Origin of the sequence: Rhodococcus sp. IEGM 1354 (assembly GCF_030056855.1) — a bacterium.
In the GTDB taxonomy this organism is placed as follows: domain Bacteria; phylum Actinomycetota; class Actinomycetes; order Mycobacteriales; family Mycobacteriaceae; genus Rhodococcoides.
The window spans coordinates 1-57,148 of sequence record NZ_JASHKT010000011.1 but is presented as its reverse complement, the minus strand read 5'-3'; the positions used below and the strand labels follow the sequence as shown (position 1 = coordinate 57,148).

The window sequence follows — 57,148 nt, the reverse complement described above, 5'->3', positions numbered from 1 at the left end:
ATCGATATCGAGGCAGTGCGCTTCGTGCGAGACGGCCTTGCGTTCCGAGGCACGTTACTCGACCCGTCGCCGTACAACCCGCCGGTTCGAAGATTGGCCCGCGAAGTGGGAGACTCGGGCCGGCGGCCCAGATCAGCGGACAGAATGCTTGCCTCACTGATCCACAAGCTGCCGATCACACCGACGATATCGCGCTACACATTCCGACTTTCTCCGGGCGAATCGTCGACGCCGGTGCGATGGCGTGCAGGGCAACACGTCACCCTCGACTTCTCGGATCGACTCGATCGTGGCTGGTCGCACATGCGTGATCACGACCCCAGCTCCCTCAACGACGACTTCGTCAGAACGTTCACGGTGTCCAGCGAACCGAGCACTTCGGGCAGCAATATGTTCGAGATAACCGTTCGCGAGCACGGACCGGTCAGCCGCCTGCTGTCGCGATGGACTCCAGGGTCGGACCTGACTGTCACTGTCATGGGTTTCGGCGGCGAGGATGACACCAGGTATGCCGATACGCAGCCCGATACCGACGACGTAGTGGTCGTGGCATCGGGGATCGGAATCACGCCATTCATGGCGCAAGCGCACGCTGCCCACGAATCCGGACTCGCGCTGACCCTGCTGTGGAGCATCCGCGCAGAGGACCTGGCTCTCGCTGTCGACGTCATCGAGCAGGTCGGCCACTTGGGGATGGCGATCACGGTGTTCATCACCGGACAGTTGGACACCGACGGGCATGCCAAGGTACGCACTCTCGAACAGCTCCGAGCCCGGACGTACATACGACGAATGACCGAGGCCGACGTCAAAGCCGTTGGCCACGTGGGGCGAAGGCAGTTCTATGTGTGCGCTGCGCCTCCTCTACACGCAGCAGTTCTGGAGTGGTTGGCTGGTGAGGACGTCAGGTTCGAGGCGTTCGACTACTGAACGCTGTATCTAAGAACGAGGCCTCTAGAAGGGCGGTGCTGCCGTGTCGTCCGTCTCCGGCTGTTCGTTGTCCGATGGGTCGGGGTAGGCGATGATGCCGGATCGTCTGGGTTGGGTGGGGATGTGTGGCCGGAGGTCGTTGCCGATGATGGGTACTGCGGTTCCTTTGGCTGGCAGGGTGATTCGGGTGGTCTTCGATGCCGAGGTCCACAGGATGGCACCGCCGGGGAGCATGACTGCTCTCCAGTAGCCGCCGGTTTTGACGCTGTGGTGGTAGTCGCAGAGGCATTGGAGGTTGTCGACTGTCGTCCAGCCGCCGCCTAGTGGATTGGCATGGTCGAACGGGATCACGTGGTCGAGTTGGCAGCGTGCCGCGGGTCGGTGGCAGCCGGGGAAACGGCAGTGCCGGTCGCGTAGCCGGACCGCGGCGGCGGTGAGGGCGTCGGGCCGGTAGATCAGGGCTCGGTCGGTCAGGGGGTCACGTGCTACGGATTTCCCGAGGGCGGGGTCGGCGGCGATGGCGGCTTCCAAGGCTGCGGCGAGGGCTGCATTGCCGAGGTAGATGCCGGAGGAAGTGCGCTGTGCGGTGCGGCCCGCGGGGCGGATCGTCGGGTTGTCGGGGCGGACCGCCGAGGATAGGTCGAGGGCAGAGCTGTGCCGTGTGCCCCTGCCGACAGGGGTGTGGGTACAGAACAGGGCTGCAGCGGACGCCAAGGCATTCCGACGCCGTTGCCGAGTGTCGGGGTCGGCGGTCGGCTCGGGTGGTGTGTCGGTGGTGGTCGAACCGGATTCTCCTGCAGCCGAACCCGAGGCTCGGTTCGAACTTGGCCTGGGGTGCGGGTCTGGGTCCGGTGGCGCAGGGCTCGCTGCGTGCGATGCTGCCTGCTCGGTGCCGTTGTCTGTTTCCGGGGTGTGTGATCTGGTCACTGTGTCGGTGCCCGACTGCGGGCTACCCGCGGGATCGAGGTCGGCACCGTCTACCCACTCTGCATTGTCGTTGTGAGTTGTTGGTGCTGCCTTGTTCGCTGGTGCTGTCTTGTCCGTTATGTCAGCCGTCGGTGCCGTTGTGTTTGCTGCGGTGCCCGTGCCCGTATCCGTCTGCGTTGCCGGCGTATTCGATTCCGCTGCGTTCGTTTCCGCTGTATTCGATTCTGCCGAGTTCGACTGTGCCGGCTCGGGCTCTGTCGTGTTCGGCTCGGCAGTTGTATCAGTCGAGCGTTGTTCCCATTCCCCGGTTTCCGGGTTCTGCACTGCCAGCCCCAGTGTCTCGGCGAGGGTGACTGCTTCGGTGAGCAGAATCTGCCACTGACTGTTGCGGGCTAGTTCCCGAGCGAGGTCGGGGTCGATGGAACCGTGCCCGGCCAGATAGGCCGGATTCGCGAGCAGCCCGATGAGGGTTGCGATGTCGACGGTGATCATCGTCAACGGCACCCGACGATCCGGCAGCTCTGCATTTTTCTTCGGGCAGTCTTCACGTTGACACAGGCATACCAACCGGGGTTCTCCGTGCATCCGCGCCATGAACGCATCACACAGTCGTTCCTGCTTACCGCGGGGGTCTTTCGGGCACAGCGTGTCGGCCATTTCCTCCAGGAGCTGCCATGCGGCGGCGGCTTCGGGGGCGGTCAATTCTGCTCGGATCCGGGCCAATTCACCGGCCGGGGCGTAGGAAACATTGCGGAACTTCTTCGCGAATTCCCGCAACGCCGCTGCTTCCTCCGGCGCGACCCGCAGCAGAATGTCCCAGATCTCCTTCTCCAACGGCCCCGGTGAGAGTCGGCGCGCGGCTTCGACGATCTCGTCCTCGACCGACCGCACGATGTCGTCCGAGAGGTTGTCGAGAATCCGGCACGCCACCCTCACTCGCGGAAGGTCGATCTCACCGGCCTCGAATGCTTTCTTCACCAGCGGCAGTCGAGTGTGCAGGGCAACCCCGACAGAGATGTAGGTCTCGGCGACCGTCGCCGAGCACCCCAACGCCACCGCCATCTCGGTGCGTCCGTACCGGCTGTAGTGTCGATGCTTCGCATCCTGGGCGATACAGGTGAGGTGGAAGTCGTAGCAGGCAGCGATCTTTCGAGCCGCATGCCGATTCTCTTCCCGCGCGGCAGCGGTCAACGCATCCAACGACACCACTGGTGCAGCCATTCTTCTCACCCCCCGGTGACCCGCAATCGAAGAACATGCGTTCGAACTGAAAGAAGACTATCTCGACCCACCGACAAGAACGCCGAGCCCTTCGAACCCCAGGTCGTCGCACCGACGTGACCCTGATCGGGAACGCCTAGCCACATGCCCCGAATATCCGACAACGCCTATCCTCGGTACGTGCCCACCCTCTGCACTTCACCGACGAGTACCACGTGACCGGTTCGGCAGTGGCGTGGCTGGAGAAGTTCCAGATCCCGCTGTATCTACTGGCGTTGGCCGCCGGAGTTGTTGTCGGGTTGGCGGCACCGGCATCGGCTCCCGCATTCGAGATCGCCATCAATCCGGTGCTGATCGTCTTGCTCTACGCGACGTTCCTCGCAGTTCCGTTCTCCGCCATCGGTGTATCGCTTCGCGACACGAGTTTCTTGCTCAGCGTCGTGGTGCTCAATTTCGTACTCGTTCCGATCGTCGTGTTCGGTCTCACCCGGTTCGTTGCGAGTAACGAAGCGGTGCTCGTCGGGATACTTCTGGTTCTGTTGGCTCCATGCATCGACTACGTCATCGTTTTCAGCGGATTGGCCGGGGCTGCTTCGGAACGACTTCTCGCCGCTGCTCCGTTGCTGATGCTGCTGCAGATCGCGTTCTTGCCGCTGTATCTGTGGTTGTTCGTAGGACCCGAGCTGGTGAAGATCATCGACGTCGCACCGTTCGTCGAGGCGTTCTTCCTGCTGATCGCGCTGCCACTCACGTTGGCAGCGGCAACTCAATGGTTGGCACGACGCAGACGCCTCGGCACTCGCATCATGGACGCCATGGCTGCGGCGATGGTGACGATCATGATGGCAACCCTCGCAGTTGTGGTCGCATCTCAGGTCGACGCGGTCCGCAGCGAAGGATCTCAGCTGATCGCAGCAGTGCCGATCTTCGTCGCGTTTCTGGTCGTCATGGCTGTCGTGGGACTCGCGACGGCTCGGGTCACCCACCAGGACGTATCCGCGACCCGGGCTTTGATCTTCTCCGGTGCGACCCGGAACTCGCTGGTGGTGCTGCCTCTGGCGCTCGCGCTGCCGCCGGCTCTTTCCCTCGCCGCAGTCGTCGTGGTTACGCAGACGTTGGTGGAGCTGATCGGCATGATCGCGTACGTGAGAATTGTTCCTCGCCTCGCACCGGCGACCTAGACTCCGAACATGACCGAATCCACGCCATCCGACCTGACCGCACTACGTGCACGGGCTGCGGGCGGTGACCAGGACGCGATCGACGAATTGGTGGAGCAGGGCACCGTCGACGACCTGCGTTCACTTGCCGCAGCCGGCAACAGCGACGCCGTCGACATGCTCGTCGAAAGCGCCGGAGAGCGCGAGGATCGAGACGAACTGCAGCGGCTGGCAGCCGGCGGAAGTCAGGACGCCGCAGACATTCTCGAAGAACTGGACGGCTAGAGCGGATCGGGACGGGTGCCCACCTGCAGGGTGAGCCGATGCGCGGCGTCGAGCAGCATCTTTCCCAACTCCCGCCGTCTGTCCTCTCGGAACCTCGTTTCCACACCGGTCAGACTCAACGCCCATGCGGGCCTGCGTCCACGGTCGAACACCGCTGCGCCCAGTCCCCAGCTGCCTTCCACGAGCAACGCCGGGTTGACGGCGTATCCAGAGGACCGCGTCAGCTCGATTCGGTGGCGAATCGCCGACTCCGAATGATCGGCTCCCCACTCGGGCACCAGATCGACGCCGTCGAGGTAGTCGTCGACCTCCCGGTCCGGAAGATGAGCGAGGACGGCCAAGCCCGCGGAGGCCACCCCCAGCGGTAACCGGATACCCTCGTACAGCACATGCGACCGAAGCGGGAAGCTGCCCTCCACCCGAAGCAGACACACCGTCTCACCGCCCCGACGCGCGGACAGGAACGCGCTCTCACCACTCCGTGTTGCCAAGTCCTGCACTATATCTCGGGCCTGATCGGTGACGTCGTAGCGCAACGCGGCAATGGAGCCGAGGAGATAGATTTCCGGTCCCAGTGCCCACCGTCCGGTTCCCGTATCGCGGTCGACGAATCCCTCGTCGGCCAATTCCGTCAACAGCCGATGCGCCGTCGGCCGCGCAACGCCGGCGGCCCTCGCCAACTCGGTGGTCGAGGTCCCGACTGCCTCCGCCGCACTGGCAGCACGGAGCAGAGCACACACTTTGGCGATGACGCCGGCATTGGCGTCGAGCACAGTCACCGCACCACTGTACGTCCACTGAGCGAACGCCGACGCACTTCATGTTCGACAATCGAGCAGAATTCCCTAAAACGTCCGCAATGCCCGCAGGTCGAGTTCACTGGACCAATCGTTTGCTCAACGAACACATCAGGAGTTCACGTGACAGGAAAGACCTACGACTCCGCAGCCGACGCGGTGGCGGACATCGGTAGAGGAGCGACCATCGCGGTCGGCGGCTTCGGCCTGTGCGGCATCCCCGATGCCCTCATCGAGGCCATCGCCGGCACCGACGCGGACGAATTGGAGGTGTTCTCCAACAACTGCGGCGTCGACGGCTACGGATTGGGAATTCTCCTGGCAGCCGGACGTATTCGCCGCGTGACAGCGTCGTACGTCGGCGAGAACAAGGAGTTCGCCCGGCAGTACCTCGCCGGCGAACTCGAAGTGGAGCTGACACCGCAGGGCACGCTGGCCGAACGTCTCCGCGCCGGTGGCACCGGCATACCCGCCTTCTTCACCCCCGCCGGGGTCGGCAGCCCCATCGCCGACGGCGGAATGCCGTGGCGCTACAACGCCGACGGTTCCGTCTCGATCGAGTCACCGCCCAAGGAAACGCGAGCGTTCGGTAACAAGCGCTACGTGCTCGAGGAGGCGATCAACGCCGATTTCGCTCTCGTGCATGCCGAGATCGGCGACACTGCAGGTAATCTCGTGTTCGACAAGACGGCGATGAACTTCAACCCGCTGGCAGCGATGGCAGGCAAGATCACCATCGCTCAGGTGGAGAAGCTCGTCGAGCCGGGCGAGATCGACCCAGCCCAGGTGCATCTTCCCGGAGTGTTCGTCCAACGCGTCGTACATACCGGTCCACAGGACAAGCGCATCGAAAAGCGCACTGTCAGTTCAGGAGTTCGAGCATGACCGCAGGATGGACCCGTGACCAGATGGCCGAGCGTACGGCCGCCGAGATGGTCGACGGCGAGTACGTCAACCTCGGCATCGGCTTGCCGACGCTGATCCCGGGCTATCTCACCGACAAGGTCGAGGTCACTCTGCATTCGGAGAACGGCATCCTGGGCACCGGCCCCTACCCCACCGAGGAGGAAGTCGACGCCAACCTCATCAACGCCGGGAAAGAGACTGTCACCGTCAATCCCGGTGCGTCGTACTTCGATTCGTCGCTGAGCTTCGGCATGATCCGAGGCGGGCACATCGACACGGCCGTCCTCGGCGGCATGCAGGTCTCCCGTAACGGCGACCTCGCCAACTGGATGGTCCCCGGCAAGATGGTCAAGGGCATGGGCGGCGCGATGGACCTGGTGCACGGGGCTCGACGCGTCATCGTGGTCATGGAACACACCGACCGCGACGGTAACCCGAAGATCCTCGACGCGTGCACCCTGCCGCTGACCGGCCAGGGCGTCGTCGACCGCATCATCACCAACCTGGCCGTCATCGACGTCGTCGGCGACGGGACACTCGCGCTCGCCGAACTCGCACCCGGGGTGACCACCGAACAGGTCATCGCCGCAACCGGATCGGCCCTGAAGGCCTGAAGCCCCGACCGCCGACCGAACAGCACTGTGGGCCCGAACGTCCGAAGACGTTCGGGCCCACAGTGTTACGTTCTAGTCCGGGATCATGTCGAACGTATCCGGATTCGGGCCGTTCCGACCTTCCTCGCCCTTGTCGAGTGCAGTGATCGCATCGACGTCGGTCGAGCTCAGCTCGAAGTCGAAGATGTCGAAGTTGGCCTTCACTCGTTCGGGCGTCACCGACTTCGGGAAGATGATGTTGCCACGCTGAATGTGCCAGCGGAGCACCACCTGCGCAACGGATTTGCCTGTGGCGTCGGCGATTCGCTTCAGTTCCGCGTCGTCGAGGACGTTGCCCTGAGCGATCGGTGACCACGCCTCGGTGGGGATGGCATGCTCGCGGCCGTAGGCCCACACGTCGTGGTTGACGAAGTACGGGTGCACCTCGATCTGGTTCACAGCGGGCACCGTCTCGGTCTCCTCGGCGAGGCGATCGAGGTGAGCGGGCTGGAAGTTCGAGACGCCGATGTTGCGGGCCCGGCCGTCGGCGGCGAACTCCTCCAGCGTCTTCCAGGTGGAGACGAAGTCGCCGTCGTAGCGGGTGGGCAGCGGCCAGTGGATGAGGAAGAGGTCGACGTAGTCGGTTCCGAGGTCGCTGAGCGTCTTGTCGAACGCCGAGCGCGCGTCGTCGGGCCGGTGGAAACCGTTGTTGAGCTTGCTGGTGACGAACACCGATTCGCGGTCGATGCCGGAGTTGCGAATGCCCTCGCCGACCTGCTTCTCGTTGCCGTACATCTGCGCGGTGTCGATGTGTCGGTAGCCGATCTCGAGCGCCGTTTCGACGGCGTTCGCGGTCTTGTCGGCGTCGATTTGGAAGACGCCGAAACCGAGCTGGGGGATCTGCTTGCCGTTTCTGAGCGTGACGTTGGGTACCTGAGTCATATCGCCGGGGTGCCCGCCCACTCTCGCCTTCAAACCGGGTGAAATGATGCGTGCGTGATAGTGCAGCGCATCCGGCGCGTCGTCGACGGAGTTGCCGAGAAACTCGGCCGGTCCACCTCCGCTCTGATCGCCCCCGAGCGCGACTTCGACCCGGCGCACCCGTGGTTCCTCACCGCGCCCGAGCGAGGCAACGACGACACCCGCATCTCGGCCTGGACCGAGGGCAACCGCGTCGAGAACCTGGTGCACGGCAAGACCTACTTCGCCGCACTCGCACGGGCCCTCGAGCAGACCGAGCGCGACGATCTGGTGCTCTTCACCGATTGGCGCGGGGACCCTGAGCAGCTCCTCACCGACGACGGCGTGACCGTGGAAGATGCCCTGGCCGCCGTCGCGCACCGCGGTGGTGTCGTCAAGGGCATGGTGTGGCGGTCCCACATGGAGACCCTCGGTTTCACCGGTCCGAAGAACCGCAAGCTCGCACTGCGGCTGGAGGAGGCAGGCGGTGAGGTCATTCTCGACCAGCGCGTGCTCGTGACCGGAAGCCACCATCAGAAGTTCGTGGTCGTGCGGTACGGCAGGAAAGATCTGCCCGACGTCGCGTTCGTGGGCGGTATCGATCTGGCCCGGGCTCGGCGCGACGACGCCGATCACTTCGGCGATCCCGTCTCGCGCCCCTTCCCGCCCGAGTACGGCGAGATCCCGGCGTGGCACGACGTTCAGGTGCAGATCGAGGGACCCGCAGTCCGGGATGTCGAGGACGTCTTCCGCGAACGCTGGGAGGATCCCGCGGCGCTCTCGCGCCTTCCGTGGCACGCCATACCCGACTTCCTGCGCGGAGTCACGCGCGAACCGTCGGAACTCCCTCCCGCGGCGGAAGCCCCGAAGCCGCAGGGCACGTGCTCGGTGCAGCTACTGCGCACCTACCCGCGTCGACGACCCGCCTACCCGTTCGCCACGAGAGGCGAGCGCAGCGCTGCCCGCGCGTACGCCAAAGCTCTCGACCGGGCGACCGAGCTGATCTACATCGAGGACCAATATCTGTGGTCCGTCGACGTCGCACGTGTGTTCGCCGCGGCACTGCGCCGCAAGCCGAACCTCAGGTTGGTGGTGGTGGTCCCCAAGCACCTCGACGACGACAGCAACTTGACCATTCCCTCTGCGCTGCTGGGACACTCGGCGGCGCTCGGCGTCATCCGCGCGGCCGGCGGTGATCGCGTACTGGTACTCGACATCGAGAACGACCGCGGCATACCGGTATACGTGCACTCGAAGGTCTGCATCATCGACGACGTGTGGACGGCAGTGGGGTCGGACAACTTCAATCGCCGCTCCTGGACGCATGATTCCGAGCTGACCGCTGCCATTGTCGACGAGCAGCGCGACGACCGTGCACCGCTGGACCCAGCAGGCCTCGGCGACGGCGCCAGAACACACGCCCGCAATCTCCGACTCGAATTGATACGCGAACACCTCGGACGAGCCGACGGCGACGACGCCGACCTCGTCGATCCGCAGCAGTTCTTCGACGTGGTCTCGGCGAGCGCGAGCGCCCTGGACAACTGGCACCGCAACCCGTCCGCGAAGTCTCGACCCGTCGGCCGACTGCGAATGCACGAGATCACGGTGCCGCCCGTCTGGCAGCAGCGACTTGCCGCACTCGCCTATCGACTGTTCGTCGACCCCGACGGCCGCCCTATCGGAATGCGCCTGCGTCGTCGATTCTGAGTCCACATTTTCGAGCTGCAGCCGTTTCGGACCTGACATATCGGGCATTCGCTCACGATGTCCACCTCCTCTCACGCACCCAGCGCGCTCGTCTTCGCGCCGTCCCCACTGCTGACGGTGACCCTCGACGCCGCCCCGAACGGCAGTACCGAACTGCATGTACACGCGGGAGGTCAGGGTCACTGGATCGCCAGGATGGCGTCGGTGCTCGGGCTCGACGTCACTCTGGCCGGGGTTTTCGGCGGCGAGATCGGTGCCGTATTGCGGGGCATCGTCGAGAGCGAGGGCATCTCCGTCGTCTCCGTCGATATCGGCCAGGAAAGTGGTTCCTACGTGCACGATCGCCGTAGCGGAGAGCGTGAGGTGCTGGCCACGGTCGATCCGCCGCCGCTGGCCAGGCACGCGCTCGACGATCTGTTCGGCGCAGCTTTGGCCACCGGTGCCCGCAGCGATGTCGCAATTCTCGGTGGTCCGCACGCCGACGACATCGTGCCGCCGGAGGTCTACCAGCGGCTGAGTGCCGACCTGCGCGCACTGAAAGTCCCGGTGGTCGCCGATCTGTCGGGACCCACCATGCTGGCCGCCCTCGCCGGCGGCCTCACAGTTCTCAAGGTCAGCCACGAGGATCTGATCGCCGACGGCGGAGCCGAGTCCGAGGACCCGAAGCACCTGATCGATGCCATGCGAAAGATGCACGACGACGGTGCCGAGGTGGTCGTGATCTCCCGAGCGGGAGACCCCGCCCTGGCGCTGGTCGACGGCGACGTGCTGGAGATCGTCACCCCGGGTCTGCAGATGGTCGACCACCACGGCGCAGGCGATTCGATGAGCGCCGGCATCGCCGCCGGTATTGCTCAGGGGATGTCGATGCCGGAGGCGCTCCGCCTGGGCGGCGGGGCGGGCACCGCCAACGTCACCCGCCGCGGCCTCGGTAGCGGCAGAAAAGACCTGGTTCTCGGACTCACCGAATCGGTCGATGTGCGTCCGTACGGCAAGGCGGGCAAGAAATGAGAGCCCTGATCACCAACGACGACGGTGTGGACAGCGCAGGCATCGCACTGCTGGCGCGGGTCGCGCTCGACGCCGGCCTCGACGTCGTGGTGGCCGCTCCCCACGAGGAACGCAGCGGTGCCAGTGCATCGTTGACGGGGATGGGCGTCGACGATCACCTCGGTATCGAGCTGACCGAGATCGAGGGGCTGCGCGGTGTCGAAGTGTATGCGGTGCAGGCCTCGCCGGCCCTCATCGCGTTCGTCGCCACTCGAGGTGCATTCGGCGACCCACCCGACGTGGTGCTCTCCGGCATCAATCACGGCCCCAATACCGGTGCGGCCGTTCTGCATTCGGGGACAGTCGGCGCGGCGTTGACAGCCCTGACGCACGGGGTTCCCGCCATGGCGCTGTCGTCGCTCGCCACTCGGCCGTCGCACTGGGACACCGCCGAACACGTCGCGCATCTGGCGGTGACATGGATGATCTCGCACCTGACCGTCGATGCGGTCGTCAACGTCAACATTCCCGACGTTCCACGGTCGGATTTCGCCGGTATCGTTCCGGCCTCGCTGGCTCGGTACGGCGCGGTGCAGGCCGAAATAGGCGATCGTGGAGAAGATTTCGTCACCGTTCGGTTCGACGAGATCCACGCCGAGGACGACGACTCCGACGCCTCCCTGCTGGCCCGGAACTGGGCGACCGTCACGGCGCTGCGTCCCCCGAGCGAGGTGGACAGTATCGATCTGTCGACATTGCGTGAGTGAACTCGGTGCTGTGGACCCGGATGTGTCGGTGCCCTCGGGCACACTGGGAACCATCACCGCACATGCCACGGACCTAGGGGGTCACCGCACATGACGACAGATACCGATTCCGGCTCGTTCCGCAGGCTCGACTCGCATGGTGTAGTTCCACCGTTTCTGCTCGAGCGTCTGCAGGGAGCCGGTGCCCGCGCTACGCTGCTCGCCGACCGTGAGATGCGGGCGGGACGAGAAGTCGTCCAGGCACGTACCGCCATCGCGCCGCGCACCGGAGGCACACTCGAACGCACCATCTCCGATGCGAAAGCGACCCGCGACCTTCCGGGCCGGCAGGTTCGCGCAGAGGGTGAGGCCGCCACCGGCGACGCCGCCACGGACGAGGCGTACGACGGTCTCGGCGCGACCTACGCATTCTTCGACGAGGTGTACGGCTACTCGAGTCTCGACGGCAGCGGCCTGCCCCTCGATGCGACGGTGCACTACGGCCGGGACTACGACAATGCGTTCTGGGACGGCTCTCGCATGGTGTTCGGCGACGGCGACGGAGAGGTGTTCGCCCGCTTCACCATCTCGCTGGGCGTCATCGCGCACGAGCTCGCGCACGGGTTCACGCAGTACACCACTCCGCTCGAGTACAAGGACCAGGCCGGCGCACTGAACGAGTCGATCTCCGACGTCTTCGGCGCACTCGTCGAGCAGTACACCGCGAAGCAGAACGCCGAGGACGCGTCGTGGTTGATAGGCGAAGGTCTGTTCCTGCCCGCAGTGCAGGGCAAGGCGCTGCGCTCGCTTCTCGAGCCCGGCACAGCGTACGACGACGATGTACTCGGCAAGGATCCACAGCCGGCGAGCATGGACGACTTCGTCGTCACCACCGAGGACGATGGCGGTGTGCACATCAACTCCGGCATTCCCAATCGCGCGTTCGCCGTCGCTGCAACCACTTTGGGCGGCCCGGCGTGGGACCGCGTCGGGCAGGTCTGGTTCGACACGATGACCGTCGGGGGCCTGGCACCGACAGTCGACTTCGCCGGTTTCTCCGCCGCGACGCTGCTCGCAGCGCAGAAGCGATTCGGTGCCGATTCCGACGTCGCACAGGCCGTGGCCACCGGTTGGTCTACCGTGGGAGTTCAGACAACACGGGAGCCGAGCGACGATCGGGTGTGATCGAGGGGCATGAGCCTGCGCATCGAGGTACTGCGAACCGGTGGGATCGCCGGGATGTCCAAACGCGGAGTGGTCGAGACCGACGAGCCGGAATGGCAGTCGCTGGTCGAGGCTGCGCGCCCGTACCTCGCTGAGTCGCCCCCACCCGAGCCGGCCGAGTCGCAGGCCCGCGACACCTTCGTATGGAGCGTGTCGGTGGGTGAGCAATCATGCCGGGTCGGGGATTCGGCCCTGACCGGGCCGTTACGCGACCTCGCGGAGCGCACACTCCGCGAGGGTCGCGTCAGGTAGTTCAGCGGCTCGGCTCAAGCTTTCCATTCCGCGGAGCGTTCCGGGGACGCCTCGGCCAACGCCTTGACCGTCTCGTCGACGCCGAAGTCCTTGCCGTACACCGGGCTTCCCGGCTGCTGACGCCAGGACTCGGCGAGGGAACCGGCATCGACCGGGTCGAAGCCCAGCTCGTCGATCACCGAGAACACCAACTTCTTCGACTCCGCGTCGTCCCCGGCGATCGGCAGCGCGATGCGCCCGTCGGTCCCGGCCGGCACACCCTTCTTCAGCAGGTGCTTCCAGTAGATTCCGTTGAACGCCTTGATCACCGGCTCACCGAGCTGCTGCGACACCCATACGCTCTCGGGTGTGCCGCCTTCGATGTCTTCGATCGACCCGTCGCGCTGCTGCGGGTAGTAGTTGTTCGTTTCGATGATCGGCGCTCCGGGCTTGCGCGCGCCGGCGATGCCGGCGGCGAGGTCGGGCACGTTCTTCTGCGGGATGCTGAGGATGACCAGGTCCGCATCCTGCGCCGCGTCCGCTGCCCATACTGCGGTAGATCCGGTTTCCGACGCCAACTCCGCCAGAGTCTCCGGGTCGCGTGAGTTCGAGAACCGAACCTCGTGACCGAGCGCCGTCAACCGGCGCACGAGCGTTCCGCCGATGAATCCACTTCCGATGATGCCAATTTTCATGTCCGGAACAAACGATCGGGTACTCGATCTATTCCCGTCAGGAAGCGATCGCTATTACCGTGAGGAACCGACTGCGACCTTCGACCGAGGCCGCCCGAACTTCATCGCCTTGTCCACGAGCTTGCCGTACCGCAGAACCGGCAGGTCGCGGAAGTAGTTCATTCGCAGCTTCCACGGAGTTTCGCTGCCCTGCCTCGGGAAGTTGTCCACGGCCCGCAGCACGTAACCGGCGGCGAAGTCGAGGAACGGCTCCTCGTTCACAGAGGGATCGCGTTCGGGCTCGACGGTGCTGTACCCGTTCTCGTCCATGTGGGCGAGCAGGCGCATGACGTAGTTCGAGACCATGTCGGCCTTCAGGGTCCACGACGCGTTGGTGTACCCGACGACAAAAGCGAAGTTGGGGATGCCGGTGAGCATCATGCCCTTGTACGCCATGGTGCTGGGCAGATCCACATCTCTACCGTCGACGCGGAAGGTCGCGCCGCCGAGTGCGGACAGGTTCAATCCCGTTGCCGTGACGACGATATCGGCGTCGAGGTGCTGTCCGGACTTCAGCTTCAGGCCGGTCTCGGTGAAGCTGTCGATGTGATCGGTGACGATCGAGACCTCGTCCTTGCGGATCGAGCGGAACAGGTCGTTGTCGGGCACCAGGCACAGGCGCTGATCCCACGGGTTGTACGACGGGGTGAAGTGGGTGTCGAGGTCGTATCCCTTCGGCAGCCATCCCTCCTGCAGCTTCCGGATCCGCTTCTTCATGAATTCCGGATACTTCTGGCTCAGCGTGAAGATCAACATGGCCATCGACACGTTCTTGAGCCGAGTCACGCTGTACGCCAGCTTCTTCGGCAGTCGCTTCCGCAGTGTCTGCGCGATCGGATCCTTCGAGGGAAGCGAGAGGATGTAGCTCGGCGAGCGCTGCAGCAGCGTCACGTGCTCGGCCTCACGAGCAAGGTTGGGAGCCAACGTGATTGCCGTTGCACCACTACCGATGACGACGACCTTCTTGCCCGCGTAATCCAGATTCTCGGGCCAGTGCTGCGGGTGGATCACCTGCCCACCGAAATTCTCCTGGCCGACGAACTCCGGGCTGAAACCCTTGTCGTAGTTGTAGTAACCACTGCAGGAGAACACGAACGACGCGGTGATCGTGACGGTCTCGTCGGTGTCGCTACGCTGCGCCGTGACCGTCCAGAACTGCTGCTCGGACGACCATTCGAGGGCAACGACCTTGTGGTGGTACCGAATGTGCTTGTCCACGCCCGCTTCTCGGGCAGTTTCGACGATGTAGTTGCGGATGTCGGAACCGTCGGCGATGGACTTCTCCCCCATCCACGGCTTGAAGCTGTACCCGAGGGTGTACATGTCGGAATCGGAGCGAATACCGGGATAGCGGAACAGATCCCAGGTGCCACCGATCGCCCCGCGGCTTTCCAGGATGGTGTACGTCTTCCCGGGCAGATCGTGCCCGAGGTGACGCGCGGCCCCGATCCCGGACAGGCCGGCACCGATGATGAGGACATCGACCTCGGGGGTAGTCAGTACGGCAGTCATGTCAACGATTCCTTCGGTGGGGGGTCAGCTGATTTTGTTGCGTGCGCTCTCGGACCTACCGAGGCGCGCTACTTCTTCGTCCATCTTGGGCAGGATCGTCGGCACGTGCGCCAACATGCTGCGATCGCCGACGCGCGAGGTGATGACGGCCTTGAACCAGGACGCCGCACCCACCCACCTCGGTACGTAGACACGACGCTTGCGCTTGGCCAGGCCGTCGACGAACGCGTCCACACACTGTTCGACGGTCATCGTCTTGCCGAGCGGGCCGGGCAGTACGGCAAGCAAATCCTGGAATGCGGTGAGATCGGACTTCGCGTCCTGCACCATCGGGGTGTCGATCCAGGCCATGTGCGCGGAGCCGACATCGACTCCTCGGTAGTTCACTTCCAGCCGAAGCGCATTCGCGAAATGCTCGGCTGCAGCCTTGCTGGCGTTGTATGCGGCCAAGCCGGGGCACGGAGTGAACGCGGCCAGCGAGGAGACGACGAGGATGTAGCCGTTGCGTTCGATCAACGACGGCAACGCAGCACGGACGGTGTTGAACACGCCCATCACGTTGATGTCCATGACGCGTTGGAACGTCGCCGGGTCCACCTGCAGGATCGATCCGTAGCTGGCGATACCCGCGTTGGCGAGCACCAGATCGATGCCGCCGAACGCCGCGATGCCTGCGTCGACCGCGCGCTGCATGTCGTCCAGATTTCGGACGTCGGCGACGAACGCCTCGGCCTTCAGCTGAGTCGCCAGCTCACGCAGCGGGGCCTCGTCGACGTCGACGAGTACCAGACGGGCACCTTTTCCTGCCAGGTCGCGTGCAGTGGCCGCACCGATTCCCCGTGCTGCTCCGGTGATCAGAACCACCTTGTTCCGTAGCGTCGACGCCGACATGTGCTCCCCCTCGATACGAATGCTTGTCTGCGAACACTTTGCATCTGATACCGAGCGGTGTCAAGATCTGTGTGTGACTACCCATCACAGTGAAGTCGGCCGCACCTATCGAGGTGCCGATCCGCAGCAGCGGCAGCAGGAGCGTCGGATCCGCCTGCTCGACGCCGCCGTCGAAGTGTTCGGCACCACCGGTTACCGAACGGCGAGCGTGGAGAAAGTCTGCAGCGAAGCGGGCCTGACCAAGCGCTACTTCTACGAGTCCTTCACCAACAGCGAAGACCTGCTGATGGCCACCTACGCCCGCGCCACCGACGCGATGCGCGAGAGCATCCTCGCCGGAGCGGCCGCCGAGACCGACTCCAGCGAACAGGTACTCCGGGGAGCCCTCACCGGCTTCTTCACCTTCGTCGCCGAGCAACCCAAGTCCGCTCGTATCGCTTTCGTCGAAATCCTCGGCGTATCCCCCACCGTCGACGCGTTGTATCGCAAGACCACCACCTCGTTCTCCGCAACAGTGCTAGAGGTGGCCGAGACCGTCGGGTCCAGCCGTGGCCTGGCCGGGCCGAACCGTCGAACACTGGCGATGGGCCTGGTGGGCGCGGTTCTCACCATTGCTCAGCAATGGTTGCTGTCCCCCGAACGCGAACCTCTCGACTCCGTGATCGCCAGTGCGCACACCATTCTCGCCGCCGTCGTGTTCGGACGCGTCGACGGCTGAGCAGTTGTCATGCTCTGCTCTGCAGCGGCTCCACCGGTTCGTCCGAGGTGACGCGTTCACCTGATTTGACGACCACGACACCGAGCAGAATCAGTGCGCCACCGGCCAATTGGATCGGTCCCGGAGCCTGGCCGAGCAACAGCCACGCGAACACAAGCGCCGCAACAACTTCCATCAGACCCATAAACGACGCCAGCCGCGAGCCGAGGCGTCGTCCGGCCGCGATCCCGAGTACGTATGCCAGAGCGGCGGTCACCACTCCGAGACCGATGATCGGAACCCACCACGGGACAACGGCATCGACGAACGTGACGTCGGTGAGCGGAGCCGCGAACGGGACAATGCCGACCAGCCCGGCGGCGAGCAGAATGAGTCCACCTGCGAGTAGTCCGCCTCCGGCAAGCACGATCGGCGGCAGGCCGTTGCTCTCGTCGGCCGAGAGCACCCAGTAGACGGCCGCCCCTGCCATCGCGCCGAGTGCCCACAGCACGCCGACGGAGTCGACGTCGGCACCGGAGATCAGATCGAGCACGAGCACCAGACCCATTGCGGCCAACAGCGCACCCACCAGCGTCAGTCGGCCGGGACGCTGCTGATGGCGAAACCACATCCAGCCGATGACGGCTACGGGCGAGGTGAATTCGATCAGCAGCGCGACACCCACGTCCATTCGGCCGACGGCGTTGAAGAACGCGAGCTGACAACCGGCCACCGCGAAGGCACCGTAGGCCACGAGCAGCTTCCAATTCTTGGCCAACAGGCCCCAGCGTCCACGCAGCGCGAGAATCGACGGAATGAGCAACACCGCTGCCGCGAGCAGGATGCGCGCCGTCACCGCGGCACCGGCGGTCCAGCCGGCATCGAGCAGGCCTTTGGCCAACGAGCCGGAGAGCCCGAACGATGCCGCGGACAGGAGCGCGAACATGAGCCCCGAGAGTCGACGCGACCGTGCCGCAGCGTCGTGTGCAGCTGCGCGATCCACCTGCGCGTCATGAGTGTAAGCCGTCATGACATGTGACAGTAGGGAGTGGATTGGTAAGGTGTCAACATGCTTTTTGCTCATGACGCAGAACTGTCGCTTCTGTCCGCCGTGGCATTGGTCAATTCCGCCGAAGACCCGGACACGCTGACCACCCGCGAGGAGCTGGCCGAGTTCTTCACCGACCAGGGCTACTCCGGACGGTTCGACGGCGACGATGCCGAGCTCGACGCGGTGCGGTCGCTACGGCCTACCCTGAGGGCTCTGCTCACCAGCAGTCGAGACGACGCCGTGGTCGAAGTGAACCGCTTGCTCGCCGAATCCTCGGCCCTGCCCCGACTGGTCCGGCACGACACGCTCGACTGGCACATACATGCCGTCGCCGACGACAGTCCACTGGCAACCCGCATCGTCGTCGAGACTGCGATGGCCATGATCGACGTCATCCGAGCCGACGAGCTCTCCCGTTTCGACGTCTGCGCCGATCCGGACTGCAACGGGCTGGTTCTCGACCTCTCCCGAAACCGCTCTCGCCGCTTCTGCAGCACCACCTGCGGCAACCGCGCGGCGGTCGCCGCGTACCGCGCACGCAAGGCCCAGTAGCACCGCGGGGCTTAGACGACCGGGTTTCGGGTATTCGGCGACGGAACTTAGCGAGAGGAACATCCCCATGGTCGAGAAAAGGCCTTCGAAAACGAGCTGGGCACGTGCAGTCGAGAACATGCTGGCCGTAATTTTGATCTTCGCCGGAATCGCATCCGCGGGCGGTCTGATCGCGGCTCTGGCGGGCGGCTTCGAGGGATGGGCGATCGTCGCCGGCATCACCGTGGTCGTACTATTCACAGCCGCGTTCTTCGCCGTTCGCGACGGTGCCCGACGACGTGCGCGGGAGGTCGACACCGTCGTCTACTCCCCCGACAACACCGACCAACTGTTCGACGTGGACCCGAACACCGGTGAGCGCACTCCGCACCGGGATTAGCGATGTCGAGCGGTTGAACCGATCGTCTTCAGCTCGGAACCGATTCGAGACGAACCATCGAATCGGTTCCGAGGAAAAACACACCCGACCGCGTCTGGACGATCGTGCCGTTGTCGGTGAACCCACCCCGTCCATCGGGAATGGTCCAGTGCCAACGCACTTCACCGGAATCCGTCGTCGCGACATACGCCGGCCCGTCGATCGAATAACGAGTGTTGCCGATGACCTTGTCCGTATCGAACGGATCCGGCAACTCCCACACAGTAGCGCCGGTGGAGTCGACGATGGTGTCGTCCGAGGTCATGTCGAGACTATCGACGGGTGCTCCGGTGGTCGGATCGAAGAACGTCGCCTCGCCGCCGAGAGTGACCACACCACGCCCATCAGCAGCATGGATGAGCTGGTCACTGACTCCGTCCCACCCTGCGAACGACGTGATCGGACGCGACCACATCCGGTCGAGGGCATCGATGGAACCCCCATGCAACACCGATTCGCCGTCCTCCGGATTGCCCTCGAGCACAAAGACAGACGTGCCATCGCTCTCGAGGGCGTACGCGAACCAATCTTCCGGAATCGGCATGCGTCGCGCATCCCCTCCGGCGAGGCCGATGACGACGATGGACTGCACGTCGGAATACGTGTCGAGACAGACGATCTCGCCCTGAACGGGAACACTCGCACACTCGTCGACTGCGCCGGGTGACTTCTTCCACCGAACGCTGCCGTCGGCGGCATCGAGGGCCACGAACTCGACTGCATCGAGCGAAGACGACCGCGGATTCGGCAGGCCCATTGCGGTGACGAGAACATCGCCGGCGTCGATCACACCCGTGACCCCGAGATCGAAGGTCAGGCTTGCGGTCGGCGAACGGAATGCAGCGAATTGTCTGCCGTAGACGGTCTCTGCGTCGATCTGCCAACCGGGCTCGAGCGCCGGCCCAGCCGGCGCCTCAATTGTCTCCGTCTCCTCCGAGAACGTCGGCATCTCGTCGAACGCCGACGTCGTTGCATCGTCCATCGACGGCTTTACGGACACGTCCACATTCACCAGCACGACCGCAGCCGCGGCGACGGATACCACTGCCACCATCACCGCGGCTGCAGCGAGAACAGTGCGTGTCGTCGAATCCTTCACGGCCACTCCGTGATCGGAGCTTGGGCCACTGCATCCAGTAGCTCGAGTGGCAGCGGTTCCGGCCGTGTCGAACGGCCCCCTCCAGGTACGAAATCCGCCGTCGACCGAACCGACACCTGCACGCCGGACGGTCGCGTCAGCGTGACCGACCTCGCCAACCGCATGGTTCCGTCCTCCGCGGTCATACTGCTCGACAGATCGACGTCGTACGATTCGAGCACCGAACCGTCGGGCAGTGTTCGCAGCTCCACAACCGGACCGTACGCATTCTCCGGATCGTAGGGGTCCCTCGCCACCGGGAGTGCCGCGCCGGAGGATACGAAAATCGACAGCGCTACATCGGAGTTCACTACGTCGATGTCCGTACAGGCACCCCTGCCCGTGCGATCGGGTACCAGCGACCCGATCGGCCGGTTCAGGACGGGCGCATCGGGTAGCGCCTGCCAGGTTGTCGTCAACGCCTCGTTCGCGGCGTCCAAGGACACCTCGTCGATATCCACCGCTGTCGCCTCCCCTGCGAGCGAGACCGAGCAATCCTGGCGCGGCGCAGCGCTTCCCGCCGGTGCCGGTGAACCCACTCGAAGGTCCGGCAGAGCCGCGATTCGGGTCAATTCCGATGTGTCCAAGGGAAAGTCGGGACCGACGGTAGTACTGAGATTCGCGGTGACGAGAGTTCCGTCCGGGTGATACGCCGTCGCTCTGCGACTGTTCCTGCGATCACCGCCGACCTCGTACCAACTGTCGTCGGTATCGACCACAGTGCCGTCGGGCTCGGTGGTGCGGGCGTCGAGAACGCCTGCGACACAGGCCGGAACCCCCGTCGACGACGGTCGAACGTCGACGCTGGCAAACGCCGAAATCCCGGCACGAGCCAGGTCGCCGCGGGCACTGGTGCTGGCTTCGAGGCCCTCCGGCGCGTTACCGCCGAAATCGTCCACCGGTTGGAAGGTCAGCGACTGTGATGGGGCGGCCAACACGACCGAGACGTCCGCAGGAAGCGCGCCCAGCAGGGCGTCGGTCATGGATCCTGCCTTACTCGCGGTCAACCACGGGTAGGCGGGGTTGTCGTAGGACGGAGCCTGACTTCCGATGACAGAGATGAGGCGTCCATCCTCACTGGACGGGGGCGACTCGACCTCGGAGCACCCCGGAATGTCCACCGGATACTCGACGGGCTCGGAGACGATGGAGTAGTCACCGTCGCGCGCGGCCTCTCCGGATGACACAGCATTTCCGGGCGACAGTTCACTTTCCGGCGAATGCAGCAGTCCGGCCGCGACCACACCGAGCGCCACGACCGTGACGATGACGGATACGTCGATGACGGTGTTGTGTCTGCTCACTCCGGGCACGAGGAAACAATACAGACCCACCGGAAGGTTTCGCGCTGGAACGCGAAGGCTACCGAGTGGCGGCCCGCAGCGCCGCCAACATACTCGAGCTCGGCGCATATCGGCTGATCCAGGTCGCCTGGACCGCGTGATACAGGTCCGGCTTTCCACTCCACACCGTGGCTGCGGGCATGTTGTCCGCGTCGAGTTCGTGATGCCAGGAGCCGTCGACGAGGTCGATGAAGGAGTCGGCGGCGAGGTCCCACCAAGCGCGATAGTCGTTGTCGTAGTGTTCTTCTCCGGTCCGACGACCCAGTGTCACGGCCGCCGCGATCGCCTCGCACAGCACCCAGTGCAGACGCTCTGTCACTACCGGCCGCCCGGTCCAGTCGGTGGTGTAGACGAAGCCGGGCGACGGGCCGGGCTGCCAGCCGTCCTGCGCCGCGCGGTGATACAGGGACACAGCGGCGGCAACGTAATCGTGGCCGCCGGGGCTGTCGGCCACGAGACTCGCCTGCACGAGCAACCGAGCCCACTCGAAACCGTGCCCCACCGTTGCCCCGTACGGCTTGAATTGGTTCGCGGTGTCGCCGCTGTTGTACTCGAGCAACGGCTCCCATCCGGCAGTGAAATGCTCGGGTATCCGATAGCCGTTCACCTGCGACCAGCCGATCACATTGTCGCAGATCCGTACTGCCCTGCTCCGCCAGACGTCCGGCGCACCCGCATCGGCAGCCGCCAACAGTGCCTCGACCATATGCATGTTCGCGTTGATACCGCGATAATCGTCGAGCTCGGACCAATCCGCATTCGAGGTGTCCGCGCACATGCCGTAGTTCTCGTCCCAGAATCGCCGATCCACGACCTCGAGGGCTTCGTCGAGAAGATCCCGTCCATTCCGGTGTCCCGCTGCCGCAGCTGCGGCTGCCGCCAACACCACGAAGGCATGCGTGTATGCCGTCTTCGTCGCGTCGGGGGACGAGGCGTCGGCGCTGGACTCGAACCAACCGCCGTTCGTGCTGTCCCGCAACGTCGTCAGTAGACCGTCGAACACTCGATCGGCTTTCCTACCGGACCCGGGATACCCGTGCATCGAGGCCAGGAAGTGCACGTGCGCCATCCGAGCAGTGATGTAGGTCAAGGCCGGATGACTCGGGTCGGCATGTCCACGGTGGTTCAACCATGCCGCTCCCCCGGCAGGATGCTCGAGCGAGCTACCGAACCGGAGGAGCCGAGCCGATTCTGTGTCGAGCCACAGCTGGTGCGCGGGCAAGGTCCACCACTGACGACGATCTCCGGATGTCATGAGCCCATTCTGCGCGATCGGGCCGGACGAGAGGTCGGCTTACCGAACCACTCTGTACCGCAAATACATCCAGCCCGACGCGGGGAAGTGCTTCTGCTCTTCCAGCACCAGGTTCAGTCGGTGACCCACGGGGAAGTACGGCTTTCCACCACCCAGGATCGTCGGGACGACAATGAGCTCGAACTGGTCGATCGAGTCGAACAACGATGCGGCCAACGACGCGCCGGCGACGGCCAACGTGCCCTCGGTCTCTCGCTTCATTCGCTCCACTTCCGCGACGGCGTCGGCACTACGCACCAGCCGACAACCGTCGGGCACTGAGGTGAGGGTGTCGGAGAAGACCACCCGAGGAGTTGCCTTGTACAGCTCGGCGAACTCGGCTTCGACGGGGTCGCCGGCCGCCCGTTCCGGGTCGGTCCAGTAGTCCTCCATGGCCTCGTACAGCCGCCGGCCGAACAGAAAGACGCTCGTCTCCACGGTCTGTCGATTGGAGAATCGATGCGATTCCTCGTCGGGCATCGAGTAGTCGAGGCTGCCGTCGGGATCCTCTATGTAGCCGTCGAGGGAAACATGCAAGTTGTAGGTCAGAATCGCCATGGATGCTCCTGGGGTCGGTGGTGTCACGAGTACCGACTTATGGCCGTCTCGGAATTAACCGGTGCCGGCAGCGCCATCCGAGGCTTCGATGCGCCGAAAACGGTAAGAGAATTAGTCGAGGGCCCAGGGTTCGATCGATTTTTTGCGGGCATCCACTCGAAGAGGTCAGCGAATCGGCTGGTCACGAGGTGGAGGTTTTCCATGTATTTGCACGTTCAGTCGCTCATTCACGATATTCCTACCGACGAGCCCGATCCCGCTGCCGCGAATGCTCTTCAGGAGGGTCTCGGCGGGCAGTTCGGCGAGATGCGAACGATGATGCAGTATCTGTTCCAGGCCATGAACTTCCGTGGGGCGGCGGCCAAGCCGTACCGCGACCTCATCCAGGGAATCGGCACCGAGGAGATCAGTCACGTCGAGCTGATCGGCACCACTATTTCTCGTCTGCTCGACGGCTCTCCGCAGTACCAGGGCAAGGTCTCGGACCCGCTGGACACACCCGGTGCCGGCGGAGCAGTCCCGCTGAATCTGGCGCTGTCGCAAGGCAACATCCATCACTACCTCGTGGGTTCACAGGGAGCGCTTCCGGTGGACTCGGTCGGCAATCCGTGGAGTGGCAGCTACGTCTACAACTCGGGAAACCTGGTACTCGACCTGCTCTACAACCTGATGCTGGAGTCGACCGGTCGGTTGCAGAAATGCCGGATGTACGAAATGACCGACAACAAGGCGGCACGGTCGACCATCTCGTATCTCATCGTGCGCGATCAGGCGCACGAGAACGGATACGCAAAGGCTCTGGAGACCCTCGGAGTCGACTGGAAGAAAACGCTACCCATTCCGAAGACAAACGCCGAAAAGTTTCCCGAGGTCGCCAAACTGGTCGAACTCGGATTGCAGAGCAAGCAATACAGCTTCGATCTCACCGGTGCATCCGAGGCAGGCCGTATCTACCAGGGCATGTCGCCCTCGAAGGACGGCACCGATCTCGATGCCAGTGAGCAGGCTCCCGAGGGTGCCCCGCTCGAGATCGCGCCGGAGCGACTCGAGGAGTTCGCACCGGGCCTCGACACCGACCTGATGGAATTGATCCAGAAGACGGCCGAGATGGAAATGGCCGAGATCGACGCAACCTTCGGAAAGATGAAGTAGCGCAGCACCTTACGAGCCCGGTCTTCGACTGTCACGTCGAAGTCCGGGTTTCTCAGGTCCAGTAGAGCAGCTGCGCATCCGGCAGAACGCTGCGAAGTTCGTCGGTGAACCAGCTGCGCATCTCCGCCATCGTGTCCTTAGGATAGACGTATTTCACGCCGCCGAACTTGTTTCGCTTCGCCGTGCGCGCGCCCTCGTCCATCTCCAGTTTCGTTCCCGGATACCAGCTCAGCAGTACATCCTTGCTCGACGGCGTGAAGCGGTGAGTGATGATTTCGGCGGTCAGATCGAGATCGGGCACATCGCGCAACGCGTCGGAGACATTTGCAAGCAGTCGAGCGTACTGCTCGCGCCACTGCGGGATCGGCATGATCGGCGCGATCGTCAACCCCACTCGGTAACCGGCCAGTGCCAATTGCCGCAGCGCTTCTATCCGAGCCGGCATACGTGCCGTGCCGCCCTCGAAGCGGTGAGCGATGTCATCGGCGTTGACCGACAACCGAACTCGCGTTCGGCGGCCGTGGTCGAGTGTCACCAGCTCTCGGACGTCGTCGAACTTGGTGGTGAAACGCAGATGCCACGCATGGATCAAGTGGTGGGCGGCGCACGTCGTGAAGATCGCGGCGGTGGCTACCGCCAGCCGGTTGTTACGGAACTGCCCGGTTCGCAACAGCCCTCGGACGATGAACAGCACGATCCCCGAGTACGCAGCAGCGGTGATCCCGTTGAGGATCACCACCCAGAGCCAGCCGCTCACCGCGACCCCTCATCGGATCGGTAGACCGGGCTCACGTGTCGGTTCGAGTCGACGACGAGCACGAAGCGACCCCCAGGTTCGTAGCGCGTTGCACAAGATGATCGGACCGGAACCGATGTTCACGTCGACAAACACCCGAGTTGACCAGTGTTTCATCGTATTGTGCTCTGCGAAGGTTATCGCAGTTCTTTTCGTACTGCTGCCAATCGGGCGGCACAGAATCGGGCGTTGCGTCGGCTGATTCGGACGTACGGTCCGCCGCCGAACGAGCACGAAGCGTCGGGTATGAAGCTCTCATGCCCTTCGCCGATGAACTGCTCGGTCCGGACGCAGCCCACACGTTGTTTCGAACCATCCGCACAGTCGCACCGGACGCGGATCTGTCGTTGCTTCGAGAGTCGTCGGACGGGTTGAGTCCGCTCGCACTCCGAGCACGCGCCGACCTGCTGCGTGACGCGCTACTGACAGGGCTGCCGGGCGACTACGCCCAGTTCGCTCGGACCATCCGACTGGCCGCTGCGGATCCCGACTTTCGAGGCTGGTCCATCTGGCCCGTGACGAGTGCCGTCGCATCGAAGGCCGTCGACGAGCGCACTGCGACCGCGTTCGACGACGGGATGTCCCTGCTCGCCGAGCTGACCGGCCGACTGACCTCCGAATTCGCCATCCGGACCTTTCTCCGAACCGATCTGGATCGGGCTCTCGCCATCGCCGCCGAATGGACGCAATCACCGGACGAACACGTACGCCGCCTCGCGTCGGAGGGCACCCGACCGTATCTGCCGTGGTCGGTGAGAGTGCCCGAAATACTTGCGCGCCCCGGCGTGACCGTGCCGATTCTGGACAGGCTCTACCGAGACGACAGTGACTACGTGCGGCGGTCGGTTGCCAACCATCTCAACGACTTCAGCCGAGACATCCCGGATGTCGTCGTCGGGACCGCGGCGCGGTGGCTGGGCGAGCCGGACGCCAACACCGACCGGCTCGCACGCCATGCGCTTCGGACAGTGATCAAGAAGGGAAACACCGACGCGCTCGCGTTACTGGGTTTCGCCCCGGCCGACCTCGAGGTGACGGGCCCTGCCGTGGACGTAGCCGAGCTGCAGATCGGCGAGAGCCTGGGATTCACCGCGAAAATTCGCAACGTCGGCGTCGAGCCCGCACAGATCGCGATCGACTACGTCGTACACCACACCAAGGCGAACGGCGGGGTGACGGGGAAAACGTTCAAGCTGACGACCAAATCGGTTGCGCCCGGCGAGAGCATCGAGGTTGCGCGCCGACACTCGTTCAGACCGTTGACCACGCGCACGTACTACCCCGGCCCGCACTCGATCGCGCTCCAGATCAACGGTGTGAGTTACGGTCTCGCGGAGTTCGTGCTCGTCCTCTAGCCGCAAGTTTTGTACCACGCACATGCGGCACATCGGCTACGTCCGTACGGTCGATGAGGTGCGTGGACAGTGGCGGTGGCTGGCAGTGGTGCTCGGCATCGCCGTGCTCGTCGCCACGCCCTCGGTGATCGAGCGCCTGCCCGTCGCCGCGTCGGACATCGGTGCGGCGGAACTGCTGTCTCGGGTCCAGTCCTCCACCGCAACACCGTATTCGGGCTACGCCCAGGCGGTCGGCGGCGTCACCCTGCCGGTCACCGACGGACTCGGCGGCCTACCGGATCTGTTGGGCGACACCACGACCCTGCGCGCCTGGTACCGGGCCCCGGACAGCTTTCGCGTCGACACCGTCCGCCTCGCCGGTGAGCGCGGTCTCTACCGGTCCCCGGCTCTGCTGTGGAGATGGGACTACGAACAGAACACGGCCGTGGCAACCCCGGTCCCCGAACCGAGCCTGCGTCTGCCGCGCGAGGCCGACCTGCTGCCGCCGGAGCTCGGGCAGCGGTTGCTCGGTGAGGCGACCGCCGACGAGGTCACTCGAATGCCGACTCGCCGAATTGCCGGCCGGGACGCCCCTGGCCTGCGGCTTGCCCCCGCCGAGCCGCAGAGCACGATCACCGAGGTCGACGTGTGGGTCGACCCCGACAGCGGGCTGCCACTGCAGGTCGACGTGCTCGCCGGCGGGGCCGCTCGCCCTGTTGTCAGCACTGCGTTCCTGGACTTCTCACCCGAGATGCCCGACGCCGACACCGTCCGTTTCGTCCCGCCCCCGGGAACCGATGTGCAGCAGCAGGACGGCCTCGACATCGCCTCGTTCGCCGACGGGATCGACTCTCCCCGTCTTCCGTCGACTCTGTCCGGACTGGATCAGAGGGACCGCGACGGACCGGGTTCCGTCGGAATCTACGGCCGTGGCGTGACCGAGCTGATCGCCGCTCCCCTACCGCGCCGCGCTGCGCGCGGGCTCGTCGAGCAGCTGCGGGACGCTCCCGGCGCAGTTGTCACCGGCGACAGCGTGGCGCTGTCGATCGGACCGCTGAACGTCCTGATCACCGAGCCCGCCGGAGAACGCCGCCGATATCTGCTCTCCGGCACCGTCACCGCAGAAACCTTGGCCACCGCCGCCCAGCAGCTCGAAGGAGCAGCCACATGATCCGCACGACCGGTCTCACCAAGCGCTACGGATCGGTGCGGGCCGTCGACGGTGTCGATCTGGACGTACGCGCCGGCGACATCTACGGCTTCGTGGGCGCGAACGGCTCCGGCAAGACGACAACCGTTCGGATGCTGCTCGGTCTGGTCTTGGCCACCTCCGGGCAGATGCAGGTGCTCGGCGAGGAGATGCCGCGGCGACGCACGAGCGTGCTGCCGCGGGTGGGGGCACTGATCGAGAACCCCGCCGCCTACCCCAACCTCTCCGGACGCCGGAACCTCACGCTGCTCGACGCGGCCGGCCCCGGTGGTTCCCGGCGCACTCGAACCGCCCGCGTGGGCGAGGCCCTCGAGCAGGTGGGCCTCGCCGGGGTCGGACGCAGGCCGGTCAAGCAGTACTCGCTCGGCATGCGGCAACGCCTCGGCTTGGCCGCGGCCCTCATGCGCACACCCGAGCTGCTGATACTCGACGAGCCGACCAACGGCCTCGATCCACAGGGAATCCTCGAGATTCGAGAGTTGTTGCTGGACTTGCATTCCCGGGGCACCACCGTGTTCCTCTCGAGCCACCTGCTGGCCGAGGTGGAGCAATTGTGCGACCGAGTGGGAGTGCTCGATCGAGGTCGCCTCGTTCTGCAGGATCAGCTCTCGGCGTTCCAGCAACCCACGGGCCGAGTGCTCGTGCGCACCCCCGACCCCGCCGACGCGGTGACGGTCCTGTCCGATGTGGAGGACGCCACCGTGCTCGAGCGTGACGGACAGCAGCTCGTGATCGAACACCCTGATCCGGCCCTGCTCAATCGACTACTCGTCGAAGGCGGGGTACGAGTGAGCGAGTTGAGCCCGCAGCAGATGAGCCTGGAGCAGTCGGTGCTGGCGGTCACCGGCGACAGTGCGGACCGAGTCGACGGTCCCGCCGGCCCGCGAGCAGGTTCCACCCGGTCGGAGGTGACCGCATGATCGGCGTCGAACTGCGCGCGATGCTTCGCCGACCCCGCACCTGGGTCGTCATCCTCCTGCTCAATCTGCTGCCCACCATCGTCGCGGGCCTGCTGGCCCTCACCGACGTCGGTCCGCGTCCCGGCGACGGCCCTGCGTTCCTGTCCGCGGTGACCACCAACGGACAGCTCTTCCCACTCGCCGCCCTCGCCATCGTGCTCCCGCTGTTTCTGCCCGTCGCGGTGTCGGTCATCGCCGGCGATTCCGTCGCCGGGGAGGCCCAGGCCGGCACCCTGCGTTACCTGCTGGCTCGCCCGGTGGGACGAACCAAGCTACTGGTGGCGAAGCTGATCTCGGTGGCCGCGTTCGTGCTGCTGGCCGTGGTCATCGTGGCAGCCGTCGCATACTTCGTCGGCACGACGCTGTTCGACACCACGTCGTTGGCCGGCGTCTCGAGCGTGTCAGGCACGGTACTGACCGACGAACAGGTCGCCGTACGCACCGTCATAGCGGTGCTCTACGTGACCCTGTCGATGCTCGGAGTCGCCGCCATGGGGCTGTTCCTGTCGACCCTGACCGACTCGCCACTCGCAGCAACGCTGGGCGCGTTGGCGTTCCTCATCGCCAGCTCGCTACTGCTGACGCTGGACGCCGCCGACGCCATCGCGCCGTACCTGCCGACGCGGTACTGGCTGGCCTTCGTCGATCTCTTCCGCGACCCGGTGCCGACGCGGGACCTGGTGCGCGGCGTCGGTTTGCAGGGCGTCTACGTCGTCGTGCTCCTGGGGGCCGCGTGGGCGAATTTCACGACCAAGGACATCACGAGCTGAGACGGCTGCAGTCGGCTGCGCCGAGCTCGACGGTAGAGCTGCCGTCCAACTGGGCCGAGACCATCGCGCCGACGAGAGGATCACGGGGCAGACTTTCGTGGTCGACGGCCGAGTCCGCGCACACGCTCTGCACGGGGATGTCGATCGCCCCGTCGAGGCGGGCGGAGTTCGGCGGGGTCACCACCTGATCCAATTCGGTCCAGATCGACACCCACTGCGGCCCGTCCGGCGTCTCGTCGCCAGAGTTCAAGCCGGCCAGCACGGAGCTGTTCGGGGCCAGCTGCTGGCAGGCGATCGGGCATCGGTCGGGTAGGACCTGGGCCGCCAGCCCCGCCACCTGGGTGCCGTGGTGTGGGGAGCCGAGGGTCACGATGCGCCGGGCCTGCTCGGCACCGCCCAGATCGGTGGCCCAGATCCGGGCCACCACCCCGCCGGCGGAGTACCCGACGACGTCGACCGAGGTCGCTCCCGTCCGAGTCAGTGCCGCGTCGACGGCGTCGCGCAGTGTCTGCGCCTGTGCGGTCAGGTCGCCGACGCCACCATCGGGCAAGGCCACGACGGTGGCGTCGCGGCCGTTCTCCCGTAGTTCCGCCGCAAGCACCTCGAGAGCATCGGTGGATCCGCCGAACCCGGGTACCAACAGCACCGGGCCGGGAACGGACTGGTCGACGCTCGCGACGGGGTCGTTCGTGGACCGCGATGCGACGAAAGCCGCCACAGCCGCGAGAACCCCGATCAAAACGAGAGCGAGTGCGACGTACACGAGGCGACGACGGGCCGGAGCGAGGGAGGCGAACACCTCGTCCAGTGTGCCCGTCGACGGTGGTGCGGAAGGTCAGGCCATCTACGGTTCAGCTTTCGATGGCGGTGATCGCGTCGATAGCAATGACGGCGGTGACGTAAGGGGACCCTGTAGGGACCTCGGTGAGGGCGACGGTGATGTAGCCACCGTCGTCATCGTTGTTGTCGACGGCCCCGATCTTGCCGATGTGCTGATGTCCGTCGATGGTGCTGATTCGGACGGGGGTTTCGGTATCGGAGTAGTTGGTGAAGATGACGGCGTCGATCATGTGGGTGTTCCTGTTCGTTCGGTGATGGATGTCGCGGGGTCCGCGAGGCCGACGAGTCCGACGCTCACCGGAGCGGGATACGAAAAAGCCCCTCACAGATTTGCATCGGTGAGGGGCTGAGTCTGAGCCGCCTAAGAGAATCGAACTCTTGACCTTTTCATTACGAGTGAAATGCTCTACCGACTGAGCTAAGGCGGCGTGCCTTTCGGCGTTGGTGAGTCTAACGGAGCATCGGGTCGAAACGAAAATCGCCCTCCCTGGAGGTCAGCCCGCGAGGCCGAGTCCTTCCGCAGGCCCGCTGAGGATCGTCTTGACGTGCCTGGTCAGGTCGTCGGCGAGCACTTCGGTCTCCCCCGCCTCCAGGGCGTCGAGCACCTGGCGCACCACGTCGCGCGGGTCGTTCTTCGGGACGTCGAGTTCGGCGATCATGTCGGTGTCGGTGTACCCGAGATGCACCCCGACAACGAGGGTTCCCTGCGGTGCGAGCTCGAGCCGGAGCGAGTTGGTGGCCGACCAGATCGCCGCCTTCGATGCCCCGTAGGCACCCGCACCGCCGAGCCACGACAGCACCGAGTGAATGTCGACCAACGCCCCGCCGCCGTTTGCCTTCAGGATCGGAGCGAACTCTTGCGCGATTCGCAGCGCGCCGAAGACATTGGTCTCGAACACCGCGCGAACATCATCGATCGACGTCGTCAGCAACGGTGTCGTTCCGGGAGCGCCGGCGTTGTTGAAGACGATCGACACATCGGATGCGATATCGGCAAGTGCAGCAACGGAATCCGCGTCGGTGACATCGAGAGCAACGGGCACCACCCGAGGATCCGAGTCCTCTCGCGGGCTCCTCGCAGTCGCGTACACCTTCGTTGCCCCACGCTCGAGCAATGCGTCGACTGTCGCCTTGCCCAGACCGCGCTGACCGCCGGTCACCAATACCGTTGCTCCTGAAACAGACACCATCGAACTCACCCTTACGACAGAGGTTAAATGCTTTTGACTCTGTCAGTAGTAGTTGACCAGTTCGACATAGTCAAATACTGTTCACTTATGTCACAGTCGCCGACGGAGCGCTTTCACCTCGCACCGGCACCCGACGGACTGCAGGTGGTTCAAAATCTGCTCAACACGCGAGCCATCGACGCGTACGGCCTCCCCGACCTCCTAGCGGACGGGAAGGCAGCCTCGCTCGTGTGGGAGACCACGCTGTCGGACGACGATGCGGCCACGCTGCGGGCTCTGCGCTCGGATGTCGAAGCGGCCATTGCCGGCGACCTGCCCACGCGTCCGGCCGTCCGAGCAGAACTCGTACCGGGCGACGACGGCACCGTACGACTGATGCCGACCGGCACCGGGGCCGACTACATCGCGTCGAAGACGTGGTCCGAAGTACTTCTCGCCCAACAAGCGGACACGTGGCGTCGACTCAAGCGATGCAAGAACGAGGCATGTGGATCTGCCTTCTACGACCGCTCCCGCAACAACAGCGGCGTGTGGCACGACGTGAAGACGTGCGGCAATGTCGCCAATCTTCGCGCCTCACGGGCCCGACGGAAAATTCAGAGCTAGCGCAGGACATCCCCGAGCGTCGCGACCATCGCATAGATCGCAAATTTCGGTTTTGCGTTGACAGCCAACGACTCTCGGCATTCGAGGATCGCCTCGATACTTTTCAGCAGAGCCTCGGGCGGTACGGCTTTCGCCATTCGCTCGACCTGCTCGGCCATGTCGGGGTGCGTGGCCGTCGCGGTCGATCCGTACGAACGCGCGAGCGCATCGCGGTACAGGCCCACCAGGTCCATCAACGCCCGGTCCAGCGAGTCGCGGCCGGTTCTGGTGGCGCGAGACTTCTGCCGCTTCTCGAGGTCCTTGAGCACTCCGGCCGAGCCACGCAATGCTCCGGCAGCGCCCTTACCTGTGCCTCCGGCTCCGAGGGCCGTGCGCAACTCCTCGGTCTCGGCCTCGTCACGAGTGGCACTCATTTCCTTGGCCTCGTCCTCGGCGGCCTTCACCAGTTCCTCGGCTGCGAGGTACGCCTGATTGGGACGGGCCGCGGCCGACGCCAGGGCAAGTGCCCGCTTGCGCCGCGCCCGCGCGTCCTCGTCGGTGGCGAGTCGGCGTGCTCTGCCCACATGGCCGCCGCTGATCGACGCGGCCCATTCCGCCGTCTCGGCGTCGAGCTTGTCGCGGGTCTGCAGCACCTGCGCGATGGCCGGCACTGTGGGCGTCACCAACGAGACGTGCCGGCATCGCGAGCGCAGCGTCACCGAGATGTCCTGCGGATCGACCGATGGAGCGCACAACAGGAACACCGTCCGAGCGGGCGGCTCCTCGACGACCTTGAGCAGCACGTTCCCGGCACCCTCGGTGAGTCGATCGGCATCCTCGACGACGACCACCTGCCACAGACCGGTGCTCGGCCGACGCGACGCGACCGAGACGATGTCTCGCATCTCCTTGGTACTGATGCTCAGACCCTCCGGGATGACGCGTCGCACATCGCCGTGAGTGCCTGCCATCGTCGTCGAACACGCCTGACAATGCCCACACCCCGGAGTGCCCTCGGTGGTGCACTGCAACGCCGCAGCGAAGCACAGGGCGGCGATGGAACGCCCGGACCCGGGAGGGCCGGTGAAGAGCCACGAATGCGTCATCGCCGACGAGTCGACGCCCGTACGAGCAGCCACCGCTGCAGCCGTCAGATCGGCCTCGACATCTTCCTGACCGACCAAACGATCGAACACACCCGCCATGCTGGCAACCCTAACGGTTGGGACCGACTACTCCCGGCGCACTGTTCCCGGACAGTGCCGAACTCGAAGCTATGGACATAATCGCTGCCGATTCCATCCACAACTTCGAGTTCGCAGGCTATTCGCCGTCGGTCTTCTTCGCCGGAGCCTTCTTCGCAGCAGCCTTCTTCGTCGTCGTCTTGGCCGCCGTCGTCTTCGTGGCGGTCTTCTTGGCTGCAGCCTTCTTGGCCGGAGCCTTCTTCGCGGCAGCCTTCTTGGCCGGAGCCTTCTTCGCAGCGGCCTTCTTCGCCGGTGCCTTCTTCTTCACCGGGCCACGAGCACGCCTGTCCGCCAACAACTCCGACGCGCGATCGTCGGTGATCGTCTCGACCTCGTCGTCCTTGCGCAGGCTCGCGTTGGTCTCACCGTCGGTGACGTACGGTCCGAATCGGCCATCCTTGATCACCATCGGCTTCTCGCTGATCGGGTCGACGCCCAGCTCGCGCAGCGGCGGCTTGGCCTCACCCTGACGGCCCCGACGCTTGGGCTCGGCGTAGATCTTCAGAGCCTCTTCGAGACTGACCGTGAACATCTGATCCTCGTCGGCGAGCGAGCGAGAATCGGTGCCCTTCTTCAGATACGGGCCATAGCGGCCGTTCTGCGCGGTGATCTCTTCCTTGGACTCGGGATCGACACCGACGACGCGTGGCAACGACAGCAGCTTGAGCGCATCCTCGAGCGTGATCGTCGCCAGATCCATCGACTTGAGCAACGAGCCGGTCCGCGGCTTGGGGCCGGTGGCTTTCTTCGCAGCAGCCTTCTTGGCCGGAGCCTTCTTGGCCGCGGCCTTCTTCACCGCAGTCTTGACGCCACCGCCGCCATCACCGTCGTTGCCGGACGGCACCGGGACGATATCGGGCTCGGGGGGCGTGGGTTCGGGTTCCGGCTCGGGCAGGATCTCGGTGACGTAGGGCCCGAAACGGCCTTCCTTCGCCACGATGTCGTGACCGGTCAGCGGATCCACACCGAGCTTGCGGCCCTCTTGTGGTGTGGCGAAGAGCTTTTCGGCGAAATCGATCGTCAGCTCGTCCGGCGGCAAGTCGTCGGGCAGGTTGGCGCGCTGGCTGATCGGATCGCCGTCCGGATCGTCGTCGTTCTTGACCATGCGCTCGAGGTACGGACCGTAACGGCCCACGCGCACATGGATTTCGCGTCCTTCGGAGTCGTCGAACAGACGAATCGAGTTGATGGTGCGCGCATCGATGTCTTCGAGGTTCTGGCCCACCATCTTCTTCAGGCCACCCGAGCGCGCCACCGATCCTTCGGCACCGGTCTCGCCGCCGAAGTAGAAGCTCTGCAGCCAATCTCCGCGCCGCTCACGGCCTCCCGCGATCGCATCGAGATCGTCTTCCATACCAGCGGTGAAGTCGAAGTCCACCAGACGTCCGAAGTGCGCTTCCAGCAACGCAATCACCGAGAACGCCACCCACGACGGCACGAGAGCGCTGCCACGCTTGTAGACGTAACCGCGGTCGAGGATCGTCTTGATGATCGACGAATACGTCGACGGCCGACCGATTCCCAACTCTTCGAGCGTCTTGATCAGCGACGCCTCGGTGAATCGAGCAGGCGGGTTGGTGGTGTGACCGTCGGGATCGAGCTTGGTGGCCGTCACCGCCTGGCCGGCCTTCAACGCGGGCAGACGCGACTCGGCGTCGTCGGTCTGGCCGCCTGCCTCGTCGTCGACGCTCTCGACGTAGGCCTTGAGGAAGCCCGCGAACGTGATGGTGCGACCCGACGCGGAGAACGTGCACTCCTCGCCGGTACCCGCAGTTCCGGTGATGCGCAGCGTCAGCGTGGTGCCGCGCAGATCCGCCATCTGCGACGCCACCGTGCGCTGCCAGATCAGCTCGTAGAGCCGGAACTCGTCGGTCTGCAGCGCCGAATGCAGCTGACCGGGAGTCTGGAACACGTCGCCCGAGGGACGGATGGCCTCGTGCGCCTCCTGCGCGTTCTTGACCTTGCGGGTGTACTGCCGCGGAGTGGGGTGCACGTACTCGGGGCCGTAGAGCTCGGTCGCCTGCGCCCGCGCCGCGGAGACCGCAGACGCGGACAGCGACGTCGAGTCGGTACGCATGTAGGTGATGTAGCCGTTCTCGTACAGACGCTGCGCGACGCGCATGGTCCGCTCGGAACTGAACCGCAGCTTGCGGCCGGCCTCCTGCTGCAGGGTCGACGTCATGAACGGCGGGTACGGCTTGCGCGTGTACGGCTTGTCCTCGGCGGACGCGACGGTGAGGTCGACACCTTCGAGCGCGTCGGCGAGGCGTCGGGCATGCGGTTCGTCGAGAACGGTGACCGACTCGGTCTTCAGCTTGCCGTCGGGACCGAAGTCGCGGCCGGCGGCGACGCGATTTCCGTCGACGTTGACCAGACGAGCTCCGAAACTGCGCGGGCTGGCCTCGGCCCCGGCGTCGAGGGTGGCAGAAATATCCCAGTATTCGGCGCTACGGAACGCCATCCGCTCGCGTTCGCGCTGGACGATGATGCGGGTGGCGACGGACTGCACTCGGCCTGCCGACAGCTTCGGCATGACCTTCTTCCACAGCACCGGGCTGACCTCGTAGCCGTAGAGACGGTCGAGGATGCGGCGGGTTTCCTGTGCGTCGACGAGGTCTTGGTCCAGGTCGCGAGTATCGGCGGCGGCCGCGAGGATCGCCGGCTTGGTGATCTCGTGGAAGACCATGCGTCGAACCGGGACTTTGGGGTTCAGGGTCTCGAGGAGATGCCAAGCGATGGCCTCACCCTCGCGGTCGGGGTCAGTGGCGAGATACAGCTCGTCGGCGTCCTTGAGCAGGCTCTTGAGCTCTGCGACCTTGCCCTTCTTCTCGGGCGAGACGACGTACAGGGCCTCGAAGTCGTGGTCGACGTCCACGCCCAGACGTGCCCAGGGCTCGCCTTTGTACTTGGCGGGCACGTCGGCAGCACCACGAGGCAGGTCGCGGATATGGCCGACGGAGGCCTCGACGACATAGTTGCTCCCCAAGTAGGGAGCGATCTTTTTGGCCTTGGTCGGAGACTCGACGATGACCAGACGACGCGGCTCGGCGGAGCTGTCCCCCGAGCCGTTGTTACGTGCTGCCACCTTGCTGCCGAACCTTCCCTAGTGCGTTTTCACAAGCAGATTTGCCTGCCCCACTCCTAACAGACTGACATACGTCGAGCAAATACTCGCAGATCAGTCATTCATCCTCCTACTCAGCGTGGGGCCAATTGGTACGGGCGTCCATATTCGCAGGAGCCTCGCCGACGTTCTCGGTGAGGCGCAACAGCCGACGTCGGCCGGTGATTCGGAGGCCCGGATTGGACCCGCGGGTGCCGATCAGAGTCGGCGCGATGCCCGCGCGCATCAACGATTGAGCGAGGACCGCATGAGTCTCCGGCGCGTGCGGATCGAGGCCGAGTACATAGCGTTCCCCCTCCGCCTCGGGTCGCCCCGACGCGAGCACCCATGCCCGCAACTCCCGAGAACCGGGCACCCACCCGGGAGGCACGGCTTTCACCGCACCCTTGGTCCACAGCGACGCCAACGCGGACAGTTCCGGAACCGACGCGGTGCGGACCAGAGGACGGTCTTCTTCGGACCGTCCCAGCTCTGCCGACAGGCCGCACTGTTCGATCAACTCGGCAATGGCATCGGCCCGCCACTGCGCGTCGACGACGACAGAGATGCGCGCCGATCCCGAGGACGTGACGACATGGCCGGTGGCAGCCAGCAGTCCGCTGAGATCGGTCACCGCGGGCGGCAACGACTCTGCAGAGAAGAAGGACAGCTGGTTCACAGCATGGACATTAGGACATCGACACCGGCAGACACTGCTTTCGACTCTTCCTGGTGGTTCGCCACGAACGAAACATCCCCCTTTCTCGAACGGCTTTTCACGGCCGATCGAGAAAGGGGGATGAAGGTTCTCGTCTCCGAAGAGAAAAGAATCAGACTGCGCGAACGCCCGTTGCCTGAGGACCCTTGGTGCCCTGGCCGACCTCGAACTCGACGCGCTGGTTCTCCTCGAGGGTGCGGAAGCCGCTGCCCTGGATCTCGGAGTAGTGAACGAAAACGTCAGCGGAGCCGTCTTCTGGTGCGATGAATCCAAAGCCCTTTTCGGCGTTGAACCACTTCACAGTTCCCTGTGCCATGCTTTTCCTTCTCTTTCTAACACCGGATTCGATGGAGCGCACTTTCGATCCATCGGGCCGGTTCCGACCGCTGCACTTGTACGAATCCCCCTCAGGATTCCCCCTGATGGACGAGCTCTCCCAGTACCGCGCCCGCAACATAAGATCCTGCGAAGCGTAGAACGAACACAGAAGCTGCGACCGCGTCAAGTGAACCATGAACTCCGCGTTCGCAACAGTCGAAAACCGACCCTTTTCGAACAAATTGCCCGTCTTGTAACAACACACAACGCCGGACCGGTGGAATGCGGCTCTCACCAGGGCTCGAGCCGCTCGTTTCGGGTCCGCGATAGCATGAGGACCCCAGGTCGCGTAGGCCCGAAGCGCTGGCCAGTAGATCGAACGAACGCATGGAGACCGGCAGTGAGCGAGAAGCATCCGCACGACGGTGCGGATGTCCGGAGTTACGGGCAGCGGCTGCTGGATCGAGTGTTGGCCGGTACCCCCGCCGACGACGGCCCCGTCACGCACGTCGCCGAGTTGCCGGCTCGATCGTCCAGCTTTGCCCCCTGGCCGTCGTGGGTCGGCCCGGAAGTGGTGCAGGTGATCACCTCTCGGGGCATCGCACAACCGTGGACGCATCAGGCCCGGGCCGCGACGCTCGCCGCCGAGGGCAGTCACGTGGTGCTCTCGACGAGTACCGCGTCGGGCAAATCGTTGGCCTATCAGCTGCCCATTCTGACCACGCTGGCCGCCGATGCCCGGGCGACGGCGCTGTATCTCGCACCGACCAAGGCCCTCGGAGCCGATCAGTTACGCACCACCATCTCGATCACCGACGAGTTGCGTTCGCTGTCAGACGATCTCGCCGAGGTGTTTCCCAGCTCGTACGACGGCGACACCCCGATCGAGATTCGGCAGTGGGCCAGAACCAATGCACGCTGGATCTTCACCAATCCCGACATGTTGCACCTGGGCATCCTCGGCGCGCACGAGCGATGGTCGCGTTTCCTGCGCAACCTGCGCTATGTGGTGGTCGACGAATGCCATTACTACCGCGGTGTTTTCGGCTCCAACGTCGCCCTGGTGCTGCGTCGGTTGCGACGCCTCTGCGCGCGCTACGGAGCGTCTCCGGTGTTCGTTCTCGCCAGTGCCACCACTTCGGAGCCGGGACGCGCAGCGAGTCGACTCATCGGAGCGCCCTGCGAGGAGATCACCGAGGACGGCTCGCCCCACGGAGCGCGTACCGTCGCACTCTGGGAACCACCGCTGCTCAAGGAGATCACCGGCGAGAACGGTGCGCCGGTACGCAAATCGGCGGGGGCCGAGGCGTCGCGCATCATGGCGGATCTGTTGATCGAGGGTGCGCGAACACTCGCGTTCGTACGGTCCAGGCGCGGAGCCGAGGTCACTGCGTTGGGGACCCAGAGAATTCTCGCCGACGTCGATCCGCAATTGGTCCGACGCGTCGCCGCTTATCGCGCAGGCTATTTGGCCGAGGATCGTCGCAAACTCGAACGCGACCTGTCCGACGGCACCCTGCTGGGAGTGGCCACCACCAACGCACTCGAACTCGGCGTCGACATCGCCGGTTTGGACGCCGTCATCGTCGCCGGCTTTCCGGGGACCGTCGCGTCGTTCTGGCAGCAGGGCGGGCGCGCCGGACGACGCGGAGAGGGCTCACTGCTGGTGCTCGTCGCGCGCGACGATCCGTTGGATACCTACCTGGTGCATCACCCGGCGGCCCTGCTGGACAAGCCGGTCGAGGCAACCGTCACCGACCCCACCAATCCGTACATCCTCGCTCCCCAATTGCTCTGCGCTGCAGTCGAACTACCGATCACCCTCGCCGAGGCCGAGGCGTTGAGCGCGGAATCCGTACTCGAAGAGCTCGAGCTCAAGGGCTACGTGCGTAAGCGTCCTCACGGGTGGTTCATCACCCCCGAGGGGCAGCAACTGTCTCCGCACGGTGCGGTCAACATTCGCGGCGGCACGGGCGTGCAGGTCGCCATCGTCGACGGCGAGTCCGGCCGCATGCTCGGCACCGTCGACGGCGGCCGTGCCCCTGCCACAGCGCATCCCGGTGCGGTGCACATACATCAGGGCGAATCCTTCGTGGTCGACGAGCTCGATCTCGAGGCCGGCCTCGCGCTGGTGCACGCCGAACAACCCGAGTGGAACACCTCGGCCCGCGAGATCACCGACATCGCGATCACCGCGGTGCACGAATCCGTCGACTACGGCGAGGTCCGCGTCGCACTGGTGCAGGTGAACGTCACCCATCAGGTGGTGGGATATCTTCGACGACTGCTCTCGGGTGAGGTCCTCGATTCCATCGAACTCGACATGCCGGCCCAGACCCTCGACACCCGCGCCGTCATGTACACCATCACCCCGGAGTTGTTGGAGCACAGCGGCGTTCCGTTCGAAAGATTCCCCGGATCGCTGCACGCGGCCGAGCACGCCGCCATCGGCTTACTGCCGTTGGTCGCGACCTGCGATCGATGGGACATCGGTGGAGTGTCGACGGCTCTACACCCCGACACCGGCCTGCCGACGGTCTTCGTCTACGACGGATACGACGGCGGAGCAGGTTTCGCAGACCGCGGGCACGTGGCCATCGCCGACTGGCTCGCCGCCACCAAGGACGCCATCGTCTCCTGCGAATGCCAGACCGGCTGCCCATCCTGCGTGCAATCACCGAAATGCGGAAACGGAAACGATCCGCTGGACAAAGACGGTGCCGTTCGAGTGCTGACTGCTATTTTGGCGGCGATTACTCGGGAGCCGTGAGCCTCGGGTTCGGCGCAAACGCGCGCGCATTTGTCATACGCGCGCAAATTGCCGGGGTTTGGCGGCGAATCCGACCCATTTTCAGCAAAGGCGCGCGCGTTTGCGGTATGGGGACACACCACCGCCCTGGACACCCTGCCGCGTAGCCACATTCGGCGCTACGACGGCTCCGTCTTGTTGCGGATGGACAGTGCCGCGGCAGACGATCGGATGTGTTCTTCGGCCGACTTCATTGCACGCTCCGCATCACCGGCTTCGACTGCGGCCAGGATCTGTCGATGTTCGGCATTCAGCGTGTCGGCCAACGAGTCCCAATCGTCGATCTCCAACAACGCGGCGAGGATGGGCGCACGCATCGATTCCCGGATCGCTGCGGTGAGCGACGCAACGAAGTCGTTACCCGAGGCCTCGGCCAACGCGATGTGAAAGTTCGTGTCGGCGTCGTTGAAGACCTCTCGGGTGACACCCTGCGCTGCCATGATGTCCACTGCGTTCCTGGCCTGCTCGAGCTTGTCCTGATCAGGCGCGACAGCAGCAAGGTGAACACTTGCCCGCTCGAGAGCGACTCGGGTGCTGATCAAGTCGTCGATCCTGAAGTTGGCGAGCGCTACGTGCAGGCGAAGGAGACGAGTGAGCGCCGGCCGCGGCAGAGCCGCAACGAAGGTGCCGGCCCCCGGTCCTGATCCCGGTGACGACCGCAGAATTCCGCTGCTCTCGAGGACGCGTACCGCTTCACGAACCCCTGCGCGGCTGACGTCCAGTTGAGCCGCGAAGTCGCGCTCGGGCGGTAGTGGATCTCCGACGCGGAGGTCACCGGCCATGATCCGTTCTTCGATCGCATCGATGACCAGTTCGTGTGCGCGGGCCCGCCTGACCGGCTTCCACTGCAGCGGTTCCTCCCGCCCCTGTCCTGCATCGATAGACATACTCGCCATCCAACCAGAATCTTCGCTGTGTGCTGAGCCTCTTGACCGCGGCGAGTGTGATCCATACCATTTGTCGTGAGGTCAGACCTCACAAACAATGAGGGTCTACGAAGGAGCAGCTGTGTACACACCCGAACTCCAACCGCTCGCGGGCAGCATCGGATTGTCCGCAGCGGTTGCGTGCCTGCCGCTGCTGACGGTCTTCGTCGCGCTGGGCGTCCTGCGATGGAAAGCGCACTTCGCCGGATTGGCCGGACTCGCCGTCGCCCTGACGGTGGCGATCTTCGCGTACGACATGCCGGTTGACCTGGCCGGGCTGTCTGCCACACAGGGCTTTGTCTTCGGGTTGTTCCCGATCGTGTGGATCGTGATCTGCGCGATCTGGTTGTACGAGTTGACGGTGGCAAGCGGACGATTCGACGACCTCCGCCGCATCATCGACGCCATCTCCGACGACCCCCGCATCCAGGCCATCATCATCGCGTTCGGCTTCGGCGGGCTACTCGAAGCTCTCGCAGGATTCGGTGCCCCCGTCGCGATCACGGGCGTCATGCTCCTGGCCATCGGTTTTGCTCCGATGCGCGCAGCCGTCGTCGTACTGCTCGCCAACACAGCTCCGGTTGCGTTCGGAGCCATCGGCATTCCGATCCTCACCGCGGGCAACCTGACGGGCATCGATTACCACGAGATCGGCGCGTACGTGGGCCACCAGACCCCGTTCATCGCCCTGTTCGTACCACTGTTCATCGCGTTCCTCACCGATGGTCGACGCGGTGTCGCACAGACGTGGCCGGTCGCCGTGGCCGTCGGTGTCGTGTTCGCCATTGCCCAGTGGGTCAGTGCAACCTGGATCTCGGTCGAGCTGACCGACATCATCGCCTCGCTAGCGGGCATAGCCGCAGCAGTCGTCGTTCTGCGGTTCTGGAAGCCGACCGGATCCGATGCGGCTCGTGAACGCATCCTCCTGTCCCGAGATGCCGACCTCGAATCGGGAAGCTCGGGCACCGCTCCGACCACGCCGGCCCCGATCACGCCGGCACCCGTCGCCACCCGCACCCTCGAAGCCGCTCCCCTGACTGCGCAGCGCGTGTGGCTCGCCCTGTTCCCCTATCTGCTGATCATTGCGGTGTTCTCCGTGGCCAAACTGTGGTCCCCGGTCACTCGATTCCTGGCATCGACCGACATCGCCGTACCGTGGCCCGGTCTCGACGGCAACATCCTCACCGCCGCCGGTTCACCGGCCACCACCACCATCTACAAGTTCACATGGCTGTCGACGCCGGGAACACTGCTCCTGATCTGCGGTGTGATCGTTGCCGCCGTCTATCGCGTCAGCGCTCCCGATGCCGCCCGTTTGTTCGGAACCACTCTGATCAAACTCCGATTCTCGGCACTCACCGTCGGCGCGGTCCTTGCGCTCGCCTACGTGATGAACCAGTCCGGCCAGACCATCACCATCGGTACGTGGATTGCCGGCACCGGGGCATTCTTCGCCTACCTCTCCCCGATTCTGGGGTGGCTGGGAACCGCCGTCACCGGCTCGGACACCAGCGCCAACGCGTTGTTCGCGACGCTGCAGCAGACCGCGGCAAGCAATGCCGGCATCGATCCCACCCTGCTGGTTGCCGCCAACACCTCGGGTGGTGTGGTGGGAAAGATGATCAGTCCTCAAAACCTCGCCATCGCCGCGACAGCGGTGGGTCTGGTGGGACGGGAGTCCGAGATATTCCGAAAAGTCATCTGGTGGAGTCTCGGCCTCTTGCTGGCCATCTGCCTACTGGTCGGACTGCAGAGCTCGGTACTGGCCTGGATGCTCCCCTGACCCGACATTGCCCACACTCACCGACACACTGCACAGAATCGAGACCATGACGTGCCCATCACCCGGCAGATGCCCAAAGCCACCGACCTGCGCGAGGTCCTCTCGTTCAAGAAGCCCGATCTGAACCTGCGTCGGCGACGTCTGAACGCCGCGCTCACCATCGACGATCTCCGCACCATCGCCCGTCGACGCACCCCACGCGCGGCATTCGACTACACCGATGGTGCCGCCGACGCCGAGATCTCGCTCTCGCGGGCTCGTCAGGCCTTCCGCGACGTCGAATTCCATCCCTCGATCCTGCGGGACGTCTCCCACGTCGACACCTCGACGACGGTGTTCGGCGGGCCGTCCGCGCTCCCGTTCGGCATTGCACCGACGGGCTTCACTCGCCTGATGCAGACCGAGGGTGAATACGCCGGTTCTGCTGCCGCCGGCGCTGCGGGAATCCCGTTCTGCCTCTCGACTCTGGGCACCACGTCCATCGAGGACGTCAAGGCCACCAATCCGAACGGGCGAAACTGGTTCCAGCTCTACGTCATGCGAGACCGCGACATCTCGTTCGGTTTGGTCGAACGCGCCGCGAAGGCAGGCTTCGACACACTTCTGTTCACGGTCGACACGCCCGTAGCCGGGTCACGCCTGCGCGACAAGCGCAACGGATTTTCCATCCCGCCGCAGTTGACCGCGTCGACGATCGCCAACGCCATCCCGCGGCCCTGGTGGTGGTGGGACTTCCTCACCACGGCCAAGCTCGAGTTCGCATCGCTGTCCTCCACCGGTGGGACGGTCGGAGAGCTGCTCAATTCGGCGATGGATCCGTCCATCTCGTTCGAGGATCTCGACGTCATCCGGGAGATCTGGCCCGGCAAGCTGGTCGTCAAAGGTGTTCAGTCGGTGGCAGATTCGGCCCGTCTCGCCGAACTGGGAGTCGACGGCATCATCCTGTCGAACCACGGAGGCCGACAACTCGATCGCGCTCCGGTTCCCTTCCACCTCCTGCCTCAGGTCGTCCGGGAAGTTGGCTCCGACTTCGAAGTAGCCGTCGATACAGGCATCATGCACGGTGCCGACATCGTCGCGTCCATCGCAATGGGAGCATCGTTCACGCTCGTCGGCCGGGCCTACCTGTACGGCCTGATGGCCGGTGGCCGCGCCGGTGTCGACCGCATGATCGACATCCTGCGTGAAGAAATCGTGCGCACCATGCAGCTGCTGCAGGTCAATTCCCTCGCGGAGCTGACCCCGGAGCATGTCACTCAGCTGACTCGATTCGCTCCCCTGCAGTCCGGGGCCCGCACGTTCACGTCGAGCTGACCGCTGCGGACATCCCGACCCGTGGGTTCGCGGCCGGGGCGAGGTATCGGCCACGGGTTCGGGTCCTCGGGCGGCGATCGAGGCCGGGTTTCACCGCAAACGCGTGCGCATTCGCTGAACGCACGCGAATTCGCCGGCTCGAACGGGGCGATTCCGCTCGCACCTGACAAACGCGCGCGCGTTTGCGGATTCGGGCGGGCGAGCGGGCGGGCGAGCGGGCGGGCGTCCGGTCACTCCGGCCCCGCCCGCGCCGTCGCGGTGGCGTCGGACATTCCGAAGCGTCCGAGGAACACCGGCTGACCCACCGTGACGATCACATCCCACTCGTCGATCGTGCACTCTCGCAACTCCGTTCCCATTCGCATCGCCAACCCCTTCGCCGTCTCGCACGCATCGGCCACCCCACGATCGAGGGCCCCCGCCCCGGCCAATGCAGCGAGATCGGCAGCCGACTGCGCCTGATGACGAGCGCCCACTGCCGAGCCGACGTGCATCACCATCACCACGACGGCGATCAACGCCGACATCGCCAGCGCCGCCAACACCGTCGCCCCACCCTCGTCATCGCGCACACCTGATTTCATTCCGCTACAACCGGTTCCGCAGCAGCAACGGCCTCCGCCGACAACGTCAGTCCCGGCAGCGGACTCGCCACCTCCACCTGCGCGACGAAGAATTCACCGTCTTCGCGCACCGTGATCCGAGCACCCTCCGGCGCAACCCGCTCCCCCACCGACACAGCCCGGGTCGCATCCCCTCTCGCCGCCAATCGGGCCGCCTCCCGCGCAGCGTCGACACACCCGATGTGCATCGTCACCGACACGATCGCCCCGATGCACACCACGATCACTGCAACGATGGACGCGACGGCAATCGCCGCCTCCACCGTCACAGCCCCGTCCTCACCGCCCGGAATCAGACGGCTGTGTTGAGCGCTCGATCGATGATCCCCGTCAGCGCGGTCACGATGCTGTCCCCGGTCACCACCGTGTACAGCACCGCACCGAACGCCGCGGCCGCGATGGTGCCGATCGCGTACTCCGCGGTCGACATGCCGTCGTCCTCTACGCCGAACAACGCGATTCGAGTCTTGATCTCCTGCAGTGCATTCCCCATCATGACGCTTCCCCTCCCAGTACTCCGGCGCGGAGTGTCCGCACCGGACGATTCGTTGTACGGCGGTCACAACACGCCGCCGCCCAGCACATTGCCCGCCAGTCCGATCACCACGGGGACGATGCCCAGGCAGATGAAGGCGGGCAGAAAGCACAGGCCCAGTGGTCCGCTGATCAGCACACCGGCCCGTTCGGCCGCTGCCGCCGACGCGTCCTCGGCCCGAGTTCGTTGGGTGACAGCCAGTTCCGTCATCGCCGACGCCATGGACGACCCGGCCCGGGCGGATCGTCTCGCCATCCGTGCCAGCGCCTCGGTCTCCGGATCCTTCGCCACTGCGTCCCACGCCGTCGCTGCATCGGCCCCCAGCTCGAGCAGATCGGCGGCCTTGCGCAGAGCGATACCGAATGCGGGCGGAGCGGAGTGGGCTGCGGCCGCCGCGGCAGTCGAGATCGGGAGTCCGGAACGCAGACAGGCGGCGAGAAGGTCGAACGTCGTCGCCACGGCGAGCGGATCGGGTCCGGAATCGTCGACGGCATCTGTCGTCGAAAGCCCCGCAACCTCCACCCGCGACAAACCACCACGGGCAGCGGGGACGACGACCAAAGCTGTTGCCAGACATAGTGCGATCGCCCCCGTCATGTAGTGACCTTGCCGGTGATCGCATCGGTCCACAGCAGACCTGCGCAGCCGAGAGAGGTGCCGATGAGGAGCAGAATTCCGCCCAGCCCGCCGCCCAGCAGTATGCGCAGCGGATCGGCCCCCATCAGTTGCCCGAGCGCGACACCGAGGACGGGCAGTCCGGCCAACACCAACGCGGTAGCGCGGGCCCCCGCGAGCGACGCCTCGGTTCGTTCCCGGAATCGCCGACGTCCGAGCAGGTCCTCGCGCACGGCGTCGAGCAACTCGGCGAGTGCGAGGCCGTGTTCGTCGGCCACCCGCCATGCCGCGGCCAAGCGGTCCAGTTCGGGGTTCAACAGCGGATCCGACGCGGCTATCCCGTCGGCAGCGCGTCCACCGAGTCGCGATCTGGACGCAGCACCGCGCAGCGCCTCCGAGGCGATCCCGCCGCACTCGTCCGCAGCCACCTCGCCGGCCGTTGCCGGGTGAGCACCGACCCGCAATTCACCGATGACCACTTCTACTCCAGTTGCCAACCAGTCCAATTCGGCAGTCCGACGAGCACGTACGGCGCGACGGCGATGTCGGTGCCATCCGGTACCGCCCGCCACGAACAGAGCCGCCGCGCCCCACGGACCGCCGATCCACAACACGCCCACGGCCGACACCGACGCAACAGCCACAGGGAACGCCCAGCCAGGAACCCCGACGGCACCTCTACCGCGGCGCGATAGTCGTCGAGAGCGGCTGGGCCACAGCGTGAATGCAGCGGCCAGCACACACAGCGCCGCCGTCATCGCATCTCGCCACAGCGCCGAGCGAGCAGTTCGTGCAGCCCGCGCTGCCCGGGCACGGCGTCGGAATCAGCGGACCACGCCGGCACGATATGAACACGACCCGTCGAATCCACCTCGACCAATCCGATCTCCCGCAATCGCCGCGTGCCGTCGGCGCTCCGGTGGACGTGCAGGACGACCTGCACGGCCGCCGCAAGTTGACTGTGCAGGGCGTCGCGACCCATTCCGCCCAGTGCGGCAAGGGCTTCGAGCCGAGCGGGTACTTCCGAGGGCGAATTGGCGTGAATGGTTCCGGCACCGCCGTCGTGCCCGGTGTTGAGCGCCGTCATCAGGTCGATCACCTCGGCCCCGCGCACCTCACCGACGATGAGCCGATCGGGTCGCATCCGTAGTGCCTGGCGAACCAATTGCCGAACCGACACCTCGCCCACACCTTCGACGTTCGGAGCACGGGCCACCAGGCGCACCACATGGGGATGCGCCGGAGCCAACTCGGCCGCATCCTCCACACAGACGATTCGTTCGGACGGGTCGACCTCGCCCAGCAGAGCAGCCAGAAGGGTGGTCTTTCCAGCGCCGGTACCTCCGACGACCAGAAATGCCAAGCGCGCGAGCACAATTCGCGCGAGCAGATCGTAGCCCTCCTCGGTCACCGCACCGGACGCCCGGAGCGCGGCGAGTCCCTGAGTAGCCGGGCGGAGCACTCGCAACGACAGGCAGGTTCCACCGCTCGCCACCGGTGCCAGCACCGCGTGCAGACGGACCCCGAACGCTCCCTGTCCGACGCCGGGCAATCGGCCGTCGACCCACGGCTGCGCATCGTCCAATCGCCGACCGGCCGAGAGCGCGAGCCGTTGCGCCAGCCGCCTGACCGCGGCTTCGTCGACGAACTGGACTCCGGTGCGTTCCAGTCCTCTACCGCGATCGATCCACACCTGATCCGGTGCCGTGACCAGAACATCGGTCACCCCTGGCTCGGACAGGAGCGGCTCCAACGGGCCTGCTCCGGTGAGCTCGGTCTGCAGAATCCGCAGTGCCGCAAGCATATCGGTGTCACCGATCACTCCGCCTGCCTCGGTGCGGATGGCCGCGGCAACGGTGGCGGGCACCGGAGACTGCGCCGAGGCAGCCAGTCGATCTCGTACGCGGTCGAGCAGATCAGCGGTGACGACTGCGCTCATGCGGCCCACCGCTGACCACCGGGCTTGTGCGCGAACGTATCGAGTACGACGGTGGCCGCGGCCGCGAGCGGTGAGCGGCGGCCGAGAGCAAGCCCGCCCCGTTCGAGACGCTCGGCCAATCCCGGCTCGGCCCGCATTGTCGTCAGCAACGACAGGTCGAGGGCGGCGGCGATGTCCGCGGCCCGTAGTCCCCCGGGGGCGGGCCCACGAACGACCAATCCGACGTTCGCATTTCGACTCGAGATCTCGGCCGCTACTGCTTCCGCCGACGTCACGGCGCGCAATTCCGCCGGCAGCACCAGCACGACGAGGTCGGCAGCGGCGTAGAGGGCGTCCGAGAGGTCATCGGGGTGACGCGGGGCGTCGCACACCACGAGATCGCCTCCAGCGCGCCCTGCGTCGAGCACAGCGGCCACGGCGACGGCCGAGAGTCCGGTTCGCCGGATTTCGGATCGCCCGAGTGCGAGCACCGACAATCCGTTCTTCGACGGCAGCGCGCCGTGGAGTGCGTCGCCGGAGACCCGCCCACCTTCGACGACGAGGCCGGACCATCGCAAACCTGGGGCGTCCTCCCAGCCGAGCAGTAGATCGAGGCCGCTGCCGTATCGGTCGGCTTCGACCACGAGCGTGCGCCGCTCCGTGCGACCGCTGCACAGACCCAGCGCCACCGCAAACGTGGACGCACCCGCACCTCCGCGGGCACCGACGACCGCGATGACGCCACCGCCGCCTGTCGACGTGACGACGGGTTCACCGAGGATGCGAACGAGCGCGTCCTCGTCCGATGGCAACGACACCACGTGTTCGGCACCGAGCGCTGTGGCCGTCCGCCAATCGTCGAGTGTCGGCGACGCCGCCGTGACCAGAACGACGCCGGGCCGTCGCGGAAATCCGGCCGCGAGTGCCGACTCGGCAGAAGAAAAATCGATCAGAATTATTCCGGGGAATTCCCAAATCGGACGTGCCGAGCCGATACCGACCAGTAAGTTCTGCTCTTCCACAACACAATCCGCGGCTGCGGCGATTCGATACACGTCCTGACGCAGTCCGTGATGGTCGATCGACATAGACGCGTTCGCATTCGTCCGCCGTGAAATCGGATCCATTTTCATGGACCCAAGCGTGCGCGAGAATTCGCTCGCGCGGCGCGCGACTTGGGGAAATGTGGATAGATCGGCCCCTGTGGATGAATACCGGTACCGCTGTACCAGTTTTCGGCCTACCCCGAAAAAGAGGACGACCCTCGCCAGGGGGGAGGAGGCGAGGGTCGTCTGGTTCAGCCCCGGGGGGTCGGGCTGAACACCGCCCGGAATGAACCGGGCTCGTGGAAAATACTACACCCGTGGACGTCCATGTTTGCAAGTTCAACCGTCGCATTTTTTGGACTTGTCCAGAGCGAGTCGAGTAGAGAAGTAGCGCGACATCCACCGGTCACCACCGGCCACTATGGTGACAATCGTGACCCTCAGCGCAGACACCGACGATGCCCCCGCCGGCCGACGCGCAGCGCGCGTCGCCGCCTTCTTCGACCTCGACAAAACGATCATCGCGAAGTCCAGCACTCTGGCCTTCAGCAAGCCGTTCTTCGACCAAGGTCTGATCAACCGGCGAGCGGTACTCAAGAGCAGCTATGCGCAGTTCCTTTTCCTGCTCTCCGGTGCCGATCACGACCAGATGGAACGCATGCGCGCACATATTGCGGGCATGACGGCCGGGTGGGACGTCGAACAAGTGCGGGCAGTGGTGGCCGAAACCCTGCACGACATCGTCGATCCCCTCGTCTTCGCCGAAGCGGCCGATCTGATCGCGGACCACAAGCTCCGCGGACACGACGTGGTGGTCGTCTCGGCGTCGGGCGACGAGATCGTGCACCCCATCGCCGAACTGCTGGGTGCCGACCACAGCATGGCCACGACCATGGTGACCGTCGACGGAAAGTACATCGGCGAGGTCGACTTCTACTGCTACGGCGAGGGCAAGGTCGACGCCATGAAGTCTCTGGCGGCACAACACGATTACGACCTGTCCAAGAGCTACGCCTACTCGGATTCGATCACCGATGTACCGATGCTGCGGGCGGTCGGGCACCCCACCGCCGTCAATCCCGACCGCGCGCTCCGCAAAGAGGCCTCGTCCTCGGGTTGGCCGATTCTGACATTCTCGAACCCCGTTTCGCTGCGCTCCCGCATCCCGAATCCGTCCGGGAGGACCGTAATAGCCAGTGCAGCAGCAGGTTTCAGTGCGATAGCAGCCGGCGCCGTCACCTACGGACTACTTCGCAGAAAACGATGAGCCCAAACCCTTGATGTGAGCGGCGTCACGGGGTACAAATGACGTACGGAAGAACGGAAGGCCAAGGACGAACCGGAAGAGAAGGTTCGCTTCTCCCGACCGCGATTCCCAGCACGGACACCGGCACCCACGCGGAGCTTGCCACCTAATGGCAGAAGCGCTGTGGGCCTGCGATATTCGTTGGTGATCAGCAAGAACCCTGCACCGGTTGCAGGGATGACCTCATCACCGTCGAGTTCTCGCCGAGGCCACGTGGTAGTCCATCACAGCCCACCTGTGCACGCTTGGTAACCAGGCGCTCCGTGCTAACGGGCGGCGACGTCGACGCAAGTCGGCATCGCCGCCCTTTTACGTGCGCACAACTCCTACTGTGCAGCTTCGGCAATCGAAGTCGCTTCTGCGGCACCAGCTTCGAACGCCCCAAGGCAGAGGATCACCCAACTGCCGACTCCCGTTGCCGTGCCCTCCGCGAACCCGGCAGCTCCATCCCGGTACGCGTTCGCTCGACGCATCCAGCTCACCTCGGGCACGCCCAGGTTGTGCGGATCGAATCCCGACGATGCGGCCACCAACCTCGATGCAGCACGCGCCACGATGCCGTCGGCAGTTCCGAAAGGCCGCAGCGTCAACAGTTCACCGTGCACGACGGCGGCTATCACCGGAGCCGGCGCGGAGGTTCCGCCCGTCACCAACTGCGCGAGCAGATCGAGCCGCTCGCCGATGCCGGCGTCCGTGCGCGGCCGACCGAGCGAGGAAGCGTCGTCGACGAGATCCGCGGCGGCCAACAGATGTAAGCGAGCCAGCGTCTGCAGCGGTGCCCGCTTCCACGTCGACAACGTGTTCTGCAGGGCGTCACCGTCCAGAGCAGCGGCCACTCGCAGCGCACCCGCCAGAATCGGATCGCCTTCCTCGCCTTCGCGAGGGAAATCCATCGAACCGCCCTCCAGCGAGGAGGACGAACGAGCTGCCCGCACCGCGGCCTCGGCCGCGGTCGCCGGCCACCCACGACGATTGGCCTTGTGCCGATGCACGGCACCGAGGGCATCGCGAGCACGTTCGGCGGAATCGACAACTCCGGGCAATTCCAGCAGCGGGGCGAGGGGGTCCGTCACGACAGACGACGGTACCCCCTCACCCACCGCGGCTATGCGCCCAGCTGCACCGAGCCACCCGGAATAGCTGCGAGCAGCTTCTGGGTGTACTCCTGCTGCGGATTGTCGAAGACGGCATCGGTCGACGCCGCCTCGACGATCTCGCCACTGCGCATCACGAGCACGTCGTCGGCGATCTGACGGACCACTGCGAGGTCGTGCGTGATGAACAGGTACGTCAATCCGAGTTCGGCCTGCAGGTCGTTGAGCAGGGACAGAATCTGCGCCTGCACCAACACGTCCAGAGCCGACACTGCCTCGTCGCAGATGACCATTTCGGGCTCGAGGGCCAGCGCACGAGCGATCGCGACACGTTGCCGCTGGCCGCCGGACAGCTCGTTGGGGAACCTGCGCATAACTGACGACGGTAGTGCCACCTTGTCCAGCAGATCACGGACTCTGGCTTCCCGTTCGGACTTCGACCCCACCTTGTGGGTGCGCAGAGGCTCCTCGATGGTGCTGAAGATCGAATACATCGGGTCCAGCGTCCCGTACGGATTCTGGAAGATCGGCTGCACTCGACGACGAAATGCGAACGCGTCCTTGTTGTTCAACCCCGCGACGTCGCGCCCGTCGAACTTCACCGAACCCGCAGTGGGCTCGAGAAGTCCCAGAACCATCTGTGCCACAGTCGACTTGCCGGATCCCGATTCGCCGACGATCGCGGTGGTGGTACCGCGTGCGACTCCGAACGACACATCCTTGACGGCTGTGAACACGGACGACTTGAACGGGTTGCCGCCCCGGAGCTTGAATTCCTTGGTCAGCCCCTCGACCACGAGCACTGTGTCCGCGGCCGGCTCGAATGCCGAGTCGGTCTCCTCGGTGACGGCCTCGACCGCCACCTGCTTGGCATGCTCGACGATGTCCTTGCGCACTACCGACGACTTCAGTCGCTGCGACGCCAGAGACGGCGCGGCGGAGACGAGCTTGCGCGTGTACGGGTGCTGGGGATCCTGCAGGATCTCCAGTGCCGGACCGGATTCCACGATCCGCCCCTTGCTCATGACGACGAGGTGCTCGGCTCGTTCGGCAGCCAGGCCCAGATCGTGGGTGATCAGCAGAACGGCGGTCCCGAGTTCCTTCGTCAAACCCTCGAGATGGTCGAGGATCTGACGCTGCACGGTCACGTCGAGAGCGGACGTCGGCTCGTCGGCGATCAGCAATTTCGGGCGTGCCGAAAGCCCGATCGCGATGAGCGCACGCTGACGCATACCGCCCGAGAACTCGTGCGGGTACTGATTGACCCGCTTCTCGGAATCGCTGAGTCCCGCTTCCTCGAGCAGCTCGGCTGCCCGAACCCGCGCCGCCTTGCCCTTGGCGATGCCGTTGGCAGCGAGTGCCTCCTCGATCTGGAAGCCGATCTTCCACACCGGGTTCAAGTTGGACATCGGGTCCTGAGGAACCAGACCGATCTGGCTGCCGCGAATGTCGACGAAGTCCTTCTCCTTGGCCTGCGCCAAGTCACGGCCCTCGAACAGGATGCGGCCCGCCGTCACCGTGCCGGTTCCGGGAAGCAGGTTGATGATCGAGTGTGCGGTGGTCGACTTGCCGGAACCGGATTCGCCCACGATCGCAACGGTCTGCCCCGGGTAGACCGTCAGCGATACACCGCGAACAGCCGGGACCGCACCGGAGTTGGATCGGAACGAGACCTCGAGATCTTGGATGTCGAGCAGGGGCTGCTCCACTGCGATGCGTGCTGGATCCGTCATCGCTTCCTCGCCTTCGGATCGAGGGCGTCGCGCAGGGCGTCACCCATCATGATGAAGCCGAGCACCGTGATTGCCAGCGCTGCAGCAGGATAGAAGAGAATGGTCGAGCCCTGACGCAGGGTGACCTGGGCGGCACTGATGTCGCCGCCCCAGGAGACCTCGGTGGGAGGCAGTCCGATACCGAGGAACGACAGCGTCGCCTCGGCCACGATGAACGTACCGAGTGAAATTGTCGTGATGACGATGATCGGTGCCATCGCGTTGGGCAGTACGTGCCGGATCAGAGTTCGCAGTCGCGTCAAACCCAAAGCCTGCGAAGCCATTACGTAATCGTTGCCCTTCGCTGACAACACTGCACCGCGGGTGATGCGCGCCATCTGAGGCCAACCGAACAACGCCAACACCAGAATGACCGTGAAGATCGTGCGATCGGTGAACAGCTGCATGAGGACGATGGCAGCCAGAATCAGCGGAACACCGAAAAAGATGTCGGTGATTCGTGAGAGCAACGAGTCCGCGATGCCGCCGTAGAAGCCGGCCAGAGCACCGAACACGACGCCGATGACCAGCACGAGGAACGTGACCCCGACTCCCGTCAGCACGGACGCCCGAGCACCGAACAGCACCCGGGAGTAGATGTCGCAGCCCTGTCGGTCGTAACCGAACCAGTGTCCGGATCCCGGGCCCTGCATGCTGAACTGCAGATCGCAGAAGCGCGGATCGGTACTGGTGAACAGGCCAGGCACGGCTGCGACCACGATGACGGCCAGGATGATGATGGCCGAAACGATGAACATGGGACGCGTGCGCAGGTTCCGCCACGCGTCCGACCAGATGCTGGCGGGTGCGTCGTCGATGACGACAGCGTCGGTCTGCGACACGTCGATGACCTCGTCGGCCTCGACGAAACGTGCTTGGCGAGTAGCGCGATCGGCGTCGACGCTCTTCGGGGTGATGGGATCAGACATAGCGAATCCTCGGGTCGAGCGCGGCATAGAGAAGGTCGACGATGAGATTGGCGACCAGATAGACGACGATCAGCACGGTCACGAAGGACACGACGGTCGGTGCCTCACCACGGATGACGGCTTGGTAGATGGTGCCGCCGACTCCGTTGATGTTGAAGATTCCCTCGGTGATGATCGCGCCGCCCATGAGGCTGGCCAGATCTGCGCCGAGGAACGTCACGACGGGAATCAGCGAGTTGCGCAACACGTGCACGTTGACGACGCGGTTGCGGGAGAGGCCCTTGGCCGTCGCCGTCCGCACGAAGTCCGCACTGAGATTCTCGGCCACCGACGTGCGCGTCAACCGCACCACGTAGGCGAACGAGACGGCTCCGAGCACGAATGCCGGCAGCAACAGGTTGGTGAAGCTGGTGTTGCCTCCCACTGTCGGCGGCACCCAACCCCACTTGATACCGATGAAGAACTGCGCAAGAAAGCCGATGACGAAGATCGGCACGGCGATGATGACGAGGCTGACGACGAGGACCGTCGAGTCGAACAGCTTGCCCTTGCGCAGACCCGCGATGAGACCGAAGCCGATGCCGAACACGGCCTCGATCACGAGGGCCATCGAGGCGAGCTTGGCGGTGATCGGAAATGCTTGTACGAGAACTTCACTGACCGGACGGCCCGAGAAGGACATGCCGAAGTCGAACGTGAAAATGCCCTTCAGATACAGCAGGTACTGCACGATGAACGGCTGGTCGAGGTGATAGCGGGCGCGCAGTTGGTCGGCGACGGCGGGACTGATCGCCTTGTCTCCGGCCAATGCCGCGATGGGGTCTCCTGGCAGCAAGAAGACCATGGCATAGATCAAGAATGTCGCCCCGATGAACACGGGGATCATCTGAAGTAATCGGCGTCCGATGTACCAGAGCATCGGATCACCTCCTTTGGAGGAAGGTGGACGTCACCGCAGAGGCGCAAGGATCAGCTGCAGCGGGGCGTCGAACGTAGATGCGGGAGTGAGCGAGCACACGAGAAGGGCGGTAGGTGGAAGACCTACCGCCCTTCTCGGTCTCTACAGCAGTGGAGCGAACGTGATCAGTTCTTCTCGATCTGGTTGTAGATGGGGATTCCGTCCCAACCGATCTTGACGTTGGTGACGTTCTCCGACCAACCACTCGCTGCGTTGCGGTACCAGGTCGGCACTGCGGGCAGGTCGTTGAGCAGGATTTCCTGAGCCTGGTTGGTCAGCTCCTGCGCCTTGGTCTTGTCGGTCTCACCTGCGGACTCGCGGAGCAGACGGTCGAACTCGGGGTTGGAGTACTCACCGTCGTTGGAGCTGCCACCGGTCTGGTAGTTCTGTGCCAGGAAGCCGTACTGCTGCGGGTAGTCACCCTGCCAGCCCGACCGGAAGGCGGTCGCGATGGTGCGGTTGGTGGCTTCGGTGCGCAGCTGAGCGAACGTCGGGTACGGCGCACCCTGCGCCTCGATGCCGAGCGTGTTGCGGATGCTGTTGCTGACCGCATCCACCCATTCCTGGTGTCCACCGTCGGAGTTGTACGCGATGGAGAACGTTCCGGACCACGGCGCGATGGCGTCGGCCTGGGCCCAGAGAGCCTTGGCGCCCTCGGGGTCGTACTCGACGTTTCCGACGTCGGAGAGGTCGCCGGTCCAACCGTCGATGGCCGGGCTGGTGAAGTCCTTGGCCGGGGTACGGGTCTTGTTGAAGATCTGCTCGGTGATCTGGTCGCGGTTGATCGCCTTGGAGATCGCCTGACGACGCAGCACACCCTCTTCGCCACCGAAGTGCGCGAGGCGGCCCGGAATCGTGAACGTCTCGATCGACGCGGACGGCTGGTTCACCGTGCGGTCGGGAAGATCGGACTCGAAGGTGGTGACGGCCGAGGCCGGAACGTTGTCGAGAACGTCGACGTTGTTCGACAGCAGGTCCGTGTATGCGGTGTCGAGGTTGCTGTACAGAATGAAGCTCACGCCGCCGTTGGCGGGCTTGCGGTTACCGGCGTAGTCGGGGTTCGTGACCAGGTCGATCCGCACGTTGTGCTGCCAAGCGCCCTCCTGGGCGAACTTGTACGGGCCGTTGCCGATCGGGTTCTCGCCGAACGCGGCGATGTCCTGGTACGCAACCTCGGGCAGCGGGTAGTACGCGGCGAAGCCCAGGCGATCGGGGAACGCGGCTTCGGGCTGCTTGAGCTCGATGGTGAACGTCTTGTCGTCGACGACCTTCAGGCCGGACATGGTCTGCACCGTCGGGTTCTCGGCTGCGACCTCGTCGTAGCCCTGAATCGGATCGAAGAACGATCCCTGCAGCTGCGCATTGGTCGACAGTGCGCCGTAGTTCCAGGCATCGACGAACGACTTGGCCGTGACCGGCGTGCCGTCGGTGAACTGCCAGCCGTCCTTCAACGTGACGGTGTAGTTCTGGCCGTCGGTGGTATCGATCGAGTCCGCTACCTCGTTCTCGACACCGCCCTCGGGGGTGTAGGACACCAGGCCGGCGAAGATCGAGTCGACGACACGGCCGCCGGTGTTCTCGCTCGTATTGGTCGGCACCAAGGGGTTCTGCGGCTCACCGCTCCACGCGTTGATGATGCCGGAGCCGTCTCCCGACCCTCCGCCGCCGGTCGAATCGCTCGAAGAGCACGCCGTCACCAGCGCCGCTCCGACGACAACTGCGATTGCAGCTGACGCGATGCGTGTTTTACGCAAGGAAATCCTCCATCCAGATGTGAACACGGGGTCGTCCGTGCTCAGTTCCTCGGGCGCGACGCCCGGGGATTCGTGGGCGACCGCAAGACACGGCCGGTGAGCCGTACCAACGATCTGATGGAACGAACTTTAGACACATCCTGAAACGAACATGTGAACTCCCCCGGGTTTTGTTGACCGGCGAGTAAGTCGGAAACATGATCGAAACGTTTCGGCAAGTCGATTTCCCACAGTGCGGGCAGAGCCGCCGGGACAGCCTCCCGTCGACGACGCCGATGACCGTCCATCGTGCGGAAACAACCGATCACCGCAGATCAAGGGGTTGCAGCCGATTGCAACGGTGCGATCGCCATCACATGTGACTACCCTCACTAGGGGCTCGAGACCGGCCTGTAAGTGCCGTTTCATGGGCGAAAAGCATCGGACGAAAGAGAGCTATTCGAGATGACGACCAGTACCTCCGGCAGCGACGATACCGCGGTTGCCTCCTACGCGCCGTCGGCCGAGTTCGCGGCGCAGGCGAACGCTCAGGCAGATCTGTACGCCGCCGCGGAGAAGGATCGACTCGGTTTCTGGGCCGAGCAGGCTCGCCGGCTGCACTGGCACACCCCGTTCACCGAAGTCCTCGACTGGTCCGACGCCCCCGTCGCCAAATGGTTCGCCGACGGCGAACTCAACG

At 64.9% G+C, this 57,148-nt stretch carries 56 protein-coding genes and 1 tRNA gene (1 of these 57 cut by a window edge); 24 read left to right on the top strand and 33 right to left on the bottom strand.

Annotated elements, in window-relative coordinates; all coding sequences use genetic code 11:
• Positions 1–930 carry the 3' portion of a pyridoxamine 5'-phosphate oxidase family protein gene (locus QM588_RS21190; protein WP_283316332.1) on the top strand. Its footprint begins 891 nt before the window's first position, so only the last 930 of its 1,821 coding nucleotides appear in the window; its start codon lies beyond the left edge, outside the window; the stop codon is at positions 928–930.
• Positions 931–954: 24 nt separating this feature from the next.
• Here QM588_RS21190 and QM588_RS21185 read toward each other — a convergent pair whose 3' ends face one another.
• Complete coding sequence (locus tag QM588_RS21185) at positions 955–3,078, bottom strand: HNH endonuclease signature motif containing protein (RefSeq protein WP_283316330.1); 2,124 nt, start codon at positions 3,076–3,078, stop codon at positions 955–957.
• A 215-nt stretch (positions 3,079–3,293) separates the two neighbouring features.
• Here QM588_RS21185 and QM588_RS21180 point away from each other — a divergent pair, with 215 nt between their 5' ends.
• Together QM588_RS21180 and QM588_RS21175 are read left to right on the top strand one after the other, a co-directional pair.
• Entirely contained in the window at positions 3,294–4,259 is a 966-nt protein-coding gene (locus QM588_RS21180; protein ID WP_283316328.1) for an arsenic resistance protein, read from the top strand.
• Between the two features lie 9 nt (positions 4,260–4,268).
• On the top strand, positions 4,269–4,523 hold the full coding sequence (locus QM588_RS21175) for a hypothetical protein (protein WP_094717174.1): 255 nt from the start codon (positions 4,269–4,271) through the stop codon (positions 4,521–4,523).
• Here the strand turns inward: QM588_RS21175 and QM588_RS21170 are convergent.
• Positions 4,520–5,302: an IclR family transcriptional regulator gene (locus QM588_RS21170; protein WP_283316326.1), complete on the bottom strand. Its 783-nt coding sequence runs from the start codon at positions 5,300–5,302 to the stop codon at positions 4,520–4,522. The genes QM588_RS21175 and QM588_RS21170 overlap by 4 nt on opposite strands.
• 141 nt (positions 5,303–5,443) lie before the next feature.
• On the opposite strand from QM588_RS21170, the gene QM588_RS21165 reads away from it, so the two are divergent.
• Together QM588_RS21165 and QM588_RS21160 are read left to right on the top strand one after the other, a co-directional pair.
• Positions 5,444–6,205 (top strand): CoA transferase subunit A, encoded by a 762-nt coding sequence (locus QM588_RS21165; protein WP_283316324.1) that lies wholly within the window; start codon positions 5,444–5,446, stop codon positions 6,203–6,205.
• Positions 6,202–6,840, top strand: coding sequence for a 3-oxoacid CoA-transferase subunit B (locus QM588_RS21160; RefSeq protein ID WP_283316321.1), 639 nt, complete (start codon positions 6,202–6,204; stop codon positions 6,838–6,840). Before QM588_RS21165 ends, QM588_RS21160 begins: the two co-directional genes overlap by 4 nt.
• Before the next feature lie 72 nt (positions 6,841–6,912).
• Here the strand turns inward: QM588_RS21160 and QM588_RS21155 are convergent, their stop codons facing one another.
• Positions 6,913–7,761 (bottom strand): aldo/keto reductase, encoded by an 849-nt coding sequence (locus QM588_RS21155; RefSeq protein WP_283316319.1) that lies wholly within the window; start codon positions 7,759–7,761, stop codon positions 6,913–6,915.
• A 54-nt stretch (positions 7,762–7,815) separates the two neighbouring features.
• On the opposite strand from QM588_RS21155, the gene QM588_RS21150 reads away from it, so the two are divergent.
• The 5 genes from QM588_RS21150 to QM588_RS21130 all read left to right on the top strand — a co-directional run bounded on the left by QM588_RS21150 (position 7,816) and on the right by QM588_RS21130 (position 12,701).
• The gene (locus QM588_RS21150) at positions 7,816–9,489 is read left to right on the top strand and encodes a phospholipase D family protein (protein WP_283316318.1); all 1,674 of its coding nucleotides are present in this window, start codon (positions 7,816–7,818) and stop codon (positions 9,487–9,489) included.
• A gap of 57 nt (positions 9,490–9,546) precedes the next feature.
• Positions 9,547–10,500, top strand: a complete 954-nt coding sequence (locus tag QM588_RS21145) for a 1-phosphofructokinase family hexose kinase (protein WP_283316316.1) — start codon at positions 9,547–9,549, stop codon at positions 10,498–10,500.
• Positions 10,497–11,246 (top strand): 5'/3'-nucleotidase SurE, encoded by a 750-nt coding sequence (gene surE / locus QM588_RS21140; RefSeq protein WP_283316314.1) that lies wholly within the window; start codon positions 10,497–10,499, stop codon positions 11,244–11,246. The genes QM588_RS21145 and surE overlap by 4 nt, the downstream gene beginning before the upstream one ends.
• 90 nt (positions 11,247–11,336) lie before the next feature.
• Positions 11,337–12,410, top strand: coding sequence for a M4 family metallopeptidase (locus tag QM588_RS21135; RefSeq protein WP_283316312.1), 1,074 nt, complete (start codon positions 11,337–11,339; stop codon positions 12,408–12,410).
• A gap of 9 nt (positions 12,411–12,419) precedes the next feature.
• Entirely contained in the window at positions 12,420–12,701 is a 282-nt protein-coding gene (locus QM588_RS21130; protein WP_283316310.1) for a protealysin inhibitor emfourin, read from the top strand.
• Between the two features lie 14 nt (positions 12,702–12,715).
• On the opposite strand, the gene QM588_RS21125 is transcribed toward QM588_RS21130, so the two are convergent.
• The 3 genes from QM588_RS21125 to QM588_RS21115 are packed head-to-tail and all read right to left on the bottom strand — an operon-like array spanning position 12,716 to position 15,817.
• Positions 12,716–13,375: an NADPH-dependent F420 reductase gene (locus tag QM588_RS21125; protein ID WP_283316309.1), complete on the bottom strand. Its 660-nt coding sequence runs from the start codon at positions 13,373–13,375 to the stop codon at positions 12,716–12,718.
• 54 nt (positions 13,376–13,429) lie between these two features.
• Entirely contained in the window at positions 13,430–14,926 is a 1,497-nt protein-coding gene (locus tag QM588_RS21120) for a flavin-containing monooxygenase (protein ID WP_283316308.1), read from the bottom strand.
• Between the two features lie 24 nt (positions 14,927–14,950).
• Positions 14,951–15,817 (bottom strand): SDR family oxidoreductase, encoded by an 867-nt coding sequence (locus QM588_RS21115; RefSeq protein ID WP_283316306.1) that lies wholly within the window; start codon positions 15,815–15,817, stop codon positions 14,951–14,953.
• A gap of 73 nt (positions 15,818–15,890) precedes the next feature.
• On the opposite strand from QM588_RS21115, the gene QM588_RS21110 reads away from it, so the two are divergent.
• Positions 15,891–16,535 (top strand): TetR/AcrR family transcriptional regulator, encoded by a 645-nt coding sequence (locus QM588_RS21110; protein ID WP_283316305.1) that lies wholly within the window; start codon positions 15,891–15,893, stop codon positions 16,533–16,535.
• Between the two features lie 7 nt (positions 16,536–16,542).
• Here the strand turns inward: QM588_RS21110 and QM588_RS21105 are convergent, their stop codons facing one another.
• A complete protein-coding gene (locus tag QM588_RS21105) occupies positions 16,543–17,544 on the bottom strand; it encodes an EamA family transporter (RefSeq protein WP_057472596.1) in 1,002 nt (333 codons plus the stop codon).
• A 39-nt stretch (positions 17,545–17,583) separates the two neighbouring features.
• Between QM588_RS21105 and QM588_RS21100 the strand changes: the two genes are divergently transcribed.
• Together QM588_RS21100 and QM588_RS21095 are read left to right on the top strand one after the other, a co-directional pair.
• Positions 17,584–18,117: a CGNR zinc finger domain-containing protein gene (locus QM588_RS21100; RefSeq protein ID WP_283316302.1), complete on the top strand. Its 534-nt coding sequence runs from the start codon at positions 17,584–17,586 to the stop codon at positions 18,115–18,117.
• A gap of 118 nt (positions 18,118–18,235) precedes the next feature.
• Entirely contained in the window at positions 18,236–18,496 is a 261-nt protein-coding gene (locus tag QM588_RS21095) for a hypothetical protein (protein WP_283316300.1), read from the top strand.
• Positions 18,497–18,524: 28 nt separating this feature from the next.
• On the opposite strand, the gene QM588_RS21090 is transcribed toward QM588_RS21095, so the two are convergent.
• From QM588_RS21090 to QM588_RS21075, 4 genes are read right to left on the bottom strand one after another with little or no spacing between them, the layout of a single operon-like run.
• Positions 18,525–19,634 carry a hypothetical protein gene (locus tag QM588_RS21090; protein ID WP_283316298.1) on the bottom strand — a complete coding sequence of 370 codons (1,110 nt, stop codon included), beginning with the start codon at positions 19,632–19,634 and terminating at the stop codon, positions 18,525–18,527.
• Positions 19,631–20,986: a hypothetical protein gene (locus tag QM588_RS21085; protein WP_283316296.1), complete on the bottom strand. Its 1,356-nt coding sequence runs from the start codon at positions 20,984–20,986 to the stop codon at positions 19,631–19,633. Before QM588_RS21085 ends, QM588_RS21090 begins: the two co-directional genes overlap by 4 nt.
• A 49-nt stretch (positions 20,987–21,035) precedes the next feature.
• The gene (locus QM588_RS21080) at positions 21,036–22,271 is read right to left on the bottom strand and encodes an AGE family epimerase/isomerase (protein WP_283316294.1); all 1,236 of its coding nucleotides are present in this window, start codon (positions 22,269–22,271) and stop codon (positions 21,036–21,038) included.
• 39 nt (positions 22,272–22,310) lie between these two features.
• A complete protein-coding gene (locus QM588_RS21075; protein ID WP_283316292.1) occupies positions 22,311–22,868 on the bottom strand; it encodes a dihydrofolate reductase family protein in 558 nt (185 codons plus the stop codon).
• A gap of 201 nt (positions 22,869–23,069) precedes the next feature.
• Between QM588_RS21075 and QM588_RS21070 the strand changes: the two genes are divergently transcribed.
• Entirely contained in the window at positions 23,070–24,020 is a 951-nt protein-coding gene (locus QM588_RS21070; protein WP_283316290.1) for a manganese catalase family protein, read from the top strand.
• 52 nt (positions 24,021–24,072) lie between these two features.
• On the opposite strand, the gene QM588_RS21065 is transcribed toward QM588_RS21070, so the two are convergent.
• Positions 24,073–24,777, bottom strand: coding sequence for a spore photoproduct lyase family protein (locus QM588_RS21065; protein WP_283316287.1), 705 nt, complete (start codon positions 24,775–24,777; stop codon positions 24,073–24,075).
• Between the two features lie 296 nt (positions 24,778–25,073).
• On the opposite strand from QM588_RS21065, the gene QM588_RS21060 reads away from it, so the two are divergent.
• The 4 genes from QM588_RS21060 to QM588_RS21045 are packed head-to-tail and all read left to right on the top strand — an operon-like array spanning position 25,074 to position 29,089.
• Entirely contained in the window at positions 25,074–26,171 is a 1,098-nt protein-coding gene (locus QM588_RS21060) for a DNA alkylation repair protein (RefSeq protein ID WP_283316285.1), read from the top strand.
• Between the two features lie 58 nt (positions 26,172–26,229).
• A complete protein-coding gene (locus tag QM588_RS21055) occupies positions 26,230–27,321 on the top strand; it encodes a LolA family protein (RefSeq protein WP_283316283.1) in 1,092 nt (363 codons plus the stop codon).
• Positions 27,318–28,280 carry an ABC transporter ATP-binding protein gene (locus QM588_RS21050; protein WP_283316279.1) on the top strand — a complete coding sequence of 321 codons (963 nt, stop codon included), beginning with the start codon at positions 27,318–27,320 and terminating at the stop codon, positions 28,278–28,280. Before QM588_RS21055 ends, QM588_RS21050 begins: the two co-directional genes overlap by 4 nt.
• On the top strand, positions 28,277–29,089 hold the full coding sequence (locus QM588_RS21045) for an ABC transporter permease (protein WP_027494448.1): 813 nt from the start codon (positions 28,277–28,279) through the stop codon (positions 29,087–29,089). Before QM588_RS21050 ends, QM588_RS21045 begins: the two co-directional genes overlap by 4 nt.
• Here QM588_RS21045 and QM588_RS21040 read toward each other — a convergent pair.
• From QM588_RS21040 to QM588_RS21025, 4 genes are all read right to left on the bottom strand, one after another.
• Positions 29,079–29,888 carry a lipase family alpha/beta hydrolase gene (locus tag QM588_RS21040; RefSeq protein ID WP_283316274.1) on the bottom strand — a complete coding sequence of 270 codons (810 nt, stop codon included), beginning with the start codon at positions 29,886–29,888 and terminating at the stop codon, positions 29,079–29,081. The genes QM588_RS21045 and QM588_RS21040 overlap by 11 nt on opposite strands.
• A 52-nt stretch (positions 29,889–29,940) precedes the next feature.
• The gene (locus QM588_RS21035) at positions 29,941–30,159 is read right to left on the bottom strand and encodes a hypothetical protein (protein WP_283316271.1); all 219 of its coding nucleotides are present in this window, start codon (positions 30,157–30,159) and stop codon (positions 29,941–29,943) included.
• Between the two features lie 125 nt (positions 30,160–30,284).
• Positions 30,285–30,357 (bottom strand) — tRNA-Thr (locus QM588_RS21030).
• A 66-nt stretch (positions 30,358–30,423) separates the two neighbouring features.
• Positions 30,424–31,119, bottom strand: a complete 696-nt coding sequence (locus QM588_RS21025; protein ID WP_283316269.1) for an SDR family oxidoreductase — start codon at positions 31,117–31,119, stop codon at positions 30,424–30,426.
• Between the two features lie 87 nt (positions 31,120–31,206).
• Between QM588_RS21025 and QM588_RS21020 the strand changes: the two genes are divergently transcribed.
• Entirely contained in the window at positions 31,207–31,725 is a 519-nt protein-coding gene (locus QM588_RS21020) for a CGNR zinc finger domain-containing protein (protein WP_283316266.1), read from the top strand.
• Here the strand turns inward: QM588_RS21020 and QM588_RS21015 are convergent.
• From QM588_RS21015 to QM588_RS21000, 4 genes are all read right to left on the bottom strand, one after another.
• On the bottom strand, positions 31,722–32,909 hold the full coding sequence (locus QM588_RS21015) for a DNA polymerase III subunit delta' (protein WP_027494468.1): 1,188 nt from the start codon (positions 32,907–32,909) through the stop codon (positions 31,722–31,724). The genes QM588_RS21020 and QM588_RS21015 overlap by 4 nt on opposite strands.
• A 118-nt stretch (positions 32,910–33,027) precedes the next feature.
• Positions 33,028–36,033 carry a type I DNA topoisomerase gene (gene topA, locus QM588_RS21010; protein ID WP_027494469.1) on the bottom strand — a complete coding sequence of 1,002 codons (3,006 nt, stop codon included), beginning with the start codon at positions 36,031–36,033 and terminating at the stop codon, positions 33,028–33,030.
• 109 nt (positions 36,034–36,142) lie between these two features.
• On the bottom strand, positions 36,143–36,730 hold the full coding sequence (locus tag QM588_RS21005) for a hypothetical protein (protein WP_222072405.1): 588 nt from the start codon (positions 36,728–36,730) through the stop codon (positions 36,143–36,145).
• Positions 36,731–36,881: 151 nt separating this feature from the next.
• Complete coding sequence (locus tag QM588_RS21000) at positions 36,882–37,085, bottom strand: cold-shock protein (protein ID WP_005248460.1); 204 nt, start codon at positions 37,083–37,085, stop codon at positions 36,882–36,884.
• 402 nt (positions 37,086–37,487) lie between these two features.
• Between QM588_RS21000 and QM588_RS20995 the strand changes: the two genes are divergently transcribed.
• Complete coding sequence (locus QM588_RS20995) at positions 37,488–39,857, top strand: DEAD/DEAH box helicase (RefSeq protein WP_283316262.1); 2,370 nt, start codon at positions 37,488–37,490, stop codon at positions 39,855–39,857.
• Between the two features lie 158 nt (positions 39,858–40,015).
• Here QM588_RS20995 and QM588_RS20990 read toward each other — a convergent pair whose 3' ends face one another.
• Positions 40,016–40,783 (bottom strand): FadR/GntR family transcriptional regulator, encoded by a 768-nt coding sequence (locus QM588_RS20990; RefSeq protein ID WP_283316259.1) that lies wholly within the window; start codon positions 40,781–40,783, stop codon positions 40,016–40,018.
• A gap of 97 nt (positions 40,784–40,880) precedes the next feature.
• Between QM588_RS20990 and QM588_RS20985 the strand changes: the two genes are divergently transcribed.
• Both QM588_RS20985 and QM588_RS20980 read left to right on the top strand, forming a co-directional pair.
• A complete protein-coding gene (locus QM588_RS20985; RefSeq protein WP_283316257.1) occupies positions 40,881–42,605 on the top strand; it encodes an L-lactate permease in 1,725 nt (574 codons plus the stop codon).
• A gap of 69 nt (positions 42,606–42,674) precedes the next feature.
• Positions 42,675–43,919 (top strand): alpha-hydroxy acid oxidase, encoded by a 1,245-nt coding sequence (locus QM588_RS20980; RefSeq protein ID WP_283316414.1) that lies wholly within the window; start codon positions 42,675–42,677, stop codon positions 43,917–43,919.
• Between the two features lie 230 nt (positions 43,920–44,149).
• Here the strand turns inward: QM588_RS20980 and QM588_RS20975 are convergent, their stop codons facing one another.
• The 7 genes from QM588_RS20975 to ssd form a co-directional block, all read right to left on the bottom strand.
• Complete coding sequence (locus QM588_RS20975) at positions 44,150–44,503, bottom strand: Rv3654c family TadE-like protein (RefSeq protein WP_283316256.1); 354 nt, start codon at positions 44,501–44,503, stop codon at positions 44,150–44,152.
• On the bottom strand, positions 44,500–44,811 hold the full coding sequence (locus QM588_RS20970; RefSeq protein ID WP_283316254.1) for a TadE family type IV pilus minor pilin: 312 nt from the start codon (positions 44,809–44,811) through the stop codon (positions 44,500–44,502). Before QM588_RS20970 ends, QM588_RS20975 begins: the two co-directional genes overlap by 4 nt.
• A 23-nt stretch (positions 44,812–44,834) precedes the next feature.
• Positions 44,835–45,038, bottom strand: coding sequence for a DUF4244 domain-containing protein (locus tag QM588_RS20965; protein WP_176456762.1), 204 nt, complete (start codon positions 45,036–45,038; stop codon positions 44,835–44,837).
• A gap of 63 nt (positions 45,039–45,101) precedes the next feature.
• On the bottom strand, positions 45,102–45,674 hold the full coding sequence (locus QM588_RS20960; RefSeq protein WP_283316251.1) for a type II secretion system F family protein: 573 nt from the start codon (positions 45,672–45,674) through the stop codon (positions 45,102–45,104).
• Positions 45,671–46,450, bottom strand: a complete 780-nt coding sequence (locus QM588_RS20955; protein ID WP_283316249.1) for a type II secretion system F family protein — start codon at positions 46,448–46,450, stop codon at positions 45,671–45,673. The genes QM588_RS20960 and QM588_RS20955 overlap by 4 nt, the downstream gene beginning before the upstream one ends.
• Complete coding sequence (locus tag QM588_RS20950; protein WP_283316247.1) at positions 46,447–47,631, bottom strand: TadA family conjugal transfer-associated ATPase; 1,185 nt, start codon at positions 47,629–47,631, stop codon at positions 46,447–46,449. Before QM588_RS20950 ends, QM588_RS20955 begins: the two co-directional genes overlap by 4 nt.
• Positions 47,628–48,743 carry a septum site-determining protein Ssd gene (gene ssd / locus QM588_RS20945; RefSeq protein ID WP_283316246.1) on the bottom strand — a complete coding sequence of 372 codons (1,116 nt, stop codon included), beginning with the start codon at positions 48,741–48,743 and terminating at the stop codon, positions 47,628–47,630. The genes QM588_RS20950 and ssd overlap by 4 nt, the downstream gene beginning before the upstream one ends.
• Positions 48,744–49,077: 334 nt before the next feature.
• Here ssd and QM588_RS20940 point away from each other — a divergent pair, with 334 nt between their 5' ends.
• Entirely contained in the window at positions 49,078–49,923 is an 846-nt protein-coding gene (locus QM588_RS20940) for an HAD-IB family hydrolase (protein WP_442972956.1), read from the top strand.
• A 365-nt stretch (positions 49,924–50,288) separates the two neighbouring features.
• On the opposite strand, the gene QM588_RS20935 is transcribed toward QM588_RS20940, so the two are convergent.
• The 5 genes from QM588_RS20935 to QM588_RS20915 form a co-directional block, all read right to left on the bottom strand.
• Positions 50,289–51,035 (bottom strand): oxidoreductase, encoded by a 747-nt coding sequence (locus tag QM588_RS20935; protein ID WP_283316243.1) that lies wholly within the window; start codon positions 51,033–51,035, stop codon positions 50,289–50,291.
• Between the two features lie 32 nt (positions 51,036–51,067).
• The gene (locus QM588_RS20930) at positions 51,068–52,789 is read right to left on the bottom strand and encodes a dipeptide ABC transporter ATP-binding protein (protein ID WP_027494481.1); all 1,722 of its coding nucleotides are present in this window, start codon (positions 52,787–52,789) and stop codon (positions 51,068–51,070) included.
• Positions 52,786–53,757, bottom strand: a complete 972-nt coding sequence (locus tag QM588_RS20925) for an ABC transporter permease (protein ID WP_027494482.1) — start codon at positions 53,755–53,757, stop codon at positions 52,786–52,788. Before QM588_RS20925 ends, QM588_RS20930 begins: the two co-directional genes overlap by 4 nt.
• The gene (locus tag QM588_RS20920; protein WP_135044368.1) at positions 53,750–54,676 is read right to left on the bottom strand and encodes an ABC transporter permease; all 927 of its coding nucleotides are present in this window, start codon (positions 54,674–54,676) and stop codon (positions 53,750–53,752) included. The genes QM588_RS20925 and QM588_RS20920 overlap by 8 nt, the downstream gene beginning before the upstream one ends.
• 164 nt (positions 54,677–54,840) lie before the next feature.
• Complete coding sequence (locus QM588_RS20915) at positions 54,841–56,469, bottom strand: peptide ABC transporter substrate-binding protein (protein ID WP_027494484.1); 1,629 nt, start codon at positions 56,467–56,469, stop codon at positions 54,841–54,843.
• Positions 56,470–56,913: 444 nt separating this feature from the next.
• Here QM588_RS20915 and QM588_RS20910 point away from each other — a divergent pair.
• A partial coding sequence (locus tag QM588_RS20910) for an acetyl-coenzyme A synthetase N-terminal domain-containing protein (protein WP_283316237.1) occupies positions 56,914–57,148 on the top strand: 235 nt, incomplete at its 3' end.

Bases quoted from the DNA above. Each gene is read 5' to 3' on its own strand.
- QM588_RS21185 (WP_283316330.1), bottom strand. From the start codon at position 3,078: ATGGCTGCACCAGTGGTGTCGTTGGATGCGTTGACCGCTGCCGCGCGG.
- QM588_RS21175 (WP_094717174.1), top strand. From the start codon at position 4,269: ATGACCGAATCCACGCCATCCGACCTGACCGCACTACGTGCACGGGCT.
- QM588_RS21160 (WP_283316321.1), top strand. From the start codon at position 6,202: ATGACCGCAGGATGGACCCGTGACCAGATGGCCGAGCGTACGGCCGCC.
- QM588_RS21155 (WP_283316319.1), bottom strand. From the start codon at position 7,761: ATGACTCAGGTACCCAACGTCACGCTCAGAAACGGCAAGCAGATCCCC.
- QM588_RS21145 (WP_283316316.1), top strand. From the start codon at position 9,547: ATGTCCACCTCCTCTCACGCACCCAGCGCGCTCGTCTTCGCGCCGTCC.
- surE (WP_283316314.1), top strand. From the start codon at position 10,497: ATGAGAGCCCTGATCACCAACGACGACGGTGTGGACAGCGCAGGCATC.
- QM588_RS21135 (WP_283316312.1), top strand. From the start codon at position 11,337: ATGACGACAGATACCGATTCCGGCTCGTTCCGCAGGCTCGACTCGCAT.
- QM588_RS21130 (WP_283316310.1), top strand. From the start codon at position 12,420: ATGAGCCTGCGCATCGAGGTACTGCGAACCGGTGGGATCGCCGGGATG.
- QM588_RS21125 (WP_283316309.1), bottom strand. From the start codon at position 13,375: ATGAAAATTGGCATCATCGGAAGTGGATTCATCGGCGGAACGCTCGTG.
- QM588_RS21120 (WP_283316308.1), bottom strand. From the start codon at position 14,926: ATGACTGCCGTACTGACTACCCCCGAGGTCGATGTCCTCATCATCGGT.
- QM588_RS21115 (WP_283316306.1), bottom strand. From the start codon at position 15,817: ATGTCGGCGTCGACGCTACGGAACAAGGTGGTTCTGATCACCGGAGCA.
- QM588_RS21105 (WP_057472596.1), bottom strand. From the start codon at position 17,544: ATGACGGCTTACACTCATGACGCGCAGGTGGATCGCGCAGCTGCACAC.
- QM588_RS21100 (WP_283316302.1), top strand. From the start codon at position 17,584: ATGCTTTTTGCTCATGACGCAGAACTGTCGCTTCTGTCCGCCGTGGCA.
- QM588_RS21095 (WP_283316300.1), top strand. From the start codon at position 18,236: ATGCTGGCCGTAATTTTGATCTTCGCCGGAATCGCATCCGCGGGCGGT.
- QM588_RS21080 (WP_283316294.1), bottom strand. From the start codon at position 22,271: ATGACATCCGGAGATCGTCGTCAGTGGTGGACCTTGCCCGCGCACCAG.
- QM588_RS21075 (WP_283316292.1), bottom strand. From the start codon at position 22,868: ATGGCGATTCTGACCTACAACTTGCATGTTTCCCTCGACGGCTACATA.
- QM588_RS21070 (WP_283316290.1), top strand. From the start codon at position 23,070: ATGTATTTGCACGTTCAGTCGCTCATTCACGATATTCCTACCGACGAG.
- QM588_RS21060 (WP_283316285.1), top strand. From the start codon at position 25,074: ATGCCCTTCGCCGATGAACTGCTCGGTCCGGACGCAGCCCACACGTTG.
- QM588_RS21050 (WP_283316279.1), top strand. From the start codon at position 27,318: ATGATCCGCACGACCGGTCTCACCAAGCGCTACGGATCGGTGCGGGCC.
- QM588_RS21045 (WP_027494448.1), top strand. From the start codon at position 28,277: ATGATCGGCGTCGAACTGCGCGCGATGCTTCGCCGACCCCGCACCTGG.
- QM588_RS21035 (WP_283316271.1), bottom strand. From the start codon at position 30,159: ATGATCGACGCCGTCATCTTCACCAACTACTCCGATACCGAAACCCCC.
- QM588_RS21025 (WP_283316269.1), bottom strand. From the start codon at position 31,119: ATGGTGTCTGTTTCAGGAGCAACGGTATTGGTGACCGGCGGTCAGCGC.
- QM588_RS21020 (WP_283316266.1), top strand. From the start codon at position 31,207: ATGTCACAGTCGCCGACGGAGCGCTTTCACCTCGCACCGGCACCCGAC.
- QM588_RS21015 (WP_027494468.1), bottom strand. From the start codon at position 32,909: ATGGCGGGTGTGTTCGATCGTTTGGTCGGTCAGGAAGATGTCGAGGCC.
- QM588_RS21000 (WP_005248460.1), bottom strand. From the start codon at position 37,085: ATGGCACAGGGAACTGTGAAGTGGTTCAACGCCGAAAAGGGCTTTGGA.
- QM588_RS20990 (WP_283316259.1), bottom strand. From the start codon at position 40,783: ATGTCTATCGATGCAGGACAGGGGCGGGAGGAACCGCTGCAGTGGAAG.
- QM588_RS20985 (WP_283316257.1), top strand. From the start codon at position 40,881: ATGAGGGTCTACGAAGGAGCAGCTGTGTACACACCCGAACTCCAACCG.
- QM588_RS20980 (WP_283316414.1), top strand. From the start codon at position 42,675: ATGCCCAAAGCCACCGACCTGCGCGAGGTCCTCTCGTTCAAGAAGCCC.
- QM588_RS20975 (WP_283316256.1), bottom strand. From the start codon at position 44,503: ATGAAATCAGGTGTGCGCGATGACGAGGGTGGGGCGACGGTGTTGGCG.
- QM588_RS20965 (WP_176456762.1), bottom strand. From the start codon at position 45,038: ATGATGGGGAATGCACTGCAGGAGATCAAGACTCGAATCGCGTTGTTC.
- QM588_RS20960 (WP_283316251.1), bottom strand. From the start codon at position 45,674: ATGACGGGGGCGATCGCACTATGTCTGGCAACAGCTTTGGTCGTCGTC.
- QM588_RS20955 (WP_283316249.1), bottom strand. From the start codon at position 46,450: ATGACGGCGGCGCTGTGTGTGCTGGCCGCTGCATTCACGCTGTGGCCC.
- QM588_RS20950 (WP_283316247.1), bottom strand. From the start codon at position 47,631: ATGAGCGCAGTCGTCACCGCTGATCTGCTCGACCGCGTACGAGATCGA.
- ssd (WP_283316246.1), bottom strand. From the start codon at position 48,743: ATGAAAATGGATCCGATTTCACGGCGGACGAATGCGAACGCGTCTATG.
- QM588_RS20940 (WP_442972956.1), top strand. From the start codon at position 49,078: ATGGTGACAATCGTGACCCTCAGCGCAGACACCGACGATGCCCCCGCC.
- QM588_RS20930 (WP_027494481.1), bottom strand. From the start codon at position 52,789: ATGACGGATCCAGCACGCATCGCAGTGGAGCAGCCCCTGCTCGACATC.
- QM588_RS20925 (WP_027494482.1), bottom strand. From the start codon at position 53,757: ATGTCTGATCCCATCACCCCGAAGAGCGTCGACGCCGATCGCGCTACT.
- QM588_RS20920 (WP_135044368.1), bottom strand. From the start codon at position 54,676: ATGCTCTGGTACATCGGACGCCGATTACTTCAGATGATCCCCGTGTTC.